Origin of the sequence: Novosphingobium sp. AAP1 (assembly GCF_001295765.1) — a bacterium.
Lineage (GTDB): Bacteria > Pseudomonadota > Alphaproteobacteria > Sphingomonadales > Sphingomonadaceae > Novosphingobium > Novosphingobium capsulatum.
In genome coordinates this window covers 115,344-172,064 of record NZ_LJHO01000004.1, presented here as the reverse complement: position 1 = coordinate 172,064, position 56,721 = coordinate 115,344, and the positions used below count along the sequence as shown (strand labels likewise).

Below are 56,721 nucleotides of genomic sequence, written 5' to 3'. Positions count from 1 at the left end.
CGTGTGATGCCTTGGAATGTCTAAAAGTGCCTTCGGCAAAATAGCTTGTGTCTTTTCCGCAGTGGCCGTTCTGGCTGCCCTGCAAATGTCCGCACCCGCCGTTGCGGCCAACCAGCCTCTTTCCCAGCCCGCGATTACGCTGCCCGCCCTGGCGCCTGACACCGCCCAGCCGGCCGAGGCCGAATCGCCCGCTGATGCCGCCGCCGCAGCGCCGGCAAGCCTGCAATCCGCCATCGATGCGCCGTCCACCGTGGACCAGGCCCAGGTGGAATGCATGGCCAAGGTCATTATTCACGAAGCCGGCAACCAGCCCCGCCTGGGTCGCGCCGCTGTTGCCCAGGTGATCCGTGCGCGAACCCAGGATTCGCGCTTTGCCACCAAGCCATGCGCCGTGGTGCGCCAGCCTGGTCAGTTCTTCAACGTCGACGCCTATAACCCGCCGCGCGATACCGACCAGTGGCGCGAAGCCGTCGCCATCGCCACGCAGGTATTGAACGGCGAAGGCGACAATCCGGTTCCCGGCGCGCTGTTCTTTCATGCCGCCAGCAGCCCGATGAAGGGCCGCACCAAGGTGGGCCGCATCGAAGGTCATGTGTTCTATCGGTAAGCCGCGGCTTTGCCGGAACGCAAAAAAGGCCGGCGTGGGTGCGCCGGCCTTTTTTGTGCGTGGCTGCAAATGCGCCGTCAGCCGCCCGAATTCATCGGCATCTGCGTCTGCGAGCGTTCGATCAGGCGCTGGTTCTGCTGGCGCTGCTCTTCCCAATCGCTCTTGCGCATGCAGACCTTCTTGGACCGCAGCAGCGATCCGGTCTCGGCAAAGCGTTCGCAGATCATCGGATCGGCGTCCTTGGCCGGCTTGGCCGCAGCAGCAGGCGTGACCGCCGGCGCAGCAGCGGCAGCCGGAACGGGGGCGGCCGGGGCCGATTGCGGAGCAGACGTCGTGCTGGACTGCGCAGCGCTGGCCAGCAACAGCGGCGCGGCAAGGGCAATAGACAGGAACATGGGCCAAATCCCTCAGTTACGGGGCATTTATTGCATGGCATGACAATGCCCCCAACCGGGCAGCGCAGCAAGCCCCCTTGCGCGATGCCCAGCCTGCCAAGGGCACTTACACCGCGCCATCACTGGCAATGATCCGGGCGACCGCCTCCTGCTCCACGCTGTCGAGATCGGGATGCCACAGGTCGAAGATCAGCACGACCCGCAGCCGGTCGCTGGGATTGGCGGCCTCGTGCTCGATCGTATCATCGAACACGAACCCCTCCCCCTCTCGCCAGGGCCGCGTCTCCGCCCCCACGCGGAACCAGCAGCCCGGCGGAACCACAAGCGGCAGGTGGCACAGCAGCCGCGTATTGTTCACGCCAACATGGGGTGGAATGGTCGTGCCCGGCGCCAGAAGAGAGAACATCGCATTGGGCGATGCCCCGGGAATACGCGGCTGGGCCACGGTTTCCAGCAAGGCCATCGTCGCCGGGCAGGCCGCGGCGTTGACATCGATGCGGTTGCCCTGGCGCAGCAGGTGAATGGCCGACCAATCGGGATTGCGATTGAGATCGCGCCACTGCGCCAGCGCTTCGTGATCCTCATATTGCAGATAGGGCAGCAGTTCTGCCCGGCCAGAGGCAAGCAGCGCTTCCATTTCGGCCCGGATGATGGGCGTGGCGCGTTCGAACTCAGGCAGCCAGGGAAAGCGGGCGCGAGGATGGAACTCGCGCTCGACCAGGCCGGGATAGTGAAAATGCGTCGGGCAGCTGCGGAATGGCCGGGTGCGCCGCAAGACATTGTTGCGCATGCGGGTGATCCGCCAGTCACGATCGCTGTTTTCGCCGTTGCACAGCGTGCCGATCGCGGCATCGAGCCGCGCCTCGCGCTTTGCACTCCATTCGGCGTGCCAGCGTTCACCGGCGGCCACGGCCATGGCCAGCGGGGCAGGGAGTTCGCCCGACGGACGCTGCGCCAGCGCCTCGTGCCAGGCACGGCCAGCCTCATCGGGCGCGAGGCGCTCCAGCAGGCTGGCGCGCAAGGCCAGCGCCATGAAATCCAACGGCGCCAGGGCCAAGGCTTGGTGCACGGCATCCAGCGCGCGCTGCGGCTGGCGCAGGGCGCGGCGCAACCCCGCCAGGCGCAGCCACGCCTGGTCCAACGCCACCTGTCCGGGTGGCGCCTGCGCAATGATGTTTTCCAGCGCTTGCGCCGCGCTGGCCAGATCCCCCCGGTTTACATGATTGTCTACGTCTTGCCTTATCCTGTCTTGCCATGCCCCCTGCATGATCTTCCCCGTCCAAACACCAGGCCCCCCCGGGCCTGTTCAACGCGTATCAGTCCGGCACCGGCCAATCCGGCAGGCGCTCGTCCTCAATTCCATAGCCAAAGTGATCTGCCCAAGGACGCAGCACGTCCATGATCGGCGCCAGGTGGCGTTCGTACCGGCGCCAGCGCCCGCTGGCGCGGCGATAGAGCGGCTCGGTCACCTGGGAATAGCTGGCGCTCGACACCAGCCCTCGATCGCGCGCGGCGCGGGTATGATCGATGCGGTCGGCCGGATAGGCCAGCCCGGCCCAGTCGAACAACGGACGCAGCACGCGCTCGGAATCCTCAACCAGCCGTTCATAGACGACCGTTGCCACCGGCAGATCGAACAGCACGCGGGCCTTTTCCCAATGCGCGAAGGTCAGGTCATACAGCGCAGCTGCATCGTCCAGATCGAGAAAGTTGGCCATCGCGCTGTTGGTGCGGAAGTGGGTGAGATAGCAACTGAGCACGACATCGCAGGGATGGCGCAACGACAGCACGAACTGCGCATCGGGAAACAGGCGACGGATGATCGCCACCTTGTTGAGATGCAGCGGCTGCTTGTCGACCACGATGCGGCCCGAGCAATCACCGCACAGCGCATCGACCTTGGCAAAATAGGCATCGCGGGCCGCGGCCACCTGTGCCGGGCTCGCCTGGTCGAGCGCGGCCACGCCGCCCAGCGCGGCCTCTGCCTCGACGATGAACGGCTCTTCCTCCAGCACCGCCACATCGGGATCGGCCATCAGCAGCGTATCGAGCAGGGTAGTGCCCGATCGCGGAAAGCCCACCAGAAACAGCGGGCTGGCGCGCGGCGAGGGCGGCGGCGGCGGCGTCCAGCCCGCCAGCCATGCTGGTGATAGTTGATCGGCGGCCTGGGAGATGGCCTCGCGATAGGCGCGTGCCCGCTCGCGCGGCCCGGTTGGATCGTTCTGCCAATGCGCGTTCATCGCGGTGAACGCGGCAAAGGCCTCGTCGTGGCGACCGAGACGATCGAGCAGCAGGCCGCGCAAATGCAGCGTGCGTTCGGGAGCCATCGCATCGCCGACGCGGTCGAGTGCTGCGAGCGCTCCCACAGCGTCCCCGATGCGCTTGAGGTGCAATGCCTCGATAAAGGCGCGCGAGCCGTCGTCAGCGCCCACCTCCGCCGCAATCCGGGCCAGATCGGCAATTTCATCCTCGCGGTTGATGCGTTCCAGCACGGCGGCGAGCCCGGCATAGGCGCTGCCCATCGCCGGATCGAGCGTCATCGCACGGCGATAGGCGGCTTCTGCTTCGGCAAAGCGATTGGTGCGGCTGCCTTCGGCGCCAAGATCGTGATGCAACGCGGCATCGTCCGGGCTCAACCGCGCCGCTTCGGCCAGCGCCGCAAAAGCGGCCGCATCATCACCGCGGACACGGTGAATGGTATGTTCGGCGATCAGCAGCTTGGCATCATCGGGCCACAGCTGACGGGCCTGCGCGAGGTCACGCTCTGCCGCGTCCAGTTCGCCGGCGGCAACCAGGACATTGACGAGATTGACGCGGATCGGCGGCGAATCCGGGGCCAGTTGCACGGCGCGGCGCAGCGCACTGATCGCCCCGGTTAGGTCGCCAGCCGCCTCCAGGGCATTGCCCAGGTTGTTCCAGGCGCTCCAGTCTTGTTCGGCCGCCGCCACGACGATGCGGTAATAGGCGATGGCAGCCGCGGCATCGCCCAGTTCCAATGCGACGGCACCACCCAGCCGCGCCAGGCGAAGGCTGCGGTCGGCCCGCGCCAGCGCCGGCGTGATCAGTGCCAAGGCACGCGCCATGTCGCCCGTGCGATAGAGGGACTCGGCCAGGTTGGTCCTGACGGTCATATCGTCGGGGCGCTGGGCATGCGCCGTTTCCAGATAGGGAATGGCCCGTAGCGGCTGCCCGCGCATAGCCTCGATCGCGCCAGCCAGCGCCGCCAGCACCGGATCGCGCGGCGCGGCGGCCACGGCCCGTGCCGCCAGCAGCGCGGCCTCGTCCAGCCGGCCACGCCGCGCGGTGTCGGCAATGGCCTGGAGCGAGGGCGGGGGAAGCTGGGTCTGCATCATCTATCCTGTGGTCGGCAATCGGGCGCATCGCGCCCGGCCTGCCAGTGTGGCAGCGCTGGCGCCGGGCTCAAGGCAAAAAAAGTGGCGACGCACTTTCGCGCGCCGCCACTTCGGTCACGTCACGTAGGGACTATCAGAAGTCGATCGTGATGCTCGAGTAGAGATAGCGACCCAGCGAGTCGTAGGTGCCCGGATAGGTGTTGCCGTTGCAATACACCGAAGCGCAGGCACTGCCGATTCCGGTACCACCCGAGGTCACCAACGGCGGGTCGCGGTCGAAGATGTTGTTCACACCGAACCGCAGCGTCGCCTTGCCCTGGATCCGGGTCGACAGAGCGAGGTCGAAATAGCTCTGCGTCGGGATGCGGGCGTTGAAGTTCGAGTAGTTCGGCGCCGCCAGCGAGGTCGACGAGTTCTTGTATTCCACTTCGACGCTGTCGAAGTAGCGCCACTGCACCGAGAGGTTCACACCAGCCTTGGTGTCGAGACCCACCCGCAGCTTGTGACGCCACTTGGGACGCGGGCTGCCGCAGGTCACGCCGTAGTAGCCGGCGCAATCATAGAGGGCGGTCAGACCGTTATCGACGACATACTTGTCGAGGTAGGTCGCGACGAAGCTGATCGTGCCACGGCCCAGGCCACCCAGCGCGTGGGCGTAGTTGCCGTTGAACTCGAAGCCCTTGGTCTTGACGCCACCGACGTTCACCGGGGTGTCGGTGACGAAGCCGTCCGACGACAGCCACAGCGAGCCTGCGGCGTTGCGGTGGATGAGGCCGCAAGCGGTCGGGTTCAGATCGGTGGTGCAGGCCGCGAGGATCGCGTCGGCGCCATAACCCTGGATCGCCTTCTTCAGCTTGATGTCGAAGTAGTCGACGCTGAAGCTGAAGCCCGGAACGAACGTTGGCTGCAGGATCACGCCGACGGTCTTGGTGGTCGCGACTTCAGGACGCAGCGAACCGTTACCGCCGAGGTAGCCGTTGTACTGTGCAGCGGGGTTCGAGACGGTCTGCTGACCGACCTTGAGACCCTGCAGCAAGCAACCACGGTCGGCCGCCGTGATGACCTTGTCGGCGCACGGATCGGTCGAGCCGTCGAGGCCGACGTAGTTGGGCGAGAACAGTTCCTGGATGTTCGGAGCGCGAACGGCGCGGTTGATCGAGCCACGGACGCGGATATCGCGAACCGGGGCGAAATCGGCGCCGATCTTCCAGGTGTTGGTGTTGAACTTCTGGCCGTTCGACACGCTGTAGTGCGAGTAGCGATAGCCCAGGTTCAGGCTGAGGTTGTAGATGAAGCCATCCTGGACCAGCGGCACTTCGGCTTCGCTGATGAACTCCGTGACGTTGTACGAACCGGAAGTCGACAGGGTCGGCGCGCCCTGACCGGTGAGGTCACCGGTTTCGAAGGCGTTGTCGGTCTTGAGGTCAAGCGATTCGCGGCGGTGTTCCACGCCCAGCGCGATGCTGATGCCGTCCGAAGCGAGCGGGCTCTTGACGCCCATCTGGCCCAGGTCGCCGGTCAACTGGCCGCTGAGCACCTGCTCGGTGGTGTGGCCACGCTGGAAGCCCGAGGCACTCAGATACTTAAGCGCTGCGGGCGAAATCGTGCCGCCGAACACGTCATAGGGCGAGCAGGTCGGGTCGGCGCCGGTCAGCACCGAGCGGCAGACCGCCTGGCCGGTGGCCGGGTTGGTCACGACGTCGAGCGCGTTGGTCAGGCGACGGGCCGAGAACTCGTTGGTGTAGATCTGCGAGTAGTTGACGCGGCCGTACTGGTAATACGCGTCGTAGCTCCAGCCCTTGCCGAGTTCGCCGCGCGAACCGATCAGGGTGCGGAATGCCTGATGCTCGAGATCGCTCTGGCGCGCGCCGCCTTCGACGTTACGACGCAGCAACTGCATGTATGCCAGGTTGTACGGCTGGCCGGTGGTCGGATCGATCTTGTTGATCGGCCCAGGAGCGGCAGTGCCATAGACGTTGGAGTAAGCGGCACGGGTCAGCGGGAAGGTGCCGACATAGCCGACGATCAGGTTGTCGGGGTTGCAGATCTGGTTCTTCTGCGAGGCCGACATGAGCGGGTTGTCGCAGTTGATGGTCAGCGTGTTGCCGAAGTCGCCCGACGGCGCGATCTGCGCCACGGTGCGGTCATCCATGAACATGAATTCCATGTACGGATGGATCGCCGAATTGACTTCGTAATCGACGAAGGCGCCAGCGGTATAGCGTTCGTCAGGACGCTGGAAGTAGTTCAGCGGCGCGAAGTTGTAGCGCGTGCTGCTGTTGGGCGTCAGCGTGCCCGGGCCAAGCGCGCCGAAGGTCGACGAGGAGGAGCCCTGGGGGGTGAACAGGATGTTGCCGGCGCCCGAAGTCGCCGAACCGCCGCACTGCAGCGCGTTGGGATTGCGCGTGCGGTTCTGCACGGTGCACGAGCTGTAGTCGCGCTTGGCCTGCAGGATCGGGTTCGACTTGCGATAGCCGAAGTAGGCCATCGCATGGCCCTGGCCGTCGCCGAATTTGGTGCCGAAAGAGATCGTGGTGTCGAAGTTCGCACCGTCGGCGACACTGCCCTTGGGGTAGCCGTAGCCCGGAACGCCACTGTTGATGCGCGCGTCGAGGATCGACGGGGTGACCGAGTTGCGGTTATTGTGCTGATAGAACCCGTAATTGCCATCGACGCGCAGGCCGGTGAACTCGGTATCGAGCACGAAGTTGACGACGCCGGCGACCGCGTCGGCACCGTAGGTGGCCGAAGCACCACCGGTCAGCACGTCGACGCGCTTGACCAGCGAAGCCGGCACGAAGTTCAAGTCGGCAGCCGAGCTGGTCACGTCACCAGGCATCAGGGTGCGGACCGAGCCGAGACCGCGAAGGTCGACCGTGGCGGTACCAGTGGCACCATTGGCCAGCGTCGAAGACTGCGCCGCGAACACCTGCGGCAGCGAGTTGAGCAGGTCTTCGGTCTTGGTCGTGCCCTGCAGCTTGATGTCTTCCGACGTCAGGCTGGTGATCGGCGCGGTCGAGGTGAGGTTCGGCGAAGCGATGCGCGAACCGGTGACGACGATGGTCTGGCCCGCATCGGCGGGCGCGGCATCGGCCGGGGCGGCGGCGTCTTGCGCAAAGGCAGGCGCAGCCAGCGAAGCGATGGCAAGCGCAAGGCCTGCTGCACCGACGCGATAGGCGGTGGTGTTGATCTTGGTCACTGTTCAGTCCCTTCTGGAGGCAGCCGACCAGTTTGGCTGCCAGGAGCGACAATCCCGGCTTTCCAAAGCAGGCCCGGCCCTTTTGCGAGGGCAGGACGATGCAGCGTTCCACGAAAGCCGGGACCGATGCCGTCTTGTGCGAGATTTTTCGTCGCAAATGAAAGCAGCTTCTCACCGCCCCCCACAAAACGTTTCACTCATGTTGCAACGAAGCAACATGAGTAGCCACCAACCGCAAACATCGCGAAATTTATGCAAATCACAGAGGCATCAAAGCCACATTTCGTTTCAACTGTGTCGGAAATTTGCCCAAGGCCACCGTCGCGGAGCACGTTGTCCAGACGCAAAAAAGGCCGGGTCTGGGTGACCCGGCCTGATCAAGGCCACAGCGATGTGACCCTGCGGCAAAGAATGGCCCGGCGCGCTCCCCGCGGGAAGACGCGCCGGGCCTGCTATCAGAAGTTGGCCGTGACGCGCGCGAAGAAGCTGCGGCCCATCACGTCATAGACGGTCGGGAAGGTGCTGCCCGCCACCGAGGTGGCGCCGCTGGTGTCACCCACGATCGGGGGCTGCTTGTCGAACACGTTGAGCACGCCGAGCGAGAAGGTGTACTTGTCGTTCACGCGGATCGTGGCGGTTTCGTCAAAGTAGCTGACGGCCGGGATGCGGTTGGTCTGGATCTGCGTGTCGGCATCCTCGCTGACCTGGCCGATCAGGCGCCAGCGGGTGGAGAAGTCGACGTTCTTCCAGCCCAGGCCCAGCGTTGCCACGTGCTTCCACTTCGGCGTGGGAATGTCGCAATCCGCACCAAAGCGGCCGGCGCACTGGATCACGCTGCCGCCCACCACCTGATAGTTGGTGATGACGTAGGTGCCGGCAAAGTCGAAGCCATAGTGGAAGCCGCTGCGGCTGCCGCGATGGAAGTTCACGCCGAAGTCGAGACCGCGCGTGCGTAGCGCCGCCACGTTGGCATAGAGCGTATCGACGCCCGCCGTCAGGCCACCCGACAGCGAACCATCGACCGTGCTGCGGTGAATGCCCTGGCAATAGGGATTGGTCGGATCACCCGAGGCAAAGCACTGCGCCACGACCACCGAGGTGGAGTTGGTCACGATCGCATTGGCGATCTTGATGTCGTAATAGTCGGCGGTCAGCGACAGGCCAGGAATCTGGGCCGGTTCGATCACCACACCGGCCGTGATGGTGTTCGACTTTTCCGGCTTGAGGTTGGTGTTGCCGCCGTAGAAGGCATTGACCTGGCCCGAGATCGGACCGGAAATCAAGCCGTTGGTCAGCTGCGCCTGGGTGGCGCCCTGGGCGAGACACAGTGCCGCCGTGGTGCCCGTCACGCCCGAACCGGCGCAGGGATCGGTGCCGAGGTTGCCGGTGCCCAGGGTCTTGGGCAGGTAGAGTTCATAGAGGTTGGGCGCACGCACCGACCGCTGGAAGTTGGCGCGGAACTTGAGGCCCTGCACCGGCGCATAGTCTGCCCCGAACTTGTAGGCCGAAACCCCGCCCGAGATCGAGTAATCCGAATAGCGATAACCGGTTTCAACATCGAGGGCCTGGATGCCGGGCTTGTCCTGCACCAGCGGCATCTTGAATTCGGCGTAGGCTTCCTTGACGTTGTAGCTCTTGTTCGGGATGTTGAAGCCCTGGCCGTAATAGATCAGGTCGCCCGAGGCGTAATCGTCGCTGACTTCGATATCGGCGGTTTCGCGGCGATAGGTCACGCCCAGCGAGATCGCGGCCGGGTTGGCGGCAAACGGGCTGCGCAGGAATTTGACGTCGCCCGACACGTTGCCTTCGGCCACAAACTGGGTGGTGCGATCGTCTTCGGTCGCATTGCGCAGCACATAAGACAGCGCATTCTGCGTGATGCCGTTGGCCGAGAACAGGTCGATCGGCACGCAGCCCTGCGCGCGTGCATCGGCACTGCGGCACATCGCGCCGCCGTTGCCGTCAGACACTGCATCGAGCGCATTGGTCAGCGCCGAATACGACAGGTCGTTTTCCAGCAGCGTGTGCTTGTGCACCTGGGCATACTGCACCGAGGCATCGAACTTCAGGCCGGTATCGAAGAAATCGCCGCGCAGACCAGCCAGGGCCTGCCAGGTTTCGTTGGTGTGGGTTTCGATGCGGCCACCAGCCTCGGTGATGCGGCGGCGGATGCTGATGGTGGAGCTGCCATCGGAATTGATCTGCAACTGCGGATTGGCAGCCTTGTCAAAGAAGGCTTCCTGCTCGGCCGCGTTGAGATACGGATTGTCGGAATAGACATTGAACGGATAGCCCGCCGTGGCCGTCGGCGCGAGGGTCTGGACCGTCTTCGTGTGCTGGTACGAGGCCCAGCCATAGAGCTCGACCTTGTCGCTGACGTCGTAGTTCCACATCGCCATGCCGCCATAGCGTTCGAACGGCGTCTGCGCGTAGTTGATCGGGTTGTAGTTATAGGTGCCATAGTTGCTGGTCAGGCCGCCGGCGGCGGTAACCTGCTGCAGTCCGCCGCCCGGAATCGAGAACAGCGTGGGCGTGGTGTTGGACGAGCCGCAGCTTTGCGACAGGTCTTCCGAGCACAGCGTGCGGCTGGAAAAGTCGCGCGCGGCAAACTTGACGCCATCGCGCTTGGAATAGTTGGTCGACAGGATCAGGTGGCCGCGATCGCCGATGTTGAACCCGCCGGTAAGGCTGGCATCATACTGCGCGCCATCGCCATAGCCGGTGACCTGGCTGCCGGCGTCAAGCTTGAGGCCGGTGAACTTGTCGTCCAGCACGAAGTTGACCACGCCGGAAACGGCGTCGGAACCATAGACCGCCGAAGCACCGCCGGTCAGAACCTGAACGTTCTTGATCAGCGCGGTGGGGATCTGGTTGACGTCGACCGAGCCGGTGGCGTCATAGACCGGCAGGCGCTTGCCATTGAGCAGGACCAGCGTGCGCTGCGAACCCAGGCCGCGCAGATCGAGCGTGGCCGAGCCATCGCCCGGGTTGTTGCTGGCGCCGTTGAGGCCGGCCGAAAACTGCGGGTTGACGCTGAGGATCTGCTCGACCGTGACGGTGTTCACCGACTTGATCGAATCCGCGCTGATCACCGAAACCGGGCTCGATGCCGTCAGGTCAGGGCGCTCGATGCGCGAGCCCGTAACGATGATTTCGCTGCCGGGGGCATCCGTGGCATCAGCCGCGGCGGTGGCGGGCAGGGCCGTGGGGGCAGCATCCTGGGCGAAGGCGGGGCTAGCCAGCGAGGCCAGCGCCATGGCCAGGCTGGCAACGCCAGCATAGTGCAAGGACGAGGGGGTCTTGATCACGATCTATGTCCCTTGTGGGGGGCCGGCGCCCCGCAAAAGAGATCGCGAGACACCGGCCGAGAGCGACAATCCCGACATTCCAGTGCAGCGGTCTGAAAGTTCCAAACCGCTGCCCAGTTCCACGAAGGACGGGACCGATGGCGCGGTTTGTTGTGAGATTTCGGCTGGCTTGAAAGCCGATTGTGCGGAGCCAAAATAAATGGCTTCACTTGTGTGACAATGCGACAACAGTATTTGCAAATACATGAAATTTAATAGTTTAATGTCGAAATATTACGTGCATATCGGCAACAGTCATTTTCTAATGAAACCATATTACCTGTTGGAAAGCATCACCGCAGCCTGCGCCGCGGTACCGTCAGCCAAGGAACAGCAGCGGGTCCAGCCGGCGCATCACCGTGCCCATTTGCCAAGCCAGGGCCCAGTGCAGATGCGGGCCGGTGGCGCGCCCGGTCATGCCCACCGTGCCGATCGGCTGGCCGCGCGACACGCTGTCTCCCACGCGCACCAGATGCGCGCTGCAATGCAGGAACGCGCTGCCCAGGCCCATGCCGTGATCCAGCATCAGCAGGCGCCCTTCCAGCGTGAATGGCGCCTCTGCCGCGAGCACGACGACACCATCGGCCGGCGCCACGAACAGAGTGCCGGTGGGCGAGGCCATGTCCAGCCCGCCGTGATAGGCGCCGGGTTGCCCGCGATAGATCCGCTGTGCGCCGAATCGGCCGGAAAAGCGCCCAGGCGCCGGCCGCACCATGGTTTGCCGCCAGCCCTGGGCCGTGGTGCGCTGCGCCCGCGCTGCATCGATCTGGGCGCGTTCCGTGGCGCGGCGGGCGAGGAATTCGGCATCGGGCACGCCGGGCGGGCGCAGCGGCGCATCGACCCGTTCGATCTGCCAATCGCGCGGCGCCACGGAGAGGGGCAACTGGGTGACGGTTCCAGCGCTATCGGCGATCGCCAGCATGCTCGTGGCGGGCGCATCGCGATCAAACCCGATCAGGAACCCGCGATCGCTGGCCAGCGGCAGCGGCACGCCGTCAAGAGCCAGCGCCGCCGCGCCGGCCGGGGCCACGCCGCGCACCCAGCCACCCTGCGACAGGCGCGCGGCCCAATCGGGCGGCAGCGCGGCGCTGGCCTGGGCCAAGGCACGCAGCGGGCTGGCCAGCCCCGGCAGCGCCAAGGCCGCCATCCCGCCCGCCATCACGGCGCGGCGGGTCAGGCCGGTCATCTCAGCCGGCCTGGCCGAGCAAACGCCGGGTGGCGATTTCCGGGGTGGCATAGGCTTCCTGCAGTTCCGCACTCCAGTAGCGCAGCGCATCGAGCGGGATCGGCACGCCGCTGACGGCGCAGATCACGTGATCGCCCGCCGAAAGCTGGCGAAATGTTCCGGGCATATAGTGCAGGCGCGCCAGGCGGCCGGTGGGAGTCATCAACATGACAGCGGTTTTACGCCCTGCCGCCCGCCTTGGCAAATCACAGCAGCTTGGGCTGCACGCTTTCCGCCGTACCGCGCGGGCGGCTGGCGGGGCGCGCGGCGGCCGGGGCAGGGGTTGGCGAAACCACGGCCGGCTGGGCATCGCTTGTCGCCACATCCAACGCGCCATCGGCGAATTTCAGCGTCAGCGCAGCGCGCGCCGCCGCCGTGGCGCGATCCTTCACCACGTGGCCATCGCGGTCGGTCACCAGGACATAGCCGCGCTGCAACGGCGCTTCGGGATCGAGCGAACGGCGCAGGCGATCGAGCGCCTCCACCCGGCCCCGCGCGTGTTCGATCCGCTGCAACAAGGCCTCGGGCCGCAGGCGTTGCGCCACCAGCCGCTCACGCTCGCGCCCCAGGCGCTGGGTGAGCAGAGCAGGGCGCAGCGCGCCGCCGTGGCGGGCCAGGACGCCGGCGGCAATCTCGGTGCGATGAACCAGCGCGCGGCGCAGCCGGTCCGACAGGTCATCCAGCCGCTGGCTTTGCGGGCTCAGCAGCGCCTGGGCGGTGGGCAGGCGCTGGCTGCGCACCTCCAGCCGCTCGCGCGCATGGGCCAGCAGGCGCGCCAAGGCGCGGCCCCGCCGGGCTTGGAGATCGTGCACTTGCGCAGCCAGTTCGGCGCGCACCGGCACAGCGATTTCCGCCGCCGCCGTGGGCGTGGGCGCACGCAGGTCGGCCGCGAAATCGGCAAGCGTGGTGTCGGTTTCGTGGCCCACGGCGCTGATCACGGGGATCGTGCTTGCCGCAATCGCGCGCACCACCTCTTCCTCGTTGAAGCTCCACAGGTCTTCGATCGACCCGCCGCCACGCGCCACGATGACCACGTCGGGGCGCGGCACCGGCCCGCCTGGGGCCAGATCGGAAAAGCCGCGCACGGCCGCTGCCACTTGCGCAGCCGCGCCCTGGCCCTGAACCAGCACCGGCCAGACCACGACATGGCTGGGGAAACGGTCCGACAGGCGATGCAGGATGTCGCGGATCACCGCCCCGGTAGGCGAGGTGACGACGCCGATCACGCGCGGCAGGAACGGCAGCGCCCGCTTGCGCTGCGGCGAAAACAGCCCTTCGGCTTCCAGCCGCGCCTTGGTCTTGGCCAGCAGGGCGAGCAGCGCGCCTTCGCCGGCAATTTCCATGCGATCGACCACGATCTGGTAGTTCGAGCGGCCAGGATAGGTCGTCAACTTGCCTGTGGCGATCACTTCCACGCCGTCTTCGGGCATGAAGCCCAGGCGCTGCGCATTGCCGCGCCACATCACCCCGTCGAGCCGCGCGCCTTCGTCCTTCAGCGACATGTAGAGGTGGCCCGAGGCCGCGCGCTTCACCCCGGAAAGCTCGCCCCGCACGCGCACGAAGCCGAACCGATCCTCCACCGTGCGCTTGAGCTGCGCAGAAATCTCGGAGATCGACAGGGCCGGGGCGTTGTCGCCGGCGCGTTCGCTCGCTAGGAGCCCGTCCTTGCGAAAGTCATCGTCGTCATTGGGCGCGGAAGGGAAGGCCATGCATATCCTGTTGTTGGGTTCGGGCGGGCGTGAACATGCCCTGGCCTGGAAACTGGCCCAATCCCCGCTGTGCAGCAAGCTCTATGCGGCACCCGGCAATCCCGGCATCGCCCAGGACGCGCAACTGGTGGCGCTCGATGCCAGCGATCATGCCGCCGTCATCGCGTTTTGCAGCGAGCAGCGCATTGGCCTGGTGGTGATCGGGCCGGAAGCGCCACTGGTCGATGGCCTGGCCGATTCGCTGCGCGGCGAAGGCATTGCCGTGTTCGGGCCGAGCAAGGCCGCCGCCCAGCTCGAAGGGTCCAAGGGCTTCACCAAGGACCTGTGCGCCAAGGCCGGCATTCCCACCGCCGGCTATGTCCGCGCCACCAGCGCGCAGGCCGCGCACCAGGCGCTCGACCAGTTCGGCGCGCCAGTGGTGATCAAGGCCGATGGCCTGGCCGCCGGCAAGGGCGTGGTCGTGGCGATGACCATGGACGAAGCCCGCGCCGCGGTGGACGACATGTTCGACGGCCAGTTTGGCGAAGCAGGCGCCGAAGTGGTGATCGAGGAATTCCTCGAAGGCGAGGAAGCCAGCTTCTTTGCCCTGACCGATGGCGCCACCGTGCTGCCGCTGGCCTCTGCCCAGGATCACAAGCGCGTCGGCGATGGCGATACAGGCCCCAACACCGGCGGCATGGGTGCTTATAGCCCGGCCCGCGTGCTGACCCCGGCGCTGGAAGCCCAGGCGATGGCGCAGATCATCGTGCCCACGGTCAAGGCGATGCAGGATGCCGGTACGCCCTATTCCGGGGTGCTCTATGCCGGGCTGATGCTCACGGCCAAGGGCCCGCAGCTGATCGAATACAACGCCCGCTTTGGCGATCCGGAATGCCAGGTGCTGATGCTGCGGCTGGAAACCGATCTGGTCGAACTGCTGCTCGCCTGCGCGGAAAACCGCCTGTCGTCGGTCGAGCCGCCGCGCTTCAGCAGCGATCCCGCGCTGACCGTGGTGATGGCTGCGCAGGGCTATCCCGGCACGCCGAAGAAGGGCGGCGCCATCCATGGCATCGCTGCCGCCGAAGGCACCGGGGCCAAGGTGTTTCACGCCGGTACCGCGCTGGGCGCCGATGGCCAGCTCGTGTCCAGCGGTGGCCGCGTGCTCAACGTGACGGCGCGCGGCAAGACCGTGCGCGCCGCGCGTGACGCTGCCTATGCCGCGGTCGATGCACTGAATTTCGCCGATGGCTTCTGCCGCCGCGATATCGGCTGGCGCGAGATTGCCCGCGAAGGGGCCTGATCGCCGGTTGCCTGCCCCGCGCTGATCGTTCAGCGCGGCGCCACGACCTGCCAGGCGGCGATGTTGCTGGGCGTCTTGGCCGTTGTCGGCAAGGGCAGCGGGCGCAGCCATGATGGCGGCGTGCCGGCCAGCAGCGCGGCGGCCAGGCCATGGGGCGCCTGGCGGCGATAGAGATGCATCTCGGGCGCCACGGTGCAGACCACCACCAGCGTGGCATGGCGCTTGGCCACATAGGCGCGCGCCTGTTCGGGATCGGCCAGGAAGCCGTGCATCACATCGCTGATCGCGGCAGCGGCGCGGTGATGCCCGGTGGCGACCACGCGCTGGTGCGTGCGCAGCAGGATATCGGGGCCGATGTCGACCGGGGCAAAGATATCGGTGGCAGGCATTGCCGCCAGCGCACCCACGCCACGATCGAAATCGCATCCGCGCAGGCTGCCCATGGCAAAGTCGCGATCGGCAGGCGGATGGCCCAGCTTGGCCCAGGCCGTCTCGCCCAGCGCGATCGGCAGGATTGGCAATGCCGCCAGCAGCATCAGCACATTGATGCCCATGCGGCGCGCGGAGCTGGTCTGCGCTACGGCCACCAGGCGCCATTGCCGCACCTGCCAGGCCGCCGGCAGGATGGCGATGCCCACCGCCGTGGCCATCGCCCGACTGACCATCGCCCCCACCGCCACGGCGCCGAGCAGGACCAGGCCATGCTGCACCCAGCGCAGCCGCTCCGGCATGGATGGCGCGCTCTGGATCAGGCGCCAGCAGGCCCACAGCCCCAGCGGCACCGCACCGATCAGCGCGATCGCATTGTGCAGCGTGGTTTCCCAGATCGGGCGCCCTTCGCGCACGTTGTCCAGCCAATGGCTTTTCACATAGGGATCAAGCCCACCGAAGGCGCCCGTGGCGCATTGTGGGGCGGCCAGCGCGACGATGGCGGCCGCGCCGCCGGCGGCGATAGCCAGCACGCCCAGGGCCACAAGACGTGAAGCCGGGCGCTGGGAAGGGCGCCACCACGCCAAGCCGGCGCCGCACAGCGCCACCCAGCCGAGCGCGGCGATGTGCATCGGGGAGACGGCATCGCAATGTTCGACCATGTCGCGAAGGCCACGGCAGGCCAGGAACAGGCCGGCGGTGCCCAGCGCCAGCGCCACCGCCGCATGGCCCAGCCGCTGCCACTGCCCATCGAGCAGTGCACGCACGGCAACCACGCCGATGAACAGCGCGGTGAGCGGTAGGCCTTCCAGCGAAACAGTGAGCCCGGCGGCCAGCGCCAGGCCGAGCACCCAGCCGCCACGACGCGGATCGCGCGCATGCAGCCCGACCACGGCACCCAGCGCAGAAACGATCTGCCAGCCATGGTGATCGATGCGCAGCGGCTGCATCTGGTGCAGCACGATGCCCGAAAGCCCGACGATGATGCCGGCCGCCACGGCAGTGTCGCAGCCGAACAGGCGGTTGGCCGCGTGCATCGCCAAGGCCACCGTGCACAGCACGGTCAGCGCCGGAACGATCACCGCCGCGGCAATTTCTGCGTTGGCCGTGCCCAGCAGCGGGCGCAAGGCCAGGATCACTGCCGCCAGCGGCAGATCGACCAGCCGCGACCAGTGCATCAGCACGCCTTCTGGCGCCATGATGCGGTACTGGTGCAGATCGAACCACGCCTGCCCGCTCAGCAGATCGCGCACCTGCACCAGACGCAGCACATCATCGGGATCGCCCATGCGCATGCCGGGAATATCGCGCGCAAAGATCAGGAGTTGCAGCCCCACGATCAGCGCCCAGATGCCCAGCACCATCCACCAGCGCAGCGGCGCGCTGGTCGTGGCACCGGGTGGGGGCGGGAACGAGGTATCATCGGGAGCAGGGGAAACGCGATCGGCGCGCACCGGAGCCAGCACGGTCATCAGCGAAACACCACCTGCTTACGCAGCACCCATGTAGCGGCAAAGCTCAGCGCGATGGCCACGATCTTGGCCGTGCGCGGATCAAGCCCCAGCTGCACCATGCCGCCCACCACCAGCGTGGTGATCGCCAGGCCGACCAGCGCCGATCCCACGAATAGCGCCTGCTGCCGCAGCCGCGCCGGGCCCGATGCGGCGACGTTCTCGGCAAAGACCGCGCGGCTCGACAGCAACCAGTGCGCGGCAATGCCCAGGGCATAGCCCAGCGCCGAAGCCGCCATGGCCGGCACGCCCAGCGCCAGCAGCGCCAGGAAACTGCCGATATCCACCGCCAGCGCCCCCACGCTGGCCAGGATATAGCGCACCAGCGTGTGCTGGCCCAATCGCTGAAACAGGGGCATGATCATCGCCGTCATTGCCGTCTATCGCCTTTCGGCCAAGAATTACCGCACGGAAAACCGTCAGACCATCAGGCGGCGCGGCGATCCGGCGCCGCGGCGATGCGTTCGGGAACCTGGCGCACCGATGCCAGCGCGGCAGCCTGGTCGAGCGTGACCGGGCGGGTGCTGGGCAGGCCCGCGTCCGCGCCTTCGGCCCCGGCCTCGTGATACTCGGCGTCTTCGTTGACGCACCAGGTGTCATAGAGGCGGCGCTCGGCCACGATGTTTTCCACCGTCAGCATCGCGGTCATCATCGCGTGATCCTGATTGTTGTAGCGGTGCATGCCGTTGCGCCCCACCAGGTGCAGCGTGGGATAGGCCGCTTCCAGTTCGGTGCGCATCGCCGCAACATTGGCGGCATAGCTATCGTCATAGACCGGATAGGCCTTTTCCTGGCGCACCACCACGCCGCCGATCACCTGGTCGGGCTGCACCAGGCCCAGGATCTGCATCTCGCGCGTGGCAAGGGCGATCAGGTCAGCATCGCTCGATGCCCACAGATCGTCGCCTTCAAAGCAGAAGTATTCCAGGCCGACGCAGGCCACGGTCTCGTCGGGCACCATTTCGGGCGACCACGAGCGGAAGTTCTGGATGCGGCCAACCTTGACCTTGCTGTCGTGGATATAGATCCAGTTGTCGGGGAACAGGTCTTCCGAGCGGATCTTGAGCGCCACGGTCAGGAAATCGCGGTACTTGAGTTCGTTGGCCTCGATCGTGGTCTGCGGCAGCGGATGCATCCGCGCGGCCAGTTCGCGCATCGGGGCCGAGGAAATCGCATGGCGGGCGCGGATCATGGTTTCGCCGCCTTCGGCCGGCGTGGCGCTCAGCCGCCAACCGCCCTGGCCATCGCTGGCCAGCTGCTTCATCGCGTGGCCCATCAGGATATGGCCGCCCTTGGCGAGAATCTTGTCGCGCGCGGCTTCCCACATCATGCCCGGCCCCAGGCGCGGATAGCGGAAGGTTTCCAAGAGTGTCTTGGTCGCCATGCCATCGTTGGGCTTCTTGTTGAGGCCCAGGCTGCGCTTGAACCCGTCGAGCACGGCCGCGCCGAGCGAGAGCCCCTTGATGCGCTGCGCGGCCCAGTCGGCGCTCATCTCGTTGCAGGGCATGCCCCAGACCTTCTCGGTATAGGTCTTGAAGAAGATCGAATAGAGCTTCTGCCCGAACTGGTTGGTGGTCCAGTCCTCGAAGCTGCGCACGGTCTTCTTGGGGAAGGCCTTGGCCTTCACATAGCTGGCCATGCACAGGGTGGAGCGCACGATGCCGAGGTTGAACAGCGCCTCAAACGCGCGCAGCGGATAGGAATAGAATTTGCCCTCGTAGTAGATCCGGCTCATCCGCGGGCGCTGGATGAAGTCATCAGGCAGGATCTCGTTCCACAGATCGACAACCGCCTGCGATTTGGAAAAGAAGCGATGGCCGCCGATATCAAAGCGATAGCCTTCGTGTTCCACCGTGCGGCTGATCCCGCCGACATAGCGGGTGTCCTTCTCGATGATCGCCACCGAAAGCCCCTGCTTGGTCAGCAGGTAGCCGGCGGTCAGGCCCGCCGGGCCTGCACCGATGATCGCCACATCGACATCGTACTGACGGCCTTCATCCCCCGAAGTGCCCACCACGTTAACCATCCCATGCCCCCGTCCAAGCGGATTCGCTGATGCCCTCGGGATGAAGGAAAATGGATAAGGGACAGTTAACGTTAAGCAGTTCTTGCCGGATATTGCGGGGGTTTCCCCGATTGGGCACAGCGCGGGACAGACCCACGCCGGGGCTCAATCGGGCTGGCCCTTGCGACGCGCGGCATCGGACAGGGCCTGGCCCAATTGCAACGGCGCGGAAATGCGCGCCAGTTCATCCAGCTTGAAGGTCTGCTCGAACACCAGGCCATAGCGCGGGTGGTTGCGCCAGCGCACCTTGGCATAGATCGAGGGCATTACCCCGGTATCCAGGCGCACCAGTTCGTGCACCATCAACCACTTTTCGCATTCGATGCAGGCGCCCTGCTGCGAAATGTCGTGGAACTGCACATGCACGCTTTCGCCGCCGGAATGCAGCACGGCATCAAGCATCAGGCGCAGCCGCACCTGGCGGCGCGGATAGGCGCCGTCGCGCTCGTCGATCAGGCGCTGCACGTCGATTTCCTGCAGGAACTGCAGGCCGGCGTGATCGCCCGTGGTCCACACCAGGCGCGCCGCATGGCGATCGCCGTTGCCCAGTTCGATCGCCAGGGTCTGGTGATCGGGAATGGGGGTGAACAGGCGAATCTTGACGCCGGTGGCCGAGGCATCGCGCAGGATGCACAGAAACTCGCCGCCATCGACGATCAGCTTGGCCGCGCGAATCAGCAGCGTGAAACGGGGCGCGGCGCGCATGTCGGCGCCGGCCGATGCGTCAGCACCGGCCGATGGGGCGGCGATGTCTTGCCCGGGTTCCTCGGGCAGATCGTTGCGCTGGGCCACTGCCCTGATCTCCAATTGCGTGCGTTCCCCCTTTGGCCGGGCGCACACGAACCCGGTATTGTTCATCTTATCCACCAAGTCTTGCCCGAGCGTTACCCTTATTTGCGGTATTCGTGCAAAAACACTTTCTCTTCGCACGGCAACGCGCGCGGCCGGTGACGGTGGGGAACCGCTAGATATGCCAAGTTCCTTGACTTTTCGTCCGCGCCTACCTAGCTGCACGCTTTCCCCGATCATTTCCATTTTTCGGAGTGCCCATGGCGCGCGTTACCGTCGAAGATTGCGTCGACAAGGTTTCCAACCGTTTCGATCTGGTTCTGCTGGCCGCCGAACGCGCCCGCGCGATTTCGGGCGGTGCCGAACTGACCGTCGACCGCGACCGCGACAAGAACCCGGTCGTGGCCCTGCGTGAAATTGCCGAAGAGACGGTGCGCCCCACCATTCTCAAGGAAAACCTCATCCAGTCGCTGCAGCGCGTGCTGCCCGACGACGATGACGAAGTCGATGAAATCGGCTCGCTTTCCCAGTCGGCCGAAGCGCTGCGCATCACGGCTGCGGCGCCAGTGCGCAACACCTCGCTGGGCGCCGATTACGACGCGTAACAGGCCCTGAAATCCGGCTCAGCTGGGTTTCGGCACGATCAAGCAGGGCGCCGGGGATAATTCCACGGCGCCTTCTTGCATGTGCGCCGCACGCCCGCCACATCTGGGGCCATGGCCAACCGCGTGCCCGCCTCTCCGCGAGTGACCTCGTCGGCGAATCGCCCGTCAGGCGGCACGATCAAGGCCGTGCTCGGCCCGACCAACACCGGCAAGACCCATCTCGCGATCGAGCGGCTCTGCGCGCACTCTTCTGGCGCGATCGGCTTTCCGCTGCGCCTGCTCGCGCGCGAGGTCTATGACCGGGTCTGCGCGATCAAGGGGCCGGCGCAAGTCGCGCTGATCACCGGCGAGGAGCGAATCGAACCAAAGGGCGCGCGCTGGCTGCTGTGCACCGCCGAAGCCATGCCGGCGCGGCCCGACCTCGCTTTCGTCGCGCTGGACGAGGCGCAGCTTTCCGCCGATCCCGAACGCGGCCATATTTTCACCGATCGCCTGCTGCACGCGCGCGGGCGCGAGGAAACCATGCTGCTGGGCTCCGCCACGCTGGAGCCGATGGTCAAGGTCCTGGTGCCCGAGGCCGAAATCGTCACGCGGCCACGCTTTTCCACGCTCAGCCACGTCGGCGCCAAGAAACTCAGCCGCATTCCCCCGCGCAGCGCGATCGTCGCGTTCTCGGCCGAGCAGGTCTATGTCATGGCCGAAATGCTGCGCCGGTTTCGCGGTGGCGCGGCGGTGGTCATGGGCGCGCTCAGCCCGCAGACCCGCAACGCCCAGGTGGCGATGTACCAGTCGGGCGAGGTCGATTACCTCGTGGCGACCGACGCCGTGGGCATGGGCCTCAACCTCGATGTCGAGCATGTCGCCTTTGCTGGCCTGTCGAAATACGACGGTCATCGCCATCGCCGGCTGACCACCGCGGAAATGGCCCAGATCGCCGGGCGCGCCGGACGGCATCACAAGGACGGCACGTTCGGCACGCTGGCCGGCACGGGCGGCCGCGATCCCGAATTTACCGACGAGGAAGTCTATGCCATCGAAGAGCATCGCTTCCCCCCGCTGACCCGCCTGTTCTGGCGTGAGGCGGAGCCGCGCTTCGATACCTTGGCCACGCTCATCGCCGACCTGGAAAGCCCGCCACCGCGCCCCGAACTCGCCACCCCGCCCGAGGCGATCGACCTGGCCGTGCTGCGCCGCCTGGCCGAAGAGCCGGACGTGGCCGCCACGGTGCGGGGCGCGCGCAGCGTCGAACGTTTCTGGCATGTCTGTTCGTTGCCCGATTTCCGCCAGCAGGGCGCGGAAACCCATGCGCGGTTCGTGGCGCGGCTGTGGCAGGATCTGCGCGGCGGTTACCTTGGCGCGGATTATGTCGCCCAGGCCATTGCCCAGCTCGACAATCCCTCGGGCGATATCGACACGCTGCAAGGCCGCATCGCGGCGATTCGCAGCTGGTCCTACATTGCCCAACGGCCAGACTGGGTGCTGGCCCGCGACGAGATGGCCGCGCGCGCCCGCGCCGTGGAAACGCGCCTGTCCGATGCGCTGCACGGGCGGCTGACCGAACGCTTCGTCAACCGCCGCACCACGGTGCTGATGCGCAAGGCTGGGGCCGACGCCTCGCTGCTGCCGGTGCGCCTGGGCGACGATGGCGCCGTGCTGGTCGACGATGAAGCCATTGGCCATCTCGAAGGGTTTCGCTTCGTGGTCGATCCGCTCGCCCGCGCGGCCGATCGCAAGCTGCTGCTGGCTGCGGCCGAACGGCACCTGCCGGGCCTGCTCGCCACGCGCCTGGCCGAATTGGCGAGCGACGCTGCTACCGGCAAGGATATCGCCCTCGCCGACGGGCAGGTGCAGTGGCGCGGTCTTGCCGTTGCCCGCCTCGCCAAGGGCCGCACCGTGCTTGAGCCGCGCCTCGCGCTCGAACCTGCGCTGGAGCGCGCGGGCCCGGCCGCGCGTGACAAGGTACAGGCGGCGCTGGCGCAATGGCTTGAGCAGAACCTCGCCACCGCCTTGCGACCGTTGCGCCGCCTGGCCGATGCCGCCCGCGATCCTGCGGCAGGGGCCGCGCTGCGCGCGCTGGCGCTGCACCTGGTGGAAAGCGGTGGGGTTATCGCGCGCGACCATGCCCGCCTGGAAGACCTGACACCGGCGCAGCGCGCCCTGGCGCGCCGCCTGGGCATCCAGGTTGGTGCGCTCGACGTGTTCGTGCCCGCGGCCCTGCGCGCCGCGCCGCTGGCCGCCTGGGCGGCCCTGGCCAAGGTCTGGGGCCTGGCTCCCACCGCCCCGCCGCCGGGCGGCATGACGCCAGTGCTGGCGCAAAAGGATATTCCGCTGGGCTATCGCCGCACCGGCCCGCAGGCGTTGCGCGTCGACATGGCGGAAAAGCTGCTCCATGCCGCACACGGCGTGCGCCAGGGCGCAAAAGGCCGCCGCTTCGTGCTCGATCCGGCGCTGGCCCGCTCGATGGGCCTGTCCACCGCCGGCTATGCCAATCTGCTGCGCGCTGCCGGCTTCCGCGCCGCGATGCCGCGCCCGCTGGCCGAAGGGCAGGCCGGGCCGCCCGCACCGCCGTTGTGGGACTGGCGCCCGCCACGGCCGGCCACGCCACCGGCCAGGAACAGCAAATCCAACCAGCAGGCCTCGCGCGCGCCGGTGCAACCGGCACCGGCCAGCGGCGCCTTTGCCGCGCTGGCCACGTTGCTGCGATAAAGGAAAAGCGATCACGAGGGAGGAGCAATGCGGATAGACAAGTTGCTGTGGTTCCTGCGCTTTGCCGGCAGCCGGGGGCTTGCCCAGGGCTGGGTGGAAGAAGGGCACATTCGCCTCAACGGCCGTCGCGTCGAACGCTGCAGCGCGGGCGTGAAGTCGGGGGATGTCCTGGTCCTACCCTTGCGCAATTCGGTGCGCGTGATCGAGATTATCACCCTTCCGGCACGCCGCGGGCCTGCCCTTGAGGCACAAGGATGCTATCGGGTGCTTGACGCGGCGCCCCTCGCGCCTCTAGCACGGCCCGAAATCGAGCCTTGAGGAAATACCCACAGCATGACTTACGTCGTCACCGATGCCTGCATCCGCTGCAAGTACATGGACTGCGTGGAAGTGTGTCCTGTCGACTGCTTCTATGAAGGCGACAACATGCTGGTGATCAACCCCAGCGAATGCATCGACTGCGGCGTGTGCGAACCGGAATGCCCCGCCGAAGCGATCCTGCCCGACACCGAAAGCGGGCTGGAGCAGTGGCTGGAGCTGAACACCAAGTATTCTGCCGAATGGCCGAATATCACGACCAAGAAGGACGCGCCGGCCGATGCCGACGCCTGGAAGGGCGTGGAAAACAAGTTCGAAACCCAGTTCTCGCCCGAGCCGGGCGAAGGGGACTGAGCGAACCGGCAACCGCGCCAGGGGTGATTCGCGCCCCTTTGTCGCGCGGCTGATTGCGCCAGACGGGGCTTGATCCATGCCCCGATCCAGCGCCGGAAATCGGGCTGCCCCGGCTTTTTGGCCGGGCGCGGCCAAAAGGCGCATGCCTTTTGCTGTCTCGGCTCTGGTAATTTTGCCACAATGCTGCTATATAGCCATCAAGCGCCGGGCAAATCCTTTGCCGGGCGCCCTTTTTGTTACGAGAAGGCAGAAACAGGCGGCACACGGAAAACGCTGACGGATCGCGCTATCGGATCGCCTCGTCGATCGCAGGGCCTTGGCCGGGCTTAAAACGGTTCTTTGCCAGTTCACGCTCCCCGGGACCAGCCCCGCACCGGATCAACCAGACCGGGCAGGGTGGAGTGTCACAGGCATATTCGGTTCGCCGTCATGGTTTTTCCTAGCCGGGCATCCCGCCCCCGCCGTCCCGTCTGCCGGCGTCGAAAGGATAAGAAATGGCAGCCAAGGCTCTTGCCTTCGATGTTGGGGATTACGTCGTTTACCCGAAGCATGGTGTCGGCCGCGTGGTCGAGCTTCAGCAGGAAGAAATCGCGGGCATGAAGCTGGAGCTCTATGTGCTCCGCTTTGAAAAGGAGCGCATGACGCTTCGCGTTCCGGTCAACAAGGTCGAAGCGATCGGCATGCGCAAGCTGTCTTCGGACAAGACGCTGCGTGAAGCGCTCGACACGCTTAAGGGCAAGCCCAAGGTCAAGCGCACCATGTGGTCGCGCCGCGCCCAGGAATACGAAGCAAAGATCAACTCCGGTGACCTCGTCTCGATCGCCGAAGTGACCCGCGACCTGTTCCGCGCCGATGACCAGCCGGAACAGAGCTATTCCGAACGGCAGATATTCGAAGCCGCGTCTTCGCGCCTGGCGCGCGAACTCGCCGCGATGGAAAAGACCGACGAGCCGGCGGCACTCAAGAAGATCCTCGCGATCCTCAACGAGCATGCCCCCAAGTACTACGAAACAGTCTGACCGGCGCTACCTGCCGAACAGATGTTTCACGTGAAACGGGCCGCCGGAACCACCGGCGGCCTTTTTCGTTTGGCGGCGGGGCAGGGGCTGGTGCAAACGCCTGGAAGACCCGTCATTGGAAAGGCAAATGCATGTTGCGCAAGGTGATCGTCCTGACCCTTCCCCTGACCCTGGCTGCCTGTGCGGCGCAGAACGCCGCCCCGCGCGATCCCACCCGGCCTGATCCGGCCGCCCAGGCCCAGCGTGCTCAGGCCCATGCGCAGGCGCTGGCCAAGGCGCAGGCCCGCCTGGCGAACGAGCAGGCCGCCTGCAAGAAGGGCAACCGCCGCGCTTGCGCCCGCGCCACGGCCGCGCAGGCCGTGGTCAACGATCTCAACAACCCGCAATAAGGTTTTCAGACTGCGGCCCGGCGCAGGCGATCGTTGATCGCCGCGCCGATGCCCTCATCCGGCACCGGGGCAATGGCAATACGCGGCTGACGTGCCGCTGCGCCGTCGTGTAGGCAGGCGTAGAGGCGCGCGGCCGCCTCGGCCAGGTCACCCTGGGCCGAGAGCGTGACATCGCCTGAGACCGCGCCGAAACCGATCATGAACTCGTCCGTCTGCGCGTGCTCCGCGCCCAGGCGCACCGGCTTTCCCGGGGCATAGTGGCTGGCCAGCTGGCCCGGGGCCTCGATCCCACGCGACGGGCCTTGTTCGGCCTCCTCGCCCAGCACGGCGGCGATTTCGGCGCCGGTGATCGGGCCGGGGCGCAGCAAGGCCCAACCGCCCTCGGGCCGCAGGCCAACGATCGTCGATTCGATCCCCTGCCGGGTTTCGCCGCCATCGAGCACCAGATCCACCCGCCGCCCGAGCGAGGCAGCGACATGGGCCGCGCTGGTCGGGCTGATCGCGCCGCTGCGGTTGGCCGATGGCGCCGCCAGGGGCAGGCCGGATTGACGCAGCACCGCCTGCATCGCCGGATGAGCCGGGCAGCGCAGCGCGACGGTGGGCAGGCCGGCACTCACGGCCGTGGCCAGGCCGCTGTCGGCGCGGCGTGGCACGACCAGGGTCAGCGCGCCTGGCCAGAACGCAGCCGCCAGGGCCTTGGCCCGGTCATCCAACACCGCCAGACGCTCTGCCGCCGCCAGATCGGGCACATGCACGATCAGTGGGTTGAAATCGGGCCGCCCCTTGGCGCGATAGATACCCGCCACCGCCGCATCGCGATCAGCCCGCGCCGCCAGGCCATAGACGGTCTCGGTCGGTACGGCGACGGTTCCGCCCGCCGCCAGCACGGCGATGGCAGCCGCGACGCCATCATCGTCTGCGGGGCGGATTTCGGGCGGCAAGGGGTCGGAAAAGGGGTTGGACGTCATGGCTGCCGTCGCTATCGCGACTGCGCGCCTTTTGCAAAGCATCCCCTTAGCCGCAAAGTTGCCCACGTGATGATCGATCAGCCGCACAGCCTGCCCGAAACGCTGCTTACCCGCATTGCCGAAGCGCTGGAGCGGCTGGCGCCGCCGGCGCCGCCCCAGGTGAACTGGTTGACCCATCCCGCCTATGTCTGGCTGGGGCAGACCGCACGCGCGGTGGAACGGCTGGAGGCGCCGAGCCTGCCACTGATGCGCGGCATCGATGCGCAAAAGGCCGCAGTGGTGGACAACGTGGCGCGGCTGGCCCGTGGTGCGGCCGCGCATGACATGCTGCTGTGGGGATCGCGCGGCATGGGCAAATCGGCGGTGCTGCGCGCCGCGGTGAACGCCGCCGACGCTGCCCACCCCGGCGCCATCGCCCTGGTCCAGGCCATGCCCGATGCCAGCCTGCCGCTGCTGTTTGCGCAGTTGCGCGGGGTGCCGCGCCAGTTCCTGGTGCTGCTCGACGATCTCGGCTTTGATGCTGGCGATGCCGAAGGCGCGCGCCTGCTGCGTTCGTGGCTGGAAGGCGGGGTGGAAGCGCGGCCGGCCAATGTGCGCCTGGCCGTGACGTCAAACCGCCGCGCGATCGTGGAACGCCACATGAGCGAGCAGGATGATCCGATCAATCCGCGCGATGCAGTGGACGATCGCCTGGCCCTCGCTGATCGCTTTGGCCTGTCGCTGGGCTTTCATGCCTGCAACCAGGACGATTACCTGGCAATCATCGCCGGCTATTGCGCCGAACTGGCCCTGCCGTACGACGCGGGCGATGCGCTGGAATGGTCCAAGCGGCGCGGCAGCCGTTCTGGCCGCGTGGCCTGGCAATATGTCAATGAGCTGGCCGGTCGCGCCGGCAAGGCACTGTAGCGCGCCGGTTCAGTAACGCTCAGCGGTAGAAGATATGCCCGCCGATGGCGGCCAGGCGGGTCTTGCCCCAGGCCGGGGAAACGCGCGCGGCGTGGAAGAACAGCGCACCTTCGACCGGGCTTTTCCAGCTGCCCTGATCGGCAATCACGGCAATGCGCGCGGCATTGGCCCAGAACCGGCTGGCGTGGTTGATCGCCGGCATCGCATGGCCGCGCACGAACGAGAACTGCGACGGCTGGAACACCACGCCGCAATAGGATGAGGGATAGCGGCCGGAATGGCTGCGCGCCACGATCACGCGGGCAACGGCCAGCTGGCCCGCCAGGCTCTCGCTCTTGGATTCGAAATAGACCGCGCCAGCCAGGCATTCGAGTTCGGCCGAAAGATTGGCCGGAACGGGCGTTGCCGCCACCAGATCAGCCAGGCTGGCAGCGTTGACCGCGCCGGTGGTGGCAGAGGGGGCCGGCGCCAGGGCCAGCATGCCGCGCGCCGGCGGCAGGGTGGTAGTGGCAGGGCCGGTGGAAGGAAGGGTGATCGCCCCGTTGGCGGGGCCTTCTGCCACCACGACCTGGAGATCGTGCGGGCCAGACGGAGCGTGAACAGACAGGGCGTGAACAGGTTCCTGAGCCTGGGCAAGCGGTGCGCCAAGCAGCATTACCACGGCAAGCAGGCTGGAAAGAGCCTGGCGGGCAACGCGGAACGGATCGGTCATCAGCCATCTGCATTGGGCGGTGATCGGCCGATTGCGGCGCGCAGCACGGCATTCCGGCAATCATGCCGAAAGCCATGCCCCTTGGGCCGTAACGGTAAACCCCCGTCTGCGTGCCAGCGCCTGAAGACCCCATGCCAAGCGGCGCCGCCTGCGCAATTCGATGGCGCTGGGTCTATCCACGCGCGAAAGGGAGTCAACCTTCGCCGGCAAAGTTCCCGATGAACTGTTGTGCGTCTGCGATGGTCAGTTCAAGCAGCCACAAATCGGGATCAGCCGCAGTTCTGCGCGCTATATAGTCGTTAAAATCTTGTTTACTTTCGGGGTCTTGCGCCTTTGTGGCGGTCCACGGCCGGCTACCATCGGCGCGCGGCATGCGCTCCCACAGCTGCGCCAGATGCCCGTGCTCGGGGTGATTTTCCAATGTCACCAAGGCGATAGTGCCAGCGTCGGGATCGCCCTTGTGCAGCACCATGGCAAAGCCGCCAGCCGCCTGCGCGGCCCTGATCCAGCCTTTGGCCTCGATCCCTGCGGGCAGGCGCGCTGTCATGGCTTGGGGCGCGCGCGGTTCAGGCCGCGTCGCGATCGATCACGTTGACCAGCACGGCATAGAGCGCGTCGGCATCGGGCGCGCTGGTCAGCCGCTGGTGCATGCGATCATCGCGCATCAGGCGGCTGATCGCGGCCAGTGCCTGGAGATGCACGGCGCCCGCCTGTTCGGGAGAAAGAAGACCGAACACGCAATCGACCGGCATGCCATCGGCCGAGGCGAAATCGACCGGCTCTTCCAGCCGCAGAAACACCGCCACCGGGCGCGACAGGCCATCGAGCCGGGCATGGGGAATGGCCACGCCACGGCCGAAACCGGTGCTGCCCAGGCTCTCACGCTCTTCGATGCGTTCCTGCACCTGCGCCCGGTCGAGCCGATAGACGCTGGCAAAGCACGCGGCGAGCATATCCAGGATCTGCGCCTTGGATTCAGCGCGAACGACGCGGACAGCCTGAGGATCAATGGAAAAAAGTGCGGTCATGAAACGAAAAACGCCACAGCCTGTGTAAAGGCACGGTCAAGTTGGCGGCGCCATGCGCTCTATTCGTTCCCCATGCAAGCGCCGAATCGCATCACGGGTGAATTGGCCAATGCCGTCATGGCACTGCCCGCAAACCCGAAATGGGCCTGCGGGCAGGGCTTAGAGATCAGGCGCCAGCCGGTTCAACCCAGCCGATCGAGCCATCGCCACGGCGATAGACCATGTTGTGCACGCCGGTGCCGGCGTTCTTGAACAGCAGCGCGTTGGTGTTGCGCAGATCGAGCATGATCACCGCGTCAGACACCGTCGCGGTGGGCACGTCGACCCGGGTTTCGGCAATCACCAGCGGCGCATCGGCAGCTTCGGCTTCTTCCTGATCGTGCGCAGGTTCTTCCACCATGAACACGGTATAGGCCGCGTCTTCACTGCGGCGGGCAAAATCGGCGCCTTCGGAATGGGCCTTGATCCGGCGCTTGTAGCGGCGCAGCTGCTTGTCGATCTTTTCGGCCGACTGGTCCAGCGCCTGGTGCGCGTCCTGGGCCACGCCGCTGCCCTTGAGAATCAACCCTTGCGTCACATGGGTGATGATGTCGCAGCGGAAACCTCCGTGCGGCGCCTTGCCCAGGGTGACCTGCGAGGAAAGCGCGCGGGAGAAGTACTTGTCGACAATGCCGGAAAGCCGATCGGCCGCGTGGGCCTCAAAGGCGGCACCGGCCTCGACCTGGTGTCCCGAAACGCGAATGTCCATGGGTCTTCTCTCCTTCTTGGGCCCGCTTTGACCGCGAGGCCACTTGCGGCCCGCACAGTGGGCCGCAAGCGAGACCTAACGCGACCAGAGCGGGTTGCTGATGCCCGCCATGAACTCCGCATGGCGGGCCAATTCCGCTTCGCTGGCCGCATGCGGCCGGGGCTCGCGGAAGATCCGGGTGGTTTTGGCAACAGTCACTTCGGCCACGGCCGCAACCGCGGCCACAGCGCCGGTAACTGCAGAAGAGACGCTGACCTCTGCCGCAAGTTCCAGGCCGATTTGCCGGCCACCCATCAATTCGACGTAAAGTTGTGCCAGAAGCTCGGCATCGAGCAGCGCGCCGTGCTTGGTGCGATGGCTGCGATCGATGCCATAGCGGGTGCACAGCGCATCGAGGCTGAGCTTGGCGCCGGGATGCTTGCGCCGCGCAATTGCCACGGTATCGACCATGCGATCGCGGCTTACCGGCTCCATCCCGATGGCCGAAAGTTCGGCGTTGATGAAGCCGAAGTCGAACCCGGCATTGTGCGCCACCAGCGGCGCATCGCCGATGAACTCCAGGAAATCGGCGGCACACTGGGCAAAGCGCGGCTTGTCGGCCAGGAAGGCGGCCGACAGGCCGTGCACGGCCTCAGCCTCTGCCGGCATGTCGCGTTCGGGGTTGAAATAGGCGTGATAGGTGGCGCCGGTGGGCACCCGATTGACCATTTCCACACAGCCGAGTTCAACCAGCCGGTCACCGCCTTGCGGATCGAGTCCCGTCGTTTCGGTGTCGAAGACGATCTCACGCATGCCCAATATGTGAACCTGCCGGCCGGGGCTGGCAAGGGGCGCGGCGATCAAGCCGACGGGTTTTTTTCCCCAAGCTGGCCGATCAGATCGTTAACCATGGCGCGGGTCTGGTCGAGCGGAAGTCCAGTGTCGATGATATGATCGGCGCGCGCACGCTTTTCCGCGTCGGGCACCTGAAGTGCCAGGATTTGCGCGAATTTTTCCGCCGTCATGCCCGGCCGGGCGAGAACCCGCGCCCGCTGCACCGCCGCCGGGGCAGAAACCACCGCCACGGCATCGAGCCCGGCGCCATGGCCCTTTTCAAACAATAGCGGGATGTCGAACACCACCAGGCGCTGCCCGGCATGCTCGATCAGGAACGACTCGCGCGCGGCGGAAACCGCAGGATGGACGATTCGCTCCAGCCGGGCGAGCGCGGCGGGATCGCCAAACACCAGCGCGCCCAGCTTGCCCCGGTCGACGCCGTTGGGGCCGGTGGTGCCGGGAAAGGCCGCCTCGATCGCGGGAAGCAGCGCTCCGCCTGGCCCCTGCAAGCGGTGCACCTGCGCATCGGCATCGAACACCGGCACGCCTGCCTCGCGCATCATCTGCGCCACGGCAGACTTGCCCATGCCGATCGAGCCGGTCAGTCCAAGTACGAAAGGCCGGCTCATGCCGGAACGGGCGTCAGCAGGCGGCGGCGCAGTTCCGCATCGGCATCCCCGCGCGGCGGCACCGCGCCGAAGAAGCGGCGGAACGCATGGTCGGCCTGGCCGATCAGCATGGCCAGGCCGTCGACAGTGGCATGGCCGGCGCCCCTGGCCCGCGCCAGCAGATCGGTTTCCAGCGGGCTGGTGACGATGTCATAGAACACCGCGCCGGGCGGGGTGTGGGACAGGTCATAGGCCAGGGCCGGCTGTCCCGTCATGCCCAGCAGCGAGGCATTGACCACGAGATCGAACAGCCCCTGGCGATCATCGAACGCGAAATCGGTGGGATCGGCAAAATGTGCGATATCGACCGCGTGATGATCGCTGCCGCGCGCCAGTTCATCGAGCAGCGCCCGCGCCTTGGCCGGATCGCGCCCAGCCAGCACGATCAGGAACCCGGCATCGGACAGCGCCGCGACGATCGCCCGCGCCGCGCCACCGGTGCCCATCACCCGCGCCATGCGCAACAGGTGGGCGTCGGCCAGCCAGGGGGCCAGCGGCTCCATGAACCCGGGAGCATCGGTGTTATAGCCCACCAGCAGGCCCTGTTCGGGCACGATGGTGTTCACCGCGCCGATGCGGGCGGCCAGCGGATCGAGCCGGTCGAGCAGCGGGATCACCGCCTGCTTGTGCGGCATGGTCACGTTGCAGCCGCGCCAGGCGGGATCGGCACGACGACTGGCAAGGTAATCGGCGAGGCCATCGCTGTGCACCTGGGCGCGGCGGTAATCGCCGGCCATGCCGAGCTGTTCCAGCCAATAGCTGTGGATCACCGGAGACTTGGACTGGGCAATCGGATCGCCGATCACCTCGGCATAGGGGAGTGGCGCCTGGCTCATTCCGGCAGTTCTCCGGCGGCGCGCAGCGCGGCGAGCAGCGCCAGCAGCGGCATGCCCAGCACGGTGAAGTGACTGCCCTCGATGCTCTCGAACAGTTGCACGCCCAGCGCCTCGATCCGGAACACGCCGACGCAGCCCGAAACCGCTGGCCATTCCTTGTGGAGATAGTTGTCGATAAAGCTGTCGGAAAGCCGGCGAACCTTGAGCCTGGCCGTTTCGCAATGGCGCCAGGTCACCTGGCCATCGCGCATCAGCACAGCCGCGCTGTGCAACTGTATGGTCTGCCCGGAAAAGAACCGCAGGTGTTCGGCCGCCTGCTCGCGGCTTTGCGGCTTGTCGAACGAGCGGCCGCACACCTCCACCAGCGAATCCCCGCCCAGCACCAGCCGGCCCGGCATGGCGGCAGACACCGGCATCGCCTTGGCCTCGGCCAGGATTTGCGCCACCTGGCAGCCCGGCACGCCGATCAGCTCGCACTTGATCTCGCCTTCATCCACATCCGAGCTACGCGCTTCATAGGGCACGCCGGCGGCATCGAGCATGGCCTTGCGCGAGGCGCTTTGCGAAGCAAGTACGATCATAGAGCCTTCATTCCCGGATTGGCGTCCCCGGCAACCTTGCGCTCGTTGTAGAGCGTGATCACCGCTGCGGCCGTCTCCTCGATGGATCGGCGCGAAACGTCAATCACCGGCCAGCCATTGTCGGCAAACATCCGCCGCGCATATTGCACCTCGCGCGCCACGTGCTCGCTGTCGACATAGGCGGTCTCGGGTGCCTGGTTGAGCGAGAGCAGGCGGTTGCGACGCACCGCGATCAGGCGTTCGGGGCTGGTGGTCAGCCCCACGATCAGCGGCCGCCGCACCGAATAGAGCGTGGGCGGCGGCGGGCTTTCCACCACGATCGGGATATTCGCCACCTTGTAGCCGCGATTGGCAAGATAGATCGAGGTGGGCGTCTTGGAACTGCGCGAGACCCCGGCCAGCAGGATATCGGCCTCTTCCCAGTTTTCCCAGCCCACGCCATCGTCGTGGGCAATAGTAAACTGGATCGCATCGACCCGCTGGAAATAGGCCTCGTCCATCATGTGCTGGCGGCCAGGCCGGCCCCGCGCTTCCTGGCCCAATTGCTGTTCCAGCGCATTGGTCACGGCATCGAGCGCGGCCACGCAGGGCAGGCCCAGCGTGGCGCAGCGCTGCTCCAGCCGATCGCGCGTTTCGGTGTTGACCAGCGTAAACAGCACCAGGCCAGGGTTAGCAGAAATTTCACCCAGAATGCGGTCAAGATGCTGCTGCGAACGGACCATCGGCCAGAAATGCCGCACAACATCGGCATCCTCGAACTGGGCAAGGGCCGCTTTGGCAATCATTTCAAGGGTTTCACCTGTTGAGTCGGACAGCAGGTGAAGGTGCAGACGCGGCATGGGAACCCTTTGTGAACAAGCCGGCGCACCGCGTTGCAGGGCCGCCGGGGTAACCCTGTGGAAAGCGCTAGGATAAACCACGGGATGAAACTGGCGACAAGTTTCGCCCCCGATTTCACCCCCGAAGCGAGTCATCCACGGGCCCTTTCATCCCCATGGGGACAGCCTTTCCCACAGCCTGTGGGTAACGGGCACAAGTTTGTCTTGCATCGGGAGTCATCGGGATTCGCACCACGCGAATTTTGTGGAGCATCCGGGACAAATCGGGCAGAGCTTGGCTATCCCCGATTTCCACAGGGCCAACTACCTTCATCATCCCATTTAATAAGATTCTATTTTTTTGATTGGATTGGAAAAACAAGAACGATGCCCGGTCCCATTCTCGAAACGCTCAGCGGCCAGAACCTTTCCCGCCGACCGATCTGGCTGATGCGCCAGGCGGGGCGCTACCTGCCGGAATATCGCGCCTTGCGGGCCGAAAAGGGCGGGTTCCTGGAACTGGTCTATGATACCGAGGCTGCCGCCGAGATCACGCTGCAGCCGATCCGCCGCTTCGGGTTTGACGGGGCCATCCTGTTTTCCGACATCCTGATCGTGCCCTATGCCATGGGCCAGGATCTGACTTTCACGGCGGGTGAGGGACCACGTCTTGCTCCCCGGCTTGTGGATACCGCGCTCAGTGCCCTCCAGGCCGTGCCAGAGCGTCTTGCGCCGATCTACGCTACCGTGGGCAGGGTCAAGGCGGCCTTGGGCCCACAGACTACCCTGCTGGGCTTTGCTGGCAGTCCGTGGACCGTGGCGACCTACATGGTGGCGGGCGAGGGCAGCCGTGATCATCACGAGACGCGCAGCTATGCCTATCGCGATCCGCAGGCGTTCCAGGCGATCATCGATGCCATCGTCGAGGTGACGATCGAATACCTCGCCGGCCAGGTCGAGGCCGGCGCCGAAGGCCTGCAGCTGTTCGACAGCTGGGCCGGCAGCCTGGCACCCGCCGAATTCGAACGCTGGGTGATCGCGCCCAATGCCCGCATCGCCGCCGCGATCCAGGCGCGCTATCCCCATGTGCCGGTGATCGGTTTTCCCAAGGGCGCGGGCGAAAAGCTTGCCGCCTATGCGCGGGAAACCGGAGTCAACGCGGTGGGCGTGGATGAAACCATCGATCCGCTGTGGGCCGCGCGCGAATTGCCGGCAGGCATGCCGGTGCAGGGCAATCTCGATCCACTGCTGCTGCTGGCCGGCGGGGCCGAGCTGGACCGCCAGGCCCGGCGCGTGCTCGATGCCTTTGCCGATCGTCCGCATGTGTTCAACCTGGGCCACGGCATCGGCCAGTTCACCCCGATCGCCCATGTCGAGCAGCTGCTGGCCACGGTCCGAGGCTGGCAGCGCCCGTGAAACGGGGAGCGCTGGTGCTGGCCTTGGCGGTGGCTGCGCTGGGTGGCGCAGCCACGGCACAGGCCGCGCCCGATCGCTTGCCACCTTTGGCCACCACGACGCTGGATGGCACGCCATTTGCCATCAATCCGGCTGCGCATGACGTGGTGGTGGTGCATTTCTGGGCCACCTGGTGCGCGCCGTGCCGGCATGACATGCCCATCCTCGATGCCACGTGGCAGCGATATCACGCCCAGGGCGGCAGCGGCCAAGGCCTGCGCATGGTCGGCATCGCGCTCGATACCGCCGCCAGCCGCAGCCGCATCCTGGCGGCGGGCATGGGCGTGCACTTTCCGCTGATCCGCGCCACCGATACCCATGTGCGGCCGCGCGATCTGCCCACTGCCTTGCCCGAAACCCGCATCTATGGGCGCGATGGCACGATCGTGGCGCGTTTTGGGTCGCTCGATGCCGCGCGGTTCGACCAGGCGCTGGCCAAGGCGCTGGCGGGCTAGCGCGGCCAGCTGAGGCGCCTGCTGCATCGTTCCCTCTTGCGCTGGGCCGGGGGCAGGGTACCCATGCGGCCCATGAACAAGCTCACCCACACGCTTTCGCTTGCCGCGCTGGCCCTTGGCGCGGCCCCTCTCGCCCTGGCAGCGACGCCCGCTCCGGCCGTGGCATCCGCATCGGCCGCCGCCGCACCGGCGATGACCGCGCAGGATCTCGTCACGCTGCCACGCCTGGGCAGTTTTGCCGTGTCGCCCGACGGGCGCCTGGCGGCCTACACCGTCACCACCACCGATCCGCACAGCTACAAGCGCAGCACCGCGCTGTGGCTGCTGCCGCTGGGTGGCAAGGGCGCCACGCCGGTCAAGCTGGACTGGCAGGGCAGCATCAGCGATCCCGCCTTTGCCCCCGATGGGCGGCTGTGGTTCCTGTCTGACAAGGATGGCAAGACCGCGCAGGTCTGGTCGGTCCTGCCCGGCGCCGATGGCAGTGCCGGCGGCCCGATCAGGGTCACCGATCTGGCTGCCGAGGTCGCCGGGTTCAAGCTTTCGCCCGATGGCACGCGGCTGGCGGTGTGGGGCGATGTGGCGCGCGCTTGCGCCACGTTTGGCGGTTGCGCCGATCTGCCCCATGGCGACGGCAATACCGGCCTGCCCGGCCCGGGCAGCGGGCGGCTCTATCGCGATGGTGCCGGCTTCGTGCGCCATTGGGACACCTGGGAAACGCCGGGCATCCACAGCCGCATCTTTGCCTTCGCGCTCAAGGCCGGGCAGGTCGATCCGGCATCCGGTCATGCGCTCGATGGTGATCCAGCCAAGGGCGGCCTGGTCGGCGACGCACCCAGCAAACCGTTCGGCGATGGCAGCGAACTGACGTGGAGCGCGGATTCCAGCGCGGTGATCTATGCCGCGCGCCAGGCCGATCGTGACGAGCCGCGCTCGACCAATCTCGATCTGTGGTGGGCACCGGTCGATGGCAGTGCGCCGCGCAACCTGACGGCCAGCAACCGTGGCACCGATACCACGCCAGCCGTGTCGCGCGATGGCCACTGGCTGGCCTGGGCCGCGATGGCGCGCCCGGGGTACGAGGCCGATCGCCTGGTGATCCAGCTGATGGACCTCAAGACCGGGCGGAGCCGCGCGCTGACCCAGGGCTGGGATCGCTCCGCCGGCTCGTTGGCCTTCACGCCTGACAGCAAGGCCCTGATCGTAACGGCGCAGGACCTGCTCGATACGCCCGCCTTCCGCGTCGATCTCGCTACGGGCAAGCCCACGCGCCTGGCCTTCCAGAAGGGCCGCGAAGGCCACGTTTCGCAGATCGCCATGCTCAAGGGCGGGGCGTTCCTGCTCAAGCGCGATGCCATCGATGCCGCGCCCGAACTCTATCTGGGCAAGCCTGGCCAGCAGGCCAAGCGGCTGACCGATCTGGGCACCACGGCGCTGGCCGGCATGGCCCCGGTGGCGGTGGAGCGGTTCTCTTTTGCGGGGGCCAACGGCGATACGGTGTGGGGCCAGATCCTCAAGCCGGCGGGTGCGGTGGGCAAGCTGCCGGCCGTGCTGCTTGTCCATGGCGGGCCGCAGGGCTCGTTCAGCGATGGCTGGTCCACCCGCTGGAACCCGCGCCTGTGGGCAGCGCAGGGCTATGCCGCTATCACCATCGATTTCCACGGATCGACCGGGTACGGCCAGGCCTTTACCGACAGCATCAACCAGGATTGGGGCGGCAAGCCGCTGCAGGACCTCAAGCTCGGCATGGTGGCGGCCGCGGCCAAGGATGGCGCGGTCGATCCCGGCAATGCCTGTGCGGCCGGTGGCAGCTATGGCGGCTACATGATGAACTGGATCGAGGGGCAGTGGCCCGATGGCTTCAAGTGCATCATCCAGCACGATGGCGTGTTTGACGCGCGCGCCATGGCCTATGAAACCGACGAGCTGTGGTTCGACGAATGGGAACACGGTGGGCACCCTTACTACGAGGCGCCCGAAGCCTTTGAAAAGTGGAACCCGGTCAACCACGTGGCGCAGTGGAAGACGCCGATGCTGGTGATCACCAGCGAGAACGACTTCCGCATTCCCTATACCCAGGGCCTCGCCAGCTTTGCCGCGCTGCAACGGCGCGGCATCCCGTCCGAACTCTTGGTGTTCCCCGATGAAAACCATTGGGTGCTCAAGGCCAAGAACTCGCTGCAGTGGCACCAGACCATCTTTGGCTGGATGGCCCGCTGGCTCAAGCCGACGCAGTGATCTCTGTGTCCCGGTGGCGCCAGATGGGCGCCACCGGAAACTCGTTCAGAACCGCGCGGTAAGCCCGGCCGCCAGGTTCACGCGGGGTGCCAGCTGCCAGCCCACCACGCGCTGGTACAGCGGCAGCTGGACATGGGCGAAAGCGGAAACCCGCGCTGCCAGGGGCGCACTCAGTCCAGGGGCAAGATAGACCTGTTCGCCCCCGCTGTTTTCCACGTCGGCATTGAGGCCGCTGTCCTGCGCGTTGATCCGCGCATTGATCTGCAACTGCGGCACCACGCGGCCCAGGCCCATCCACTGTACTGCCAGCGAAGCTTCACCGATCGTGCCGGGGCGATAATCCTGCCGCGCATTGAGCGCGATCTGCGCCTGGGCCTGCACCATCAGCGCCCAGTCCCGGCCCAACCGGCGATAGTGATAGGCGCCGATCACCGCTTGGGTGGTGCCGGTACCCGGTTGTAGGCCGCGATCCACGTCCTCGCCCTGCGCCGGGCCGCTGCGGAACGTCTGGTGAAAGCCGCCGGTGGGCAGGATCAGCCCGAACTGCAGCCCGGTCACGCCGCTGGGTGTCGACAGGCCCTGCCAGCGTGCCGTTACCCGGATATCGCCCAGGCCATGAGTGCGGGAGCGGCTTTCGCCGTCGGTATCTTCGGCAATCGTCGCATGGGGGCGGCTGATCAGCGGCACCGCCACGTTGATGCCCCAGTCGCTGGCAAACTGCCGGTCATAGCTGGCGGTGACATAGACGTTGTCGGTCCAGCGTTCGATCTCGCGATCGTTGGGAATCGTCAGCTGGCTAGTATCGACCTTGCTGGTGCCGGTGCGCAGCTGGCTTTGCGGCACATAATCCACCCGCAGCGTGGCGGCCTGGCCGGGCTGGGTGACCAGCCCCTGGTTGAGCCAGTCAGAGGTGAACGTGCAGCCGCAGCTGGCACAGGCCAGCGCTGGGGTGGACGACAGCACAAAGGCAAGGGGCGCAGCCGCAAGGGCGCGCGAAAACAGGCGTGGCATGGATCGGATATCCCGACAGGCGGCCCCGCCACCGATGCAGCGCGGGCCGGAAAAACAAAAATGCTCGGTGTGCTTGGCTTAGCCGAAGGCGCCTTGCGGTGGCGCACGCGCCGGTGGCCGCGTGCGGGCAATCGCCGCCAGCATCAGGGCCGCCACCAGCGCCGGCGCGATGGGCACCATCAGCGGGGGCGCCAGGGGCAGGGCAGGGGCTTCTCCCCCACCGATCATGGCATTGGCCAGCACGCCGAATGCGCAAGGGCCGGGATTGGCGGTGCTGTCCGTCTTGCCGGAATGGCTGGTGGGCAGGGTGATCGTGCGCCGGCTCGCTTTGCTCACGTCAGCGCCAAGTGGGCCGCTGCCATCACACAGCGCCACCACGATGCCGCGCGCGCCATTGGGCACCGGCATCATTCCTGGTGGGATCAACACGCGCAGGCCCAGCACCAGCGCCAGGATCATCAGACCCAGGCGCGGATGGCGCATCAGCAATCGGCGGCCTGCCTGCAACACGTGGCGTCCCCCTCATTGGCTCGCCTGCTTGGCCCCCTCCTACCCGAGCGGGCAAGGTTCTTGCAATCATCGCCGCAAAGGCCGAGATGCGGTGGAGCCGTTCGGCGTGCCGCACGTTGCCCGTCGAAAGGCCCGTTCCCGTCCCCCTCGCGCAACGCTAGAAGACCCTCATGCTCCAGGTGCTCTCGATGCTCTATCTCTGGCTCAAGGCTGGCCACGTCATCTTCGTGATCTTCTGGATGGCCGGGCTGTTCATGCTGCCCCGCCTGTTCGTCTATCACCAGGAAACGCCGGTCAATTCCCCCGAAAACGCGGTGTGGACCGATCGCGAGCGCAAGCTCATGAAGATCATCATGGCGCCCAGCGTGGCGGTGGTGTGGATCCTGGGCCTGGCCATGGCGATTTCGGGCGGCTGGTTCACCCAGGGTTGGCTCCATGCCAAGCTGCTGCTGGTGGTGGCGCTGACCGGCTATCACATCTGGCTCGCCCGCTATCATCGCGCCTTGGCGCGGGGCGAACGCCGCCTCACCGGCAAGCAGCTGCGCCTGCTCAATGAAGTGCCCGGTGTGCTCGGCGCGATCATCGTCATCCTGGTGATCATCAAGCCGTTCTGAGCGACGGCGTACATGGCGGCGGCCAGGCCCAGCGCTGGCCGCAAGCCCCGCACCCTTCACCAATCCTCAATTGACGCCGGGCTTTTCCCGTCATAACGCACATCTCGACCGGCACATACCCGGGCGCGCACTGGCGCGCTCACGGCCTGCTTTCTCCAAGCCCATCGGCCCGCCGGCCATTTTTCCAGCCTATTTCCGCTGACGGAACACACGCAATGCATCTGAAAGAACTCAAGAAGAAAACCCCCGCCGAGCTGGTCGAAATGGCCGAAGAGCTGGGCGTGGAAGGCGCCAGCACGATGCGCCGCCAGGATCTGATGTTCGCCATCCTCAAGGAAGTGGCCGAAGACGGCGAGGAAATCCTCGGCATCGGCACGATCGAGGTTCTGCCCGACGGCTTCGGCTTCCTGCGCAGCCCGGAAGCGAACTATCTCGCCGGCCCGGACGACATCTATGTCTCGCCCAACCAGGTCCGCAAATGGGGCCTGCGCACGGGTGATACCGTGGAAGGCGAAATCCGCGCGCCCAAGGATGGGGAGCGCTATTTCGCGATCACCCGCCTGATGAAGGTGAACTTTGACGAGCCGGAGGCCGTGCGCCACCGCGTCAACTTCGACAACCTCACGCCGCTTTATCCCAACGAGCGCCTCAAGCTCGATACGCTCGATCCCACGGTCAAGGACAAGTCCGCCCGCGTGATCGACCTGGTCAGCCCACAGGGCAAGGGCCAGCGCGCGCTGATCGTGGCGCCGCCGCGCACCGGCAAGACCGTGCTGCTGCAGAACATGGCCAAGGCGATCACCGACAACCACCCGGAAGTGTTCCTGCTGGTCCTGCTGGTCGACGAACGCCCCGAAGAAGTGACCGACATGCAGCGCTCGGTGAAGGGCGAGGTCATCTCCTCCACCTTCGACGAACCGGCCACGCGCCACGTGCAGGTTGCCGAAATGGTCATCGAAAAGGCCAAGCGCCTGGTCGAACACAAGCGCGACGTGGTGATCCTGCTCGACTCGATCACGCGTCTTGGCCGCGCCTATAACACCGTCGTTCCCTCGTCGGGCAAGGTGCTGACCGGCGGTGTTGACGCCAACGCTCTGCAGCGCCCCAAGCGCTTCTTCGGCGCGGCGCGCAACATCGAGGAAGGTGGCTCGCTCTCGATCATCGCCACCGCGCTGATCGACACCGGCAGCCGCATGGACGAAGTGATCTTTGAAGAGTTCAAGGGCACCGGCAACTCGGAAATCGTGCTCGACCGCAAGGTCGCCGATAAGCGCATCTTCCCCGCGCTCGACGTGGGCAAGAGCGGCACGCGCAAGGAAGAACTCCTGGTGCCGCGCGACCAGCTCAGCAAGATGTGGGTGCTGCGCCGCATCCTCATGCAGATGGGCACGGTCGACGCGATGGAATTCCTGCTCGACAAGATGAAGGATTCCAAGACCAACGAAGACTTCTTCGCCACGATGAACCAGTAATCCCGCCAAGGGTTTGCTGCGCAAAAAAGGGGTGGGAGGCAGCCAGGCCTTCCACCCCTTTTTGCGTCCGCCTGGCGATGGGGTGAGGGCTTCGACAAGCTCAGCCCGAACGGCAATAGCCGCCGCCGTTCCCCAACGCTCCGTTCGCCCTGAGCCTGTCGAAGGGCGCTGGCACAAACGCCCCGATCATTCTCAACCGTCTTCCAGCGCCTCGGCCATCTTGCGCCACAGCAGGTCTGCCGCAGCAAACGGACGCACCATCACTTTGGCATCGACGATCCGCCCTTCCAGATCGAAGCGCAGCAGGTGCACGCCGTTCACCGCCACACCATCGAGCGTCGCCTCGAACTCCAGCGCCGCTTCCGGGCCATCGGCCAGTTCGCGCACATAGGCAAAGCGTCCCAAGGCCAGGATGCGGCAGGCGGCCGACAGGTGCAGTGCCACCGCCTCGCGGCCCACCTGCGGGGTGTGCAGCACCGGCGAGTGAAACACGGCATCGTCAGCCAGGAGTTCGGTGAGCAGGTCTTCGGGGCATCCCGCAAGCATGGCGCGGTGCCAGGCGGCCAATCCAAGCTGCATGATACGTCTCCCAGCCAAGGGCGCGCGACTGCCGGCACCCGGCATGTTCCACGTGAAACAACGCGTGGCCGGGCGCATTGATCCGGCGCAACGCGGCATGGGCAAGCCTGCAGCGGTTGATCGTTCGCGATACCGTTTCGGTCGATCATGGGCTTGGCGTGCCTGGCCGACTGTGACACCTTCCGTGCCGCAAGCCACGACAAATTCCCGGGAGCAGGCCATGAAAGTGAATGTCGAGATCGAATGCAGCCCGGAAGAGGCCCGCCGTTTTCTCGGCCTGCCAGACGTTTCCAAAGCCAATGACGTCTACGTCGATGCCGTGGCCAAGGCGATGCAGGGTGTAAGCAGCGTGGACCAACTCCAGGGCTATGCCAAGCAACTGGCGCCGATGGGCGAAATCGGCCTCAAGTTGTTCCAGCAGTTCATGGAGCAGGGCGCCGGGGCGGCGATGGCGGGCTTCAAGGCCGGCATGGGCGGCGACAAGAAGTAAGCCGCGCCCAGATGTAGGCACTGGGCCCGCTGCATGATAAGCGGCGGCGCATGAGCGATAACCCGACGATCTTCGCCCTCAGTTCCGGGGCGCCGCCGGCCGGCATTGCCGTGGTGCGGATCAGTGGCCCGGATGCTGGCACGGCCCTGTCGGCTCTGGCTGGCAGCTTGCCCCCGCCACGCCGCGCCACGTTTCGCCGGCTGGTCGATCCGGCCGATGGCGCCTTGCTCGATGCCACGATGGTATTGTGGCTGCCCGGCCCGCATACCGCCACGGGCGAAGACAGCGCCGAGTTGCATCTTCACGGTGGTCGCGCCGTGGTCCAGGCCGTGCTTGCCGCACTGGGCAGACTACCTGGTTTGCGCGCCGCCCAGGCGGGAGAGTTCACCCGCCGGGCTTTCCTCAACGGTCGCATCGATCTCAACGAGGCGGAAGGCCTGGCCGATTTGCTCAGTGCCGAAACCGAATTGCAGCGCCGCAGCGCGCTGGCCATGGCCGATGGCGCGCTGTCGCGCCGGGTGGAGGAATGGCGCCAGGGCGTGTTGATGCTCTCCGCCCAGTTGGAAGCCCTGCTCGATTTTTCGGATGAGGATGACGTGGGGGAGGGGGCAGCGCTGCTGCCGCCAGGCTTTGCCGATCAGGCCGCAACGCAGGCGGCGCAGATCGGCGCTTGGCTTGCCCGCCCGCGTGCCGAGCCTTTGCGCGAAGGGTTCCGCGTCGTTCTCGCCGGCCCGCCCAATGCAGGCAAATCCACCCTGTTCAACGCCCTGGTCGAGGCAGAGGCGGCGATCACCGCGGCCGAACCTGGCACGACGCGTGACGTGCTGACGCGCAGCGTGGCGATCGATGGCGTGCCGTTCACCTTTGCCGACACTGCCGGCTTGCGCGACGAGGGCGCGGGCGAGATCGAGCGGATCGGCATTGCTCGCGCCCTGGCAGAGGCGGCCCGCGCCGACCTGATCCTGTGGCTTGGGCCGGAAGGGGCAGGGCCGGCTGGCGATGCCGTACCGCTGTGGGAATTGTCCGCCCGCGCCGATGATCCTGTCGCCCCTGCCAAGGCCGCACCGCGCCATCGTCTCTCGGTGCACACCGGTGAGGGGCTCGACGCCTTGCGCCGTGATCTTGTCGCCCATGCCCGCGCCACCCTGCCCGCACCGGGAGAGGCAGCGCTCAACGCGCGGCAGCATGCGTTTCTTTCGCAGGTGCACAATAGCTTGGCAGCGGCGGGAAGGGAGCGTGATCCGCTGCTGGCGGCCGAGCACTTGCGCCTGGCCCGCCGCGCGCTGGATGGGTTGACGGGCCGTGCTGGCACCGAAGACATGCTCGATGCGCTGTTCGGGCGCTTCTGCATCGGCAAATAGGCGAACGGGTTTTTCACGCGGCGCAAATCTCCCCTCCGCATGTTTCACGTGAAACACAAGTTTGACCCAAGCCGCGCAGAGCGATAGGGCAGAGGGCATGCATTCCTTCGACATCATTGTGGTCGGCGGCGGCCATGCCGGCGTCGAGGCGGCCTGCGTGGCGGCGCGCATGGGTGCGCGCACCGCGCTGGTCAGCTTCGATCCCGAAAAGATTGGCGCGATGAGCTGCAACCCGGCGATCGGCGGCCTGGGCAAGGGACACCTCGTGCGCGAGGTTGATGCCTTTGATGGCGTCATCGCGCGGGCGGCCGACGCCGGCGCGATTCATTATCGCATGCTCAATCGCTCCAAGGGCAGCGCCGTGCAGGGGCCGCGAGTCCAGGCTGATCGCAAGCGCTTCAAGGCGGCGGTCCAGGCGGTGGTGAACAGCCGGGCCGGTCTCACCGTCGTTCCGGGCGAAGCAGCCGCGCTGCGCCTGGCCGGTGGCCGCGTAGTCGGCATCGACCTCGCCGATGGATCCATTTTGGAGGGATCGGCCGTGGTGCTGTGCACCGGCACGTTCCTAGGCGCGCGCCTGTTCCGTGGCGAAGAGCGGATGGAAGGTGGCCGCATCGGCGAAGACGCCGCCCATCGTCTGGCGGCCCAGCTGCGCGATGCCGCCCTGCCGATGGCCCGGCTCAAGACCGGCACACCGCCGCGCCTGGATGGCCGCACCATCGATTGGGCCCGGCTGGAAGAGCAGCACAGCGATACCGATCCATGGACGATGTCGCCGCTCACGCGCGCGCGCCCGCTGCCGCAGATCTTTTGCGGGATCAGCCGCACCAATGCGCAGACCCACGATATCATTCGCAGCGGCCTGGATCGCTCGCCGCTGTTCACCGGCGCGATCGGCGCGCGCGGTCCGCGCTATTGCCCGTCGATCGAAGACAAGATTCACCGCTTTGCCGATCGCGACAGCCATCAGGTCTTCCTCGAACCCGAGGGGCTGGACGATCATCTGGTCTATCCCAATGGTCTGTCGACCTCGTTGCCTGCCGATGTGCAACTGGCGATGATGCGTTCGATGGAAGGCCTGGAGCAGGTGGCCATCGTCGTGCCCGGCTATGCCGTGGAGTACGATCATATCGATCCGCGAGCGCTGCGTCCCAGCCTGGAAGTGCGCGCCATGCCTGGCCTCTATTGCGCCGGGCAGATCAACGGCACCACCGGCTATGAAGAGGCCGCCGCGCAGGGACTGGTCGCGGGCATGCATGCCGCTGCCGCCGTGCTGAGCACCGCGCCCGCAGCGCTCGATCGCGGATCGAGCTATATGGCGGTGATGATCGATGACCTGACGCTGCATGGGGTGAGCGAGCCCTATCGCATGCTCACCGCGCGGGCCGAATATCGCCTGCGCCTGCGCGCCAACAACGCCACCACGCGGCTGACGCCCTTGGCGATTGCGGCGGGCTGTGTCGGTGATGAGCGCCGCGCCTGGTTCGAACGCCGGCTCGACGCGCGGGCCCGGCTGGAAGAGGGACTGGCCCAGGAAACCACGCCGAGCGAGATGGCACGCGCTGGCCTGGCGGTTCGCGCCGATGGTGCGCGGCGCAGCCTGATGGAGTGGTTGCGCTTCCCCGAAGTGACGCTGGCCGGGCTGGCACCTTGGCTTGCCGAGGCCATGCCTGATGACGCCTTGCTGGTCGAGGAAGTGGAAGAAGACGCTGCCTATGCGCCCTATCTCGCGCGGCAGGAAGCGGAGCTGCGCGACCTGCGCGCCAACGAGACGGTGCCGCTGGGCGAGGATTTTCCCTATGACCGCGTGCCCGGGCTTTCCGCCGAAATGGTCGAACGCCTGAGCGCGGCCCGGCCGGAAACCTTGGCAGCCGCCGGCCGTCTGGCGGGAATCACCCCGGCCGCACTGGCCAGCCTGCTCGTCCATGCCCGTCGCCGCATGGTGGCAGCATGACCGCCATGATCGAGAGCGAGGCGCAGGCCCAGGACTGGCTGCGCCAGACGCTCGGCACCGATGACGCCACGATGGCGCGCCTGGACCGGTTGGTTGAACTACTGGTGGCGGAGAACGAGCGGCAGAACCTGATCGCGCGCGGCACCATTCCCATGGTGTGGCAGCGCCACATCGTCGACAGCGCCCAGTTGCTCACTGTTCCACGTGAAACATTGCCTGACGGCGCATGGCTCGATCTGGGCACCGGCGCTGGCTTTCCGGGCCTTGTGATCGCCGCCCTGCAACCGCAGCGGCCGGTGACGCTGGTCGATTCGCGACGGCTGCGTACCGAATGGCTGGCGCGCGCGGCGGCGGAGCTTGGGTTGTCGCACGTCAACGTCGTGCTTTCACGCGTCGAAGACTTGCCCGATCAGACCTATGCAGTGCTTTCCGCGCGCGCATTTGCGCCGCTCGACAAGTTGCTGAAGATTTCTTCGCGTTTTTCCACACCGGAAACGATGTGGTTGCTGCCAAAAGGGGCGAAGGCAGCGCAAGAAGTGGCTATACTGCCTGAAACCTGGCGCCACGTGTTTCACGTGGAACAATCGCTGACCGATCCCGCCGCTGGTGTGATCGCCGGTCGCTTGCTGGGTGGCCATCCCCCGAAGCCTGCCCGCCAGTCGGGCGCAGCTTCCCAACGAGGCTCCCGTCGATGATCACCATCGCCATTGCGAATCAGAAGGGCGGCGTGGGCAAGACCACCACCGCTATCAATATCGCGACTGCGCTTGCCGCTACCGGCTGGAAAGTGCTGCTGGTTGACCTTGACCCGCAAGGCAATGCCTCCACCGGGATCGGCCTCAACGCCGCCGATCGCGAGCGGTCTTCTTATGACATGCTGATCGACGGGGCAGGGGTGGCGGAATGCGCCGTTCCCACCCGCATTCCCGGCCTCGATATCATCCCCGCCACGGTGGACCTGTCCGGCGCCGAGGTGGAGCTGGTCAGCGTGGATGATCGCACCGGCCGTCTGCGTGCTGCACTGCACCGTGACACGACGCACGAAATCTGCCTGATCGATTGCCCGCCCAGCCTGGGCCTGCTGACCCTCAATGCCATGGCCGCAGCCGATAGCCTGATGGTTCCGCTGCAGTGCGAATTCTTTGCGCTGGAAGGGCTTAGCCAGCTTTTGCAGACGGTGGAGCGGGTGCAGGAACGCTTCAATCCCGATCTGGGCATCCTGGGCATCGTGCTGACCATGTACGATCGCCGCAACCGGCTTACCGACCAGGTGGCCGACGATGTGCGGTCGTGCCTGCGCGATCTGGTGTTCGAATCGGTAATCCCGCGCAATGTGCGCCTGTCCGAGGCGCCCAGCCACGGGCTGCCGGCGCTGATCTATGACCATGCCTGCTCGGGATCGCAGGCCTACATGAAACTGGCGCGCGAGCTGATCGGGCGCCTGCCGGAACGGAGGAAGGCGGCATGAGCGGCGAAGAAGGCGTCAAGGCACCGGTAAAGCGCGCCGCACTGGGCCGGGGGCTGGGCGCCTTGCTGGGCGAGACCCGGCGCGAGGAATCGCTGGTCCGCCCGGCGCCCGCCGCAGCCGGCGGTACGCCTGCGGCCGCAGCCCCGGCACGCGCCACCACCGGCGTGGCACTGCTGTCGGTGGCCGAGATCGAGCCGCACCCCGATCAGCCGCGCCGCCATTTCGATGAAGAGGCGCTGGACGAACTGGCCCAGTCGATCGCCGCGCGTGGCGTGATTCAGCCGGTGATCGTGCGTCCCATGGCCGGTGGCCGCTATCAGCTGGTGGCGGGCGAACGCCGCTGGCGTGCGGCGCAGCGTGCCCGCGTGCACGAAATCCCCGCGATCGTCCGCCAGCTTGACGAGCGCGAGGTGACTGCCCTGGCGCTGATCGAAAACCTGCAGCGCGAAGATCTCAACCCCGTGGAAGAGGCCCGCGCCTATCAGCGCCTGTCCGACAACGACGGGCTGACCCAGCAGGAAATTGCCCGCTTCGTCGACAAGTCGCGCAGCCATGTCGCCAATCTCATGCGGCTGCTCTCGCTGCCTGAGGAAGTGCTGGACATGGTCCAGCGCGATGACCTGTCGATGGGCCATGCCCGCGCTCTGGCGGTCGTGCCCGATTCGCTGCCGCTGGCGCAGGAAATCATCGCGAAGGGCCTTTCGGTGCGCGATGCCGAGCGCATGGCCAAGCGCGCGACCAAGCCGGAAAGTGGCCCGCGCCGTGCCCGTGCCGAACGCGATCCGTCAGACAGCGCCGATATCGCCGCCGTGCAGGCCCATGTGGAGGAATTCCTCGGCCTCAAGGTGACGATCAATGCCGATGCCGATCCACGCACCGGCAACGTCGTGATCCGCTACAAGACGCTCGACCAGCTCGACCTGATCTGCCAGCGGCTGACCGGCGGCGCGATTTAAAGCGCGCCGGCCAGCACGGCAGCCAAAGCCTCGATCCCACGCGCGTCTTCCTCGTCGAACCGCGCCACGGTCGGGCTGTCGAGGTCGATCACCGCGATCACCACGCCGTCGCGCTTGATCGGCACAACCAGTTCAGAGGCACTGGCCGCGTCGCAGGCGATATGGCCGGGGAAGGCGTGGACATCGCGCACCAGCTGCGTTTCGCCAGTAGCCGCAGCGGTGCCGCACACGCCCTGGCCCAGTGGAATGCGGATGCAGGCCGGCTTGCCGGCAAACGGACCGAGCACCAGGGTATCGCCGATCAGGCGATAGAAGCCGGTCCAGTTGCAATCGGGCAGGGCCAGCGCCAGCAGCGCGGCGACATTGGCCATGTTGGCCACGCCATCGCTTTCGCCATGGATCAGCCCGCGCGCGGCCGCGACGAGATCGGCATAGAGGGTAGGCTTATCAGCGCTATCGAATTGAAAATCGTACATGGCGGTGGGGCTTAGCGCATTTCCCGCAAGCTGTCATTGCAGCGAAGCCCTGCCCGCCCTAGTTTGCCCGGCATGAGCACCCTCAAGAAGTTCCTTATCGCCCTTGGCCTGCTGGTGATCGCGATTGGCGCGTTCCTGGTCTGGGCCATCCGTGGCCCGGCCGGCCAATACACCACCGACGAAACCTCGGGTCCCCATCCCAAGATGGCCGAGCCTTCGCCGCAGACCATTCCCGGCGTCGGCATTGCCAAGCCGATCGGGTGGCAGGCGGGCGAAGCGCCGGTGGCGGCGCAGGGGCTGGTCGTCACCCGCTTTGCCGATGGGCTCGATCATCCGCGCACGATGACCGTGCTGCCCAATGGCGACGTGCTGACTGCCGAAACCAACGCCCCGGCGGGTGATCATGGTGGTGGCGGCCTCACCGGGCTGGTGGCCGGCTTCCTGTTCAGCCAGGCCGGTGCGGGTGAACCCTCGCCCAACAAGATCGTGGTGCTGCGCGATACGGGCAGCGGCAAGGCGAGCCAGCGCTTTGTCATGGAAAACCCGGCGCTGGATTCGCCGTTCGGCCTGGTGTGGCGCGAGGGCCGGCTCTATGTCGCCAACCACAATGGCGTGGTGTCCTGGCCGTTCCAGCCGGGGCAGACCACCCTGCCGGGCAAGCCGGAAAAGCTCATGGACCTGCCGCCAGCCGGCATGCACTGGGCGCGCAACCTGGCGCTCAGCCCCGATGGCCAGCGGCTCTACATCTCGGTCGGTTCGGGCAGCAATATCGCTGAAAACGGCATCGATGCCGAGGCGCAGCGTGCCGCGATCTTCGAATATGATTTCGACAAGCACCGCGTGCGCCAGTTCGCCGGCGGGATGCGCAATCCCAACGGCATGGATTTCAATCCTTACACCGGCGAACTCTGGGCCGTGGTGAACGAGCGCGACATGCTCGGCCCCGATCTCGTGCCCGATTACCTCACCAACGTGCCGCTCGGCGCGCAGTATGGCTGGCCCTGGGTCTACTGGAAGAAGTACATCGATTGGCGCGTAAACGAGCCGATGCCCGAGTACCTGATGGAATACGTGCGCAAGCCAGAATATGGTCTGGGCGCCCATGTCGCGCCGCTCGGCCTGGCCTTTGCGCGCGGCGGCAATACCATGGGCGATCGCTTTGCCGGGGGCGCCTTCATCGCTCGTCACGGTTCGTGGAACCGCCGCCCGCTCGCTGGCTATGACGTGGTCTTCGTGCGGTTCGACAGCCACGGCAATGTGCTGCCGGCCCCGCCTGCGCCCGTGCTCACCGGCTTCCTCACCAAGGACAACAAGGCCCATGGCCGTCCCACCTGGGTGGCCTTTGCCAAGGACGGCGCTCTGCTGGTCAGCGACGATGTGGGCGGCGTGATCTGGCGCGTCACCGCGCCGGGCGCCAAGCCGGCCCCGGCGATTACCCAGATCGCCGATACCCCGCTGCCGCCCAAGCCGCCGATGGGTAAGATCCGCATCCAGGAAAACCCGGATTCGGTGCTCAACAAGCCGCAGCCGTAAGCCACGCTTCCCTCTATAGCCCCCCTCCCGCGAGCGGGAGGGGTTGGGGGAGGGCGTGTTGTTTTTTCAGAACGCGGGTTGGCAGGGCCAAACATTCCCTCCCCCGGCCCCTCCCGCACGCGGGAGGGGAGCAAGAAAAAAGGGGCTGTGCCGCATTGGCACCGCCCCCTTTTTCGTTCCGAAATCCGCGATCAGTGGCGGAAGTGGCGCATCCCGGTAAAGACCATGGCCAGGCCCGCTTCATCGGCGGCTTTGATCACGTCTTCGTCGCGGATCGAGCCGCCGGGCTGGATCACCATCGTGGCGCCGGCTTCCACCGCAGCCATCAGGCCATCGGCAAAGGGAAAGAACGCGTCAGAGGCAACGGCCGAGCCCACCGTGCGGGCTTCGCTCCAGCCATGGGTCTGGGCGGCTTCCTGGGCCTTGGCCGCGGCAATGCGGCTGCTGTCGCGGCGGTTCATCTGGCCCGCGCCGATGCCGGCGGTCACGCCATCCTTGGCATAGACGATGGCGTTGGACTTCACGTGCTTGGCCACGGTCCAGGCAAACAGCGCGTCCTTGAGTTCCTGCTCGGTCGGCGCGCGCTGCGTCACGACCTTGAGGTCGTCCGCCGTGATCGCGCCGTTGTCCCGGTCCTGCACCAGCAGGCCACCGGCGATCGGCACGGTGACGAGGCCGGCGCGGTGGGCGTCGGGCAGTTCGTTGACCAGCAGCAGGCGCAGGTTCTTCTTGCGGGCAAACGCCTCGCGCGCGGCGGCATCGGCACCGGGGGCCACGACCACTTCAGTGAAGATTTCGCAGATCGCGTTGGCGGTCGGGCCGTCGAGCGGCTGGTTGACCGCCACGATGCCACCAAAGGCCGAAACGCTGTCGCACGCCAGGGCAGCCTGCCAGGCGTCGAGCAGCGTATCCGCGCTGGCCACACCGCAGGGGTTGGCATGCTTGACGATCACCACCGTGGGCTTGTCGGTGGCAAATTCGGCCACCAGTTCCAGCGCGGCATTGGCATCGTTATAATTGTTGTACGACAGTTCCTTGCCCTGGATCTGCTCGGCCTGGGGCAGGCCGGCCACCGTGGCGCGGCGCGGTACGTAGAGCGCGGCGGACTGGTGCGGGTTTTCGCCATAGCGCAGCGTGGTCACCAGGCTGTGCGCGCTGGCCAGCGTGGCGGGGAAATGCTGCTGCTGGTCCACGGTGGCAAACCAGGTGGCAATCGCCGAATCATAGGCGGCCGTGGTGGCATAGGCCTTGGCCGCCATCGCGCGGCGGAAGGGCAGGGTGGTCTTGCCGCCGGTCTGCGCCAGTTCAGCGATCACCGTGGCATAGTCGGCCGGATCGGTGAGGATCGTGACGTAATCGTGGTTCTTGGCGGCCGAGCGCACCATCGAGGGGCCGCCGATGTCGATGTTCTCGATCACTTCGTCGCGGTCCGCGCCCTTGGCCACGGTCGCTTCGAACGGGTAGAGGTTGACCACGACAAGGTCGATCGCGCCGATTTCATGCTCGGCCATGCTGGCGGCATGCTCGGCATTGTCGCGCACGGCCAGAAGGCCGCCGTGCACCTTGGGGTGCAGCGTCTTGACGCGACCATCCATCATTTCGGGAAAGCCGGTCAGTTCCGAAATGTCCTTCACCGCCAGGCCCGCCTCGCGCAGCGCCTTGGCCGTGCCGCCGGTGGAAACCAGTTCCACGCCGTGTGCGGCCAGTGCCTGGCCCAGTTCAACCAGGCCGGTCTTGTCAGACACCGAAAGCAGCGCCCGCCGGATCGTCACATCGCTCACGTTGAAAATTCCTATCTCATCTTCTTGAGCAGCCAGGAGAAACTCTCTCCGCTGCGCGGGATCTTGGCCGTGATGACAAGCTGGCGCGTGCCCAGCGGGCGGCCCAACCCATCGGCCCAGAGCGATTCCTCGATCGTCACCGGCTCACGCCCCGAACGGAACTGCCACAGGCCGCCGTCGGGCAGGGCAAGGGTAACGCCAAGGCCGTCCTGGCCCTGCGCCAGCTCGATATGCGGGCCAAGGTGGAAGCGCAAGGCAACACCGATCATGCCGCGCTTGCCTTTCTTGCCGTGCGGCACCAGCAGGTCTTCACCGCGCAGTTCGGTGCCATCATCGCGCAGGATCAGGATGCGCTGGTGCATCAGGCCATAGCGGCTGACATAGCCGTTGTGGCTGGCCTCGATCCGCGTGGCGGACTGGCCCATCGGGCCGGGCGCCGTGGCGGCATAGCTGCCATCGGCCTGCAGCGTGCGGCGGTCCACTTCCACTTCGGAAACGCCGCTGCCCAGCTTGCCGTTGATCAGCACGGCAGTGGAATTGAAATCGTCGATCGTCAGCGTGGAATGGGCCGCCGTGGCGCGCAGGCCCTGCGCGAGGCGCAGCGGGATCAGCCCGCCGGCAAAGGCCGCGCCGCCGCAATTGACGATCAGTCGCTCGGCGCCATGGCTGAATTCGAACGCCAGGGTAGAGGCACAGCCTTCGCGCGCGTGGCGGGCGATCGGCGGCGGCGCGGCATCGAGCAGCAGGACCGACTTGCCCGCCGTAATGCGCTGGTAGCCCCATTGCCGGGCATCGCGCAGCGGCCGGGTGCGCACGCCACTGGCCTTGATCAGCGTGGCGATATGGTCGGCTTGTACCGCGCCCGCGCCCTGCCAGCTGCCCAGCGCGCCATCGCCGTGCAGCAGCGCGAGCAGCGGCGGGACCAGCAGCGACAGGATCGTTTCAATCTGCTGGGGCGGATCGCGGCGCACGGCGGCATAGCAGGCCTTGAGCCGCACCAGGATGGTAATCGCCTCGATCTGGCCCAGCGGGCTGCGCGACAGCACGCCGCCATCATCGCCCACCATGTCACCAAGTGCGCGGATCAGCCCGGCCTCGCCAAACAGGCGGCGCGGGCCACCATCGGCCATCAGCAGCCCGGCGGCGGTGATCGCCGCCCAGCCGGCCACTTCGCCCAGCTTGTCATCCGCACGGGTGACATGGCGATCGAGCCAGCGGGCGGTTTCGGCCATGGCGTGCAGCACACGGCTGCGAAACTTCTTGTCGTTGCCCGACAGCAGCAGCGGCGCGTGGATCAGCCAGGTGAGCAGGCGGTGGCCGGTATGCCCCACATCCCACGCCGGGCTGGCATTGGGCTGGGGATTGGCATTGAGCCACATGCCCAGCACGCGTTCGGCCACGGGGGTGCATTGCGCGCGTGGTCCACTGGCCTCCAGATCGGGCAGCCAGGCAAAGCCATGCACCATCCGCTCGAACGGCGGCGGCAGGCGTGGCCCGGTGAACTCAGTATCGGCAATCGGGGTCTTCATGCCGTGGACCAGGAAATGCCCCGCGCGCAATGCCTTGCCTGCGCCGGAATCGCCCGGAAGCGGGTTGCTGACCGTCGCCGTCAGGCGCGGGCGAGAACGCTTGCGAAAGGGTTGCAGCGCGGCGGCCGGCAGCCCCAGGCGATAGGCAAAACGCATGAAGCGTTCACCCGCGCTGACCGGGGGCGGCGAAAAATCCGCCAGCGCCAGGGCGCGGCCGGGCTCCACCACTTCGGGGCGCAGCGGCATGTCTTCGTCGGCGGGCATCGGCGGCAGGGGGCGGACCACAGCAGCGGCGGCGGCCGCATCGCGCCGCAAGGGTTCGTTTTCCAGCCCCAGGGGCAGGGCGGGGCTGGCTTCGTCCGCCGAAATGGCCTTGCCCTTGGCGGGCTGGCCGGGTGCGATGGAGAAGCCTGGTTCGCCCACGGGGTCAGTCGATCCTTTTCAGCGCGGCGATATTCGCGGCATAGTGATCGGGCCCACCCTTGAAGGTCGCGGTGCCGGCGACCAGGGCATCGGCGCCGGCGGCCACGCACAGCGGCGCGGTTTTGGCATCCACCCCGCCATCCACTTCCAGGTGGATCGGCCGGCCGGTCTTGTCGATCATCTTGCGCACCGCCTCGATCTTGCGCAGCTGGCTGGAAATAAAGCTTTGCCCACCAAACCCGGGGTTCACGCTCATGATCAGCACCAGGTCGATATCGTCGATCAGGTAATCGAGCATCTTGGCTGGCGTTGCGGGGTTGAGCGCGATCCCGGCCTTCTTGCCCAGCGCCTTGATCGCTTGCACGGTGCGGTGGATATGCGGCCCGGCTTCGGGATGCACGGTGATGATATCGGCCCCGGCGTTGGCAAACGCCTCAAGGTAGAGATCGACCGGGCTGATCATCAGGTGCACGTCGAACGGCTTGGTGGTGTGGGGGCGCAGCGCCTTGACCACGGCCGGCCCGATCGTGATGTTGGGCACGAAGTGGCCATCCATCACGTCCACATGGATCCAGTCAGCCCCGGCGGCATCGATCGCGCGGATTTCCTCGCCCAGTCGGGAAAAATCGGCGGATAGGATCGACGGGGAAATTATCGGCAAGGCAGTCATCGACAACGGGTCCGATCGCAATTCTGGGCAAGAAATAGCCCGGCCCGGCCAAATCGCCAAGCGGGCGCCGTTCGGCGCTTAACCGCGCCGAATCGGGGCCACAAGCGCTCTTTGCAGTATTTTCCACACGCGTTGTGCAGTTTCGGGCCGGTCTGGCGCGGGTTTGCTCCGAAAGCGCGCGGATTTGTCCAGGCCGGCGATCAACCCATGCAGCAATGCCACGGTCGCGCCGCGAACGCGCCCTGCGGCCTTGCGCCCCCTTGCCATTGGCGGCCGGGCTTGTCATCGAAGATGGGGTGAAGACGCTGATCGAATCCCTCAAGACCACGCTTGGCGCCTTGGCGCTGGGTGCAACGCTGGCCCTGCTGCCGGGCACCGCGATGGCGGCCAAGCATGGCGTGCATCTGCCGCCGCTCGGCTGCGCCGGCCCGCCCAGCGATACCTGGCTCAATGTCACGATCGACAAGGTGCGATCCGATCGCGGCGTGATTGCGCTCACCGTCTATCCCGATGACCAGCGCAAGTTCCTGATCGATGGTGGCTCGCTCTATGTTGCGCGAGTGCCGGCCCGTGCGGAAAAGACGCATATGTGCCTGTTCCTGCCGCAGCCTGGCATCTATGCTCTGGCCGTCTATCATGACGAGGACAATTCCGGCTCGCTCAACCGCATCGGGCCGATGGGCCTGCCGGCCGAAGGCTTTGGCTTTTCAGGCAATCCCGGCTCGATCGAAAGCCTGCTAGAATTCCGCGCGGTGCGCCTTGCCGTGCCGCGCACCAACCTGTCGACGCGCATTCGCCTGCGCTATCCTTGAGCGATTGCCGGGATGAAGGGCTGACTTTTCAACCGTTCGCGCGCTAACATGCGCGGCATGACCAAACCTGCCGTCCTCGCCGCCGCGCCCTTTCCGCCGTTCACCATGCAGCCGCTGGAAGCGGCCTTTGCCGTGCACCGCCTGTGGGACGGGCTGGACGATGCCGCCGCCGGATCGATCCGCGCCCTGGCCACCAACACCCTGTTCGGCCGCCTGGGCGCCGAGATGATGGATCGCCTGCCCGCGCTGGAAATCATCGCCAACTTCGGCGTGGGCTATGACAACATCGATGTCGCTGCCGCTGCCGCGCGCGGCGTGATGGTGACCAACACACCTGGCGTGCTCGACGAGGAAGTCGCCGATCTGACCCTCGGCCTGCTGCTATCCACGATCCGCCGCCTGCCCCAGGCCGAGCGGCACCTGCGCGCCGGGCTGTGGGAGCAGGGCGCCTTTCCGCTTTCGCCCACGCTGCGCGGGCGGCGTATTGGCATCCTGGGGCTGGGCGCGATCGGCAAGGCGGTGGCGCGCCGCCTGGAAGGCTTTGGCGTGGACATCGCCTATCATGGCCGCACGCGGCAGGAGGGCGTGGCCTATCCCTGGTATCCCACGGCGCTCGCCCTGGCCGAGGCGGTCGATGTGCTGGTGGTGGTGGTGCCTGGTGGCGCTGCCACGGCGGGGCTGGTCGATGCCGCGGTGCTGCGCGCGCTGGGGCCGCAGGGCGTGCTGATCAACGTATCGCGCGGCAGCGTGGTGGATGAAGTAGCGCTGATCGCGGCGCTCCAGCAAGGCACGATCCTGGCTGCCGGGCTCGATGTCTTTGCCCGTGAACCCCATGTGCCTGCCGACCTTGTCGCGCAGGACAACGCGGTGTTGCTGCCCCATGTCGGCTCTGGCTCGGTCGCCACGCGCACGGCCATGGGGCAACTGATGATCGACAACCTTTCCGCATGGTTTGCCACGGGCCGGGCGTTGACCCCGGTGGCCGAAACCCGCCATTTGCAACGGTAAACGCCTGGTTGCGCAGGGTGTCTGTCCGATAACGGTTCGTCGCATCGCGCTGGGCCTTGCGGCGAACGCTTGCAATAGTGCCACGGATTTGCAACTTGCGCGGTTCACGCACCAAGATAGGGATGCCTGTCCACAATGAATTCGACCCAGGCGGCGCGCGCTCCTTTGCATCAGCGGGTCCGGCGCAAGGCGGAACGGATGTTCGGTCCAGCAGGCATTTTCTTCAAGGGCTTCATCAAGCACCCGGTGATGGTCGGCGCGATCGTGCCGTCCTCGCGCCGCACGATCGCGCGCGTACTGTCCAAGGTGGATTGGGAAAACTGTGACCTGTTCGTGGAATATGGCCCCGGCGTGGGCACGTTCTGCCAGCCGGTGCTCGATCGCCTGCGCCGCGATGCGCGGCTGATCGTGATCGATACCAACCCCGATTTCATCAACTACTTGGCCCGCACCATCGGCGACAGCCGCTTCATCGCGGTGCACGGTTCTGCGGCGGAGGTGGAAAGCATCGTGCGCCAGCACGGTTTTGACCATGCCGACTATGTGCTGTCG

Annotated in this window: 53 protein-coding genes (1 of these 53 cut by a window edge); 24 read left to right on the top strand and 29 right to left on the bottom strand. The window is 66.5% G+C overall.

The genetic code is table 11. The features are described from left to right. Positions 1–85: 85 nt before the first annotated feature. A complete protein-coding gene (locus IP65_RS10475; RefSeq protein WP_171794925.1) occupies positions 86–607 on the top strand; it encodes a cell wall hydrolase in 522 nt (173 codons plus the stop codon). Between the two features lie 77 nt (positions 608–684). Here the strand turns inward: IP65_RS10475 and IP65_RS10470 are convergent, their stop codons facing one another. The 8 genes from IP65_RS10470 to xseA all read right to left on the bottom strand — a co-directional run bounded on the left by IP65_RS10470 (position 685) and on the right by xseA (position 13,835). Next, on the bottom strand, positions 685–1,002 hold the full coding sequence (locus IP65_RS10470) for a hypothetical protein (protein ID WP_022678449.1): 318 nt from the start codon (positions 1,000–1,002) through the stop codon (positions 685–687). A gap of 106 nt (positions 1,003–1,108) precedes the next feature. Continuing rightward, positions 1,109–2,149, bottom strand: coding sequence for an aspartyl/asparaginyl beta-hydroxylase domain-containing protein (locus IP65_RS10465; RefSeq protein WP_167542862.1), 1,041 nt, complete (start codon positions 2,147–2,149; stop codon positions 1,109–1,111). Positions 2,150–2,318: 169 nt separating this feature from the next. Then, positions 2,319–4,355 carry a tetratricopeptide repeat-containing sulfotransferase family protein gene (locus tag IP65_RS10460; RefSeq protein WP_231627650.1) on the bottom strand — a complete coding sequence of 679 codons (2,037 nt, stop codon included), beginning with the start codon at positions 4,353–4,355 and terminating at the stop codon, positions 2,319–2,321. 133 nt (positions 4,356–4,488) lie between these two features. Then, a complete protein-coding gene (locus IP65_RS10455) occupies positions 4,489–7,554 on the bottom strand; it encodes a TonB-dependent receptor domain-containing protein (RefSeq protein WP_231627649.1) in 3,066 nt (1,021 codons plus the stop codon). A gap of 455 nt (positions 7,555–8,009) precedes the next feature. Beyond that, a complete protein-coding gene (locus tag IP65_RS10450; RefSeq protein WP_054131676.1) occupies positions 8,010–10,862 on the bottom strand; it encodes a TonB-dependent receptor domain-containing protein in 2,853 nt (950 codons plus the stop codon). Positions 10,863–11,220: 358 nt separating this feature from the next. Continuing rightward, on the bottom strand, positions 11,221–12,087 hold the full coding sequence (locus IP65_RS10445; protein WP_054131675.1) for a M23 family metallopeptidase: 867 nt from the start codon (positions 12,085–12,087) through the stop codon (positions 11,221–11,223). A gap of 1 nt (position 12,088) precedes the next feature. Then, complete coding sequence (locus IP65_RS10440) at positions 12,089–12,295, bottom strand: DUF2093 domain-containing protein (RefSeq protein WP_054131674.1); 207 nt, start codon at positions 12,293–12,295, stop codon at positions 12,089–12,091. Positions 12,296–12,332: 37 nt separating this feature from the next. Continuing rightward, the gene (gene xseA, locus IP65_RS10435; protein ID WP_054131673.1) at positions 12,333–13,835 is read right to left on the bottom strand and encodes an exodeoxyribonuclease VII large subunit; all 1,503 of its coding nucleotides are present in this window, start codon (positions 13,833–13,835) and stop codon (positions 12,333–12,335) included. Here xseA and purD point away from each other — a divergent pair. Continuing rightward, positions 13,834–15,114, top strand: a complete 1,281-nt coding sequence (gene purD / locus IP65_RS10430) for a phosphoribosylamine--glycine ligase (protein ID WP_054131672.1) — start codon at positions 13,834–13,836, stop codon at positions 15,112–15,114. The two genes, xseA and purD, sit on opposite strands and share 2 nt — an antisense overlap. Positions 15,115–15,143: 29 nt before the next feature. On the opposite strand, the gene IP65_RS10425 is transcribed toward purD, so the two are convergent. From IP65_RS10425 to IP65_RS10410, 4 genes are all read right to left on the bottom strand, one after another. Continuing rightward, positions 15,144–17,015: a hypothetical protein gene (locus tag IP65_RS10425; RefSeq protein ID WP_054131671.1), complete on the bottom strand. Its 1,872-nt coding sequence runs from the start codon at positions 17,013–17,015 to the stop codon at positions 15,144–15,146. Further along, positions 17,015–17,428: a GtrA family protein gene (locus IP65_RS10420; protein ID WP_054131670.1), complete on the bottom strand. Its 414-nt coding sequence runs from the start codon at positions 17,426–17,428 to the stop codon at positions 17,015–17,017. The genes IP65_RS10425 and IP65_RS10420 overlap by 1 nt, the downstream gene beginning before the upstream one ends. Positions 17,429–17,481: 53 nt before the next feature. After that, positions 17,482–19,080 carry an NAD(P)/FAD-dependent oxidoreductase gene (locus IP65_RS10415; RefSeq protein ID WP_054131669.1) on the bottom strand — a complete coding sequence of 533 codons (1,599 nt, stop codon included), beginning with the start codon at positions 19,078–19,080 and terminating at the stop codon, positions 17,482–17,484. Positions 19,081–19,224: 144 nt separating this feature from the next. Beyond that, positions 19,225–19,911, bottom strand: coding sequence for a PilZ domain-containing protein (locus tag IP65_RS10410; protein WP_082350102.1), 687 nt, complete (start codon positions 19,909–19,911; stop codon positions 19,225–19,227). A 257-nt stretch (positions 19,912–20,168) separates the two neighbouring features. Here IP65_RS10410 and rpoZ point away from each other — a divergent pair, with 257 nt between their 5' ends. From rpoZ to IP65_RS10380, 6 genes are all read left to right on the top strand, one after another. Further along, complete coding sequence (gene rpoZ / locus IP65_RS10405; protein ID WP_022677787.1) at positions 20,169–20,513, top strand: DNA-directed RNA polymerase subunit omega; 345 nt, start codon at positions 20,169–20,171, stop codon at positions 20,511–20,513. A gap of 111 nt (positions 20,514–20,624) precedes the next feature. After that, the gene (locus IP65_RS10400) at positions 20,625–23,219 is read left to right on the top strand and encodes a helicase-related protein (RefSeq protein WP_054131668.1); all 2,595 of its coding nucleotides are present in this window, start codon (positions 20,625–20,627) and stop codon (positions 23,217–23,219) included. 27 nt (positions 23,220–23,246) lie between these two features. Then, on the top strand, positions 23,247–23,537 hold the full coding sequence (locus tag IP65_RS10395; RefSeq protein WP_022675319.1) for an RNA-binding S4 domain-containing protein: 291 nt from the start codon (positions 23,247–23,249) through the stop codon (positions 23,535–23,537). Between the two features lie 15 nt (positions 23,538–23,552). After that, positions 23,553–23,891: a ferredoxin FdxA gene (gene fdxA, locus IP65_RS10390; protein ID WP_022675318.1), complete on the top strand. Its 339-nt coding sequence runs from the start codon at positions 23,553–23,555 to the stop codon at positions 23,889–23,891. Positions 23,892–24,385: 494 nt separating this feature from the next. Then, complete coding sequence (locus tag IP65_RS10385; protein ID WP_022675317.1) at positions 24,386–24,910, top strand: CarD family transcriptional regulator; 525 nt, start codon at positions 24,386–24,388, stop codon at positions 24,908–24,910. A gap of 131 nt (positions 24,911–25,041) precedes the next feature. Continuing rightward, entirely contained in the window at positions 25,042–25,299 is a 258-nt protein-coding gene (locus IP65_RS10380) for a hypothetical protein (protein WP_054131667.1), read from the top strand. A gap of 5 nt (positions 25,300–25,304) precedes the next feature. Here IP65_RS10380 and IP65_RS10375 read toward each other — a convergent pair whose 3' ends face one another. After that, positions 25,305–26,267 carry an L-threonylcarbamoyladenylate synthase gene (locus tag IP65_RS10375; protein WP_054131666.1) on the bottom strand — a complete coding sequence of 321 codons (963 nt, stop codon included), beginning with the start codon at positions 26,265–26,267 and terminating at the stop codon, positions 25,305–25,307. Positions 26,268–26,336: 69 nt separating this feature from the next. On the opposite strand from IP65_RS10375, the gene IP65_RS10370 reads away from it, so the two are divergent. Then, the gene (locus tag IP65_RS10370; protein ID WP_082350078.1) at positions 26,337–27,173 is read left to right on the top strand and encodes a DUF815 domain-containing protein; all 837 of its coding nucleotides are present in this window, start codon (positions 26,337–26,339) and stop codon (positions 27,171–27,173) included. Positions 27,174–27,192: 19 nt separating this feature from the next. Here IP65_RS10370 and IP65_RS10365 read toward each other — a convergent pair whose 3' ends face one another. The 9 genes from IP65_RS10365 to IP65_RS10325 form a co-directional block, all read right to left on the bottom strand. Further along, positions 27,193–27,885, bottom strand: a complete 693-nt coding sequence (locus IP65_RS10365; protein WP_231627648.1) for a cell wall hydrolase — start codon at positions 27,883–27,885, stop codon at positions 27,193–27,195. A gap of 193 nt (positions 27,886–28,078) precedes the next feature. After that, the gene (locus IP65_RS10360) at positions 28,079–28,432 is read right to left on the bottom strand and encodes a DUF1491 family protein (protein ID WP_054131665.1); all 354 of its coding nucleotides are present in this window, start codon (positions 28,430–28,432) and stop codon (positions 28,079–28,081) included. Between the two features lie 19 nt (positions 28,433–28,451). Beyond that, complete coding sequence (locus tag IP65_RS10355) at positions 28,452–28,913, bottom strand: PTS sugar transporter subunit IIA (protein ID WP_022676474.1); 462 nt, start codon at positions 28,911–28,913, stop codon at positions 28,452–28,454. 166 nt (positions 28,914–29,079) lie between these two features. Continuing rightward, complete coding sequence (gene hpf / locus IP65_RS10350; protein WP_022676473.1) at positions 29,080–29,661, bottom strand: ribosome hibernation-promoting factor, HPF/YfiA family; 582 nt, start codon at positions 29,659–29,661, stop codon at positions 29,080–29,082. 75 nt (positions 29,662–29,736) lie between these two features. Beyond that, positions 29,737–30,453: a DNA polymerase III subunit epsilon gene (gene dnaQ, locus IP65_RS10345; RefSeq protein ID WP_054131664.1), complete on the bottom strand. Its 717-nt coding sequence runs from the start codon at positions 30,451–30,453 to the stop codon at positions 29,737–29,739. Positions 30,454–30,500: 47 nt separating this feature from the next. Then, positions 30,501–31,106 carry a dephospho-CoA kinase gene (gene coaE, locus IP65_RS10340; protein WP_054131663.1) on the bottom strand — a complete coding sequence of 202 codons (606 nt, stop codon included), beginning with the start codon at positions 31,104–31,106 and terminating at the stop codon, positions 30,501–30,503. Then, positions 31,103–31,981, bottom strand: a complete 879-nt coding sequence (locus tag IP65_RS10335) for a shikimate dehydrogenase (protein WP_054131662.1) — start codon at positions 31,979–31,981, stop codon at positions 31,103–31,105. Before IP65_RS10335 ends, coaE begins: the two co-directional genes overlap by 4 nt. Further along, on the bottom strand, positions 31,978–32,562 hold the full coding sequence (locus IP65_RS10330; RefSeq protein WP_054131661.1) for a nucleoside triphosphate pyrophosphatase: 585 nt from the start codon (positions 32,560–32,562) through the stop codon (positions 31,978–31,980). The genes IP65_RS10335 and IP65_RS10330 overlap by 4 nt, the downstream gene beginning before the upstream one ends. Next, entirely contained in the window at positions 32,559–33,401 is an 843-nt protein-coding gene (locus tag IP65_RS10325; RefSeq protein ID WP_054131660.1) for a pyruvate, water dikinase regulatory protein, read from the bottom strand. The genes IP65_RS10330 and IP65_RS10325 overlap by 4 nt, the downstream gene beginning before the upstream one ends. 366 nt (positions 33,402–33,767) lie before the next feature. Here IP65_RS10325 and hemE point away from each other — a divergent pair, with 366 nt between their 5' ends. The 3 genes from hemE to IP65_RS10310 all read left to right on the top strand — a co-directional run bounded on the left by hemE (position 33,768) and on the right by IP65_RS10310 (position 37,525). After that, a complete protein-coding gene (gene hemE, locus IP65_RS10320; RefSeq protein WP_054131659.1) occupies positions 33,768–34,796 on the top strand; it encodes a uroporphyrinogen decarboxylase in 1,029 nt (342 codons plus the stop codon). Then, entirely contained in the window at positions 34,793–35,290 is a 498-nt protein-coding gene (locus tag IP65_RS10315; RefSeq protein WP_231627647.1) for a TlpA disulfide reductase family protein, read from the top strand. Before hemE ends, IP65_RS10315 begins: the two co-directional genes overlap by 4 nt. A gap of 72 nt (positions 35,291–35,362) precedes the next feature. Further along, positions 35,363–37,525 carry a S9 family peptidase gene (locus IP65_RS10310; RefSeq protein WP_054131657.1) on the top strand — a complete coding sequence of 721 codons (2,163 nt, stop codon included), beginning with the start codon at positions 35,363–35,365 and terminating at the stop codon, positions 37,523–37,525. 45 nt (positions 37,526–37,570) lie between these two features. Here IP65_RS10310 and IP65_RS10305 read toward each other — a convergent pair whose 3' ends face one another. After that, positions 37,571–38,536, bottom strand: a complete 966-nt coding sequence (locus IP65_RS10305) for a hypothetical protein (RefSeq protein ID WP_054131656.1) — start codon at positions 38,534–38,536, stop codon at positions 37,571–37,573. A 78-nt stretch (positions 38,537–38,614) separates the two neighbouring features. After that, positions 38,615–39,019 carry a hypothetical protein gene (locus IP65_RS10300; protein ID WP_054131655.1) on the bottom strand — a complete coding sequence of 135 codons (405 nt, stop codon included), beginning with the start codon at positions 39,017–39,019 and terminating at the stop codon, positions 38,615–38,617. Between the two features lie 197 nt (positions 39,020–39,216). Between IP65_RS10300 and IP65_RS10295 the strand changes: the two genes are divergently transcribed. Together IP65_RS10295 and rho are read left to right on the top strand one after the other, a co-directional pair. Next, positions 39,217–39,660, top strand: coding sequence for a CopD family protein (locus tag IP65_RS10295; RefSeq protein WP_022676462.1), 444 nt, complete (start codon positions 39,217–39,219; stop codon positions 39,658–39,660). Positions 39,661–39,875: 215 nt separating this feature from the next. Continuing rightward, a complete protein-coding gene (rho, locus tag IP65_RS10290; RefSeq protein ID WP_022676461.1) occupies positions 39,876–41,132 on the top strand; it encodes a transcription termination factor Rho in 1,257 nt (418 codons plus the stop codon). 192 nt (positions 41,133–41,324) lie between these two features. On the opposite strand, the gene IP65_RS10285 is transcribed toward rho, so the two are convergent. Beyond that, entirely contained in the window at positions 41,325–41,711 is a 387-nt protein-coding gene (locus IP65_RS10285) for a nuclear transport factor 2 family protein (RefSeq protein ID WP_022676460.1), read from the bottom strand. Between the two features lie 220 nt (positions 41,712–41,931). Between IP65_RS10285 and IP65_RS10280 the strand changes: the two genes are divergently transcribed. The 6 genes from IP65_RS10280 (at position 41,932) to IP65_RS10255 (ending at position 47,937) form a co-directional block, all read left to right on the top strand. Further along, positions 41,932–42,201, top strand: a complete 270-nt coding sequence (locus tag IP65_RS10280) for a DUF6489 family protein (RefSeq protein ID WP_022676459.1) — start codon at positions 41,932–41,934, stop codon at positions 42,199–42,201. Positions 42,202–42,251: 50 nt separating this feature from the next. Further along, positions 42,252–43,562 carry a tRNA uridine-5-carboxymethylaminomethyl(34) synthesis GTPase MnmE gene (gene mnmE / locus IP65_RS10275; RefSeq protein ID WP_054131654.1) on the top strand — a complete coding sequence of 437 codons (1,311 nt, stop codon included), beginning with the start codon at positions 42,252–42,254 and terminating at the stop codon, positions 43,560–43,562. A gap of 97 nt (positions 43,563–43,659) precedes the next feature. Then, positions 43,660–45,513: a tRNA uridine-5-carboxymethylaminomethyl(34) synthesis enzyme MnmG gene (gene mnmG / locus IP65_RS10270; protein WP_054131653.1), complete on the top strand. Its 1,854-nt coding sequence runs from the start codon at positions 43,660–43,662 to the stop codon at positions 45,511–45,513. Beyond that, positions 45,510–46,208, top strand: a complete 699-nt coding sequence (gene rsmG, locus IP65_RS10265; protein ID WP_054131652.1) for a 16S rRNA (guanine(527)-N(7))-methyltransferase RsmG — start codon at positions 45,510–45,512, stop codon at positions 46,206–46,208. The genes mnmG and rsmG overlap by 4 nt, the downstream gene beginning before the upstream one ends. Further along, positions 46,205–46,981 (top strand): ParA family protein, encoded by a 777-nt coding sequence (locus tag IP65_RS10260; protein ID WP_022676455.1) that lies wholly within the window; start codon positions 46,205–46,207, stop codon positions 46,979–46,981. Before rsmG ends, IP65_RS10260 begins: the two co-directional genes overlap by 4 nt. Next, positions 46,978–47,937, top strand: coding sequence for a ParB/RepB/Spo0J family partition protein (locus tag IP65_RS10255; protein WP_054131651.1), 960 nt, complete (start codon positions 46,978–46,980; stop codon positions 47,935–47,937). The genes IP65_RS10260 and IP65_RS10255 overlap by 4 nt, the downstream gene beginning before the upstream one ends. Here IP65_RS10255 and IP65_RS10250 read toward each other — a convergent pair. Next, positions 47,934–48,413, bottom strand: coding sequence for a GAF domain-containing protein (locus IP65_RS10250; protein ID WP_054131650.1), 480 nt, complete (start codon positions 48,411–48,413; stop codon positions 47,934–47,936). The two genes, IP65_RS10255 and IP65_RS10250, sit on opposite strands and share 4 nt — an antisense overlap. Before the next feature lie 72 nt (positions 48,414–48,485). Between IP65_RS10250 and IP65_RS10245 the strand changes: the two genes are divergently transcribed. Continuing rightward, positions 48,486–49,946: a sorbosone dehydrogenase family protein gene (locus IP65_RS10245; protein ID WP_082350076.1), complete on the top strand. Its 1,461-nt coding sequence runs from the start codon at positions 48,486–48,488 to the stop codon at positions 49,944–49,946. A 191-nt stretch (positions 49,947–50,137) separates the two neighbouring features. On the opposite strand, the gene purH is transcribed toward IP65_RS10245, so the two are convergent. From purH to rpe, 3 genes are read right to left on the bottom strand one after another with little or no spacing between them, the layout of a single operon-like run. After that, complete coding sequence (gene purH / locus IP65_RS10240; protein WP_022676452.1) at positions 50,138–51,727, bottom strand: bifunctional phosphoribosylaminoimidazolecarboxamide formyltransferase/IMP cyclohydrolase; 1,590 nt, start codon at positions 51,725–51,727, stop codon at positions 50,138–50,140. A gap of 11 nt (positions 51,728–51,738) precedes the next feature. Next, the gene (locus tag IP65_RS10235; protein WP_022676451.1) at positions 51,739–53,679 is read right to left on the bottom strand and encodes a heparinase II/III family protein; all 1,941 of its coding nucleotides are present in this window, start codon (positions 53,677–53,679) and stop codon (positions 51,739–51,741) included. Between the two features lie 4 nt (positions 53,680–53,683). Beyond that, positions 53,684–54,349, bottom strand: a complete 666-nt coding sequence (gene rpe / locus IP65_RS10230) for a ribulose-phosphate 3-epimerase (protein ID WP_022676450.1) — start codon at positions 54,347–54,349, stop codon at positions 53,684–53,686. A gap of 296 nt (positions 54,350–54,645) precedes the next feature. On the opposite strand from rpe, the gene IP65_RS10225 reads away from it, so the two are divergent. The 3 genes from IP65_RS10225 to IP65_RS10215 all read left to right on the top strand — a co-directional run. Further along, positions 54,646–55,161, top strand: a complete 516-nt coding sequence (locus tag IP65_RS10225; RefSeq protein WP_231627646.1) for a DUF2141 domain-containing protein — start codon at positions 54,646–54,648, stop codon at positions 55,159–55,161. 57 nt (positions 55,162–55,218) lie between these two features. Beyond that, positions 55,219–56,169 (top strand): 2-hydroxyacid dehydrogenase, encoded by a 951-nt coding sequence (locus IP65_RS10220; RefSeq protein WP_231627645.1) that lies wholly within the window; start codon positions 55,219–55,221, stop codon positions 56,167–56,169. A gap of 135 nt (positions 56,170–56,304) precedes the next feature. Further along, positions 56,305–56,721, top strand: partial view of a class I SAM-dependent methyltransferase gene (locus IP65_RS10215; RefSeq protein WP_022676447.1) — the 5' portion only. It continues 210 nt past the right edge of the window; only the first 417 of its 627 coding nucleotides appear in the window; its start codon is at positions 56,305–56,307; its stop codon lies off the right edge, out of view.

Coding starts and splice junctions, on each gene's coding strand:
- IP65_RS10360 (WP_054131665.1), bottom strand. CDS start 28,432: ATGACAGCGCGCCTGCCCGCAGGGATCGAGGCCAAAGGCTGGATCAGG.
- xseA (WP_054131673.1), bottom strand. CDS start 13,835: ATGGCCTTCCCTTCCGCGCCCAATGACGACGATGACTTTCGCAAGGAC.
- rho (WP_022676461.1), top strand. CDS start 39,876: ATGCATCTGAAAGAACTCAAGAAGAAAACCCCCGCCGAGCTGGTCGAA.
- IP65_RS10385 (WP_022675317.1), top strand. CDS start 24,386: ATGGCAGCCAAGGCTCTTGCCTTCGATGTTGGGGATTACGTCGTTTAC.
- IP65_RS10375 (WP_054131666.1), bottom strand. CDS start 26,267: ATGACGTCCAACCCCTTTTCCGACCCCTTGCCGCCCGAAATCCGCCCC.
- IP65_RS10295 (WP_022676462.1), top strand. CDS start 39,217: ATGCTCCAGGTGCTCTCGATGCTCTATCTCTGGCTCAAGGCTGGCCAC.
- IP65_RS10255 (WP_054131651.1), top strand. CDS start 46,978: ATGAGCGGCGAAGAAGGCGTCAAGGCACCGGTAAAGCGCGCCGCACTG.
- IP65_RS10355 (WP_022676474.1), bottom strand. CDS start 28,913: ATGACCGCACTTTTTTCCATTGATCCTCAGGCTGTCCGCGTCGTTCGC.
- IP65_RS10380 (WP_054131667.1), top strand. CDS start 25,042: ATGTTGCGCAAGGTGATCGTCCTGACCCTTCCCCTGACCCTGGCTGCC.
- IP65_RS10260 (WP_022676455.1), top strand. CDS start 46,205: ATGATCACCATCGCCATTGCGAATCAGAAGGGCGGCGTGGGCAAGACC.
- hemE (WP_054131659.1), top strand. CDS start 33,768: ATGCCCGGTCCCATTCTCGAAACGCTCAGCGGCCAGAACCTTTCCCGC.
- IP65_RS10420 (WP_054131670.1), bottom strand. CDS start 17,428: ATGACGGCGATGATCATGCCCCTGTTTCAGCGATTGGGCCAGCACACG.
- IP65_RS10220 (WP_231627645.1), top strand. CDS start 55,219: ATGACCAAACCTGCCGTCCTCGCCGCCGCGCCCTTTCCGCCGTTCACC.
- rpoZ (WP_022677787.1), top strand. CDS start 20,169: ATGGCGCGCGTTACCGTCGAAGATTGCGTCGACAAGGTTTCCAACCGT.
- IP65_RS10440 (WP_054131674.1), bottom strand. CDS start 12,295: ATGTTGATGACTCCCACCGGCCGCCTGGCGCGCCTGCACTATATGCCC.
- IP65_RS10300 (WP_054131655.1), bottom strand. CDS start 39,019: ATGCGCCATCCGCGCCTGGGTCTGATGATCCTGGCGCTGGTGCTGGGC.
- IP65_RS10245 (WP_082350076.1), top strand. CDS start 48,486: ATGAGCACCCTCAAGAAGTTCCTTATCGCCCTTGGCCTGCTGGTGATC.
- mnmG (WP_054131653.1), top strand. CDS start 43,660: ATGCATTCCTTCGACATCATTGTGGTCGGCGGCGGCCATGCCGGCGTC.
- IP65_RS10445 (WP_054131675.1), bottom strand. CDS start 12,087: ATGACCGGCCTGACCCGCCGCGCCGTGATGGCGGGCGGGATGGCGGCC.
- IP65_RS10395 (WP_022675319.1), top strand. CDS start 23,247: ATGCGGATAGACAAGTTGCTGTGGTTCCTGCGCTTTGCCGGCAGCCGG.
- hpf (WP_022676473.1), bottom strand. CDS start 29,661: ATGGACATTCGCGTTTCGGGACACCAGGTCGAGGCCGGTGCCGCCTTT.
- IP65_RS10365 (WP_231627648.1), bottom strand. CDS start 27,885: ATGACCGATCCGTTCCGCGTTGCCCGCCAGGCTCTTTCCAGCCTGCTT.
- IP65_RS10460 (WP_231627650.1), bottom strand. CDS start 4,355: ATGATGCAGACCCAGCTTCCCCCGCCCTCGCTCCAGGCCATTGCCGAC.
- IP65_RS10400 (WP_054131668.1), top strand. CDS start 20,625: ATGGCCAACCGCGTGCCCGCCTCTCCGCGAGTGACCTCGTCGGCGAAT.
- IP65_RS10325 (WP_054131660.1), bottom strand. CDS start 33,401: ATGCCGCGTCTGCACCTTCACCTGCTGTCCGACTCAACAGGTGAAACC.
- IP65_RS10415 (WP_054131669.1), bottom strand. CDS start 19,080: ATGGTTAACGTGGTGGGCACTTCGGGGGATGAAGGCCGTCAGTACGAT.
- IP65_RS10425 (WP_054131671.1), bottom strand. CDS start 17,015: ATGACCGTGCTGGCTCCGGTGCGCGCCGATCGCGTTTCCCCTGCTCCC.
- dnaQ (WP_054131664.1), bottom strand. CDS start 30,453: ATGCGTGAGATCGTCTTCGACACCGAAACGACGGGACTCGATCCGCAA.
- IP65_RS10285 (WP_022676460.1), bottom strand. CDS start 41,711: ATGCAGCTTGGATTGGCCGCCTGGCACCGCGCCATGCTTGCGGGATGC.
- rpe (WP_022676450.1), bottom strand. CDS start 54,349: ATGACTGCCTTGCCGATAATTTCCCCGTCGATCCTATCCGCCGATTTT.
- fdxA (WP_022675318.1), top strand. CDS start 23,553: ATGACTTACGTCGTCACCGATGCCTGCATCCGCTGCAAGTACATGGAC.
- mnmE (WP_054131654.1), top strand. CDS start 42,252: ATGAGCGATAACCCGACGATCTTCGCCCTCAGTTCCGGGGCGCCGCCG.
- IP65_RS10310 (WP_054131657.1), top strand. CDS start 35,363: ATGAACAAGCTCACCCACACGCTTTCGCTTGCCGCGCTGGCCCTTGGC.
- IP65_RS10475 (WP_171794925.1), top strand. CDS start 86: ATGTCCGCACCCGCCGTTGCGGCCAACCAGCCTCTTTCCCAGCCCGCG.
- IP65_RS10280 (WP_022676459.1), top strand. CDS start 41,932: ATGAAAGTGAATGTCGAGATCGAATGCAGCCCGGAAGAGGCCCGCCGT.
- IP65_RS10305 (WP_054131656.1), bottom strand. CDS start 38,536: ATGCCACGCCTGTTTTCGCGCGCCCTTGCGGCTGCGCCCCTTGCCTTT.
- rsmG (WP_054131652.1), top strand. CDS start 45,510: ATGACCGCCATGATCGAGAGCGAGGCGCAGGCCCAGGACTGGCTGCGC.
- IP65_RS10330 (WP_054131661.1), bottom strand. CDS start 32,562: ATGATCGTACTTGCTTCGCAAAGCGCCTCGCGCAAGGCCATGCTCGAT.
- IP65_RS10335 (WP_054131662.1), bottom strand. CDS start 31,981: ATGAGCCAGGCGCCACTCCCCTATGCCGAGGTGATCGGCGATCCGATT.
- purD (WP_054131672.1), top strand. CDS start 13,834: ATGCATATCCTGTTGTTGGGTTCGGGCGGGCGTGAACATGCCCTGGCC.
- IP65_RS10470 (WP_022678449.1), bottom strand. CDS start 1,002: ATGTTCCTGTCTATTGCCCTTGCCGCGCCGCTGTTGCTGGCCAGCGCT.
- IP65_RS10370 (WP_082350078.1), top strand. CDS start 26,337: ATGATCGATCAGCCGCACAGCCTGCCCGAAACGCTGCTTACCCGCATT.
- IP65_RS10250 (WP_054131650.1), bottom strand. CDS start 48,413: ATGTACGATTTTCAATTCGATAGCGCTGATAAGCCTACCCTCTATGCC.
- coaE (WP_054131663.1), bottom strand. CDS start 31,106: ATGAGCCGGCCTTTCGTACTTGGACTGACCGGCTCGATCGGCATGGGC.